The 56,250-nt window shown below is 57.9% G+C and carries 56 protein-coding genes and 1 pseudogene (1 of these 57 only partly in view); 21 read left to right on the plus strand and 36 right to left on the minus strand.

Going from position 1 to position 56,250, the window contains the following annotated elements; all coding sequences use genetic code 11:
* The 7 genes from ACXAET_RS18035 to ACXAET_RS18065 all read right to left on the minus strand — a co-directional run.
* A protein-coding gene (locus tag ACXAET_RS18035; RefSeq protein WP_475188205.1) for a hydroxyacid dehydrogenase crosses the window boundary here: on the minus strand, positions 1–686 show its 5' portion. Its footprint begins 340 nt before the window's first position; 686 of the gene's 1,026 nt are visible here — the first part of the coding sequence; it begins with the start codon at positions 684–686; its stop codon lies beyond the left edge, outside the window.
* On the minus strand, positions 683–1,741 hold the full coding sequence (locus ACXAET_RS18040; protein WP_475188206.1) for a hypothetical protein: 1,059 nt from the start codon (positions 1,739–1,741) through the stop codon (positions 683–685). Before ACXAET_RS18040 ends, ACXAET_RS18035 begins: the two co-directional genes overlap by 4 nt.
* Positions 1,741–2,490 (minus strand): ATP-binding cassette domain-containing protein, encoded by a 750-nt coding sequence (locus tag ACXAET_RS18045; RefSeq protein ID WP_475188209.1) that lies wholly within the window; start codon positions 2,488–2,490, stop codon positions 1,741–1,743. The genes ACXAET_RS18040 and ACXAET_RS18045 overlap by 1 nt, the downstream gene beginning before the upstream one ends.
* A 3-nt stretch (positions 2,491–2,493) precedes the next feature.
* A complete protein-coding gene (locus ACXAET_RS18050) occupies positions 2,494–3,546 on the minus strand; it encodes an ABC transporter permease (RefSeq protein ID WP_475188211.1) in 1,053 nt (350 codons plus the stop codon).
* An 84-nt stretch (positions 3,547–3,630) separates the two neighbouring features.
* On the minus strand, positions 3,631–4,566 hold the full coding sequence (locus ACXAET_RS18055; RefSeq protein ID WP_475188213.1) for a substrate-binding domain-containing protein: 936 nt from the start codon (positions 4,564–4,566) through the stop codon (positions 3,631–3,633).
* A gap of 70 nt (positions 4,567–4,636) precedes the next feature.
* Positions 4,637–5,440 carry a 3-methyl-2-oxobutanoate hydroxymethyltransferase gene (locus tag ACXAET_RS18060; protein WP_475188216.1) on the minus strand — a complete coding sequence of 268 codons (804 nt, stop codon included), beginning with the start codon at positions 5,438–5,440 and terminating at the stop codon, positions 4,637–4,639.
* Positions 5,437–6,561, minus strand: coding sequence for a fatty acid desaturase family protein (locus ACXAET_RS18065; RefSeq protein ID WP_475188217.1), 1,125 nt, complete (start codon positions 6,559–6,561; stop codon positions 5,437–5,439). The genes ACXAET_RS18060 and ACXAET_RS18065 overlap by 4 nt, the downstream gene beginning before the upstream one ends.
* A 287-nt stretch (positions 6,562–6,848) precedes the next feature.
* Here ACXAET_RS18065 and ACXAET_RS18070 point away from each other — a divergent pair, with 287 nt between their 5' ends.
* From ACXAET_RS18070 to ACXAET_RS18110, 9 genes are all read left to right on the plus strand, one after another.
* Entirely contained in the window at positions 6,849–7,877 is a 1,029-nt protein-coding gene (locus tag ACXAET_RS18070) for a LacI family DNA-binding transcriptional regulator (RefSeq protein WP_475188220.1), read from the plus strand.
* A gap of 348 nt (positions 7,878–8,225) precedes the next feature.
* Entirely contained in the window at positions 8,226–8,606 is a 381-nt protein-coding gene (locus ACXAET_RS18075) for a DUF2946 family protein (RefSeq protein ID WP_475188223.1), read from the plus strand.
* Between the two features lie 2 nt (positions 8,607–8,608).
* A complete protein-coding gene (locus ACXAET_RS18080; RefSeq protein WP_475188224.1) occupies positions 8,609–10,831 on the plus strand; it encodes a 4Fe-4S binding protein in 2,223 nt (740 codons plus the stop codon).
* Positions 10,832–10,843: 12 nt separating this feature from the next.
* Positions 10,844–12,787 carry a TAT-dependent nitrous-oxide reductase gene (gene nosZ, locus ACXAET_RS18085; RefSeq protein ID WP_475188226.1) on the plus strand — a complete coding sequence of 648 codons (1,944 nt, stop codon included), beginning with the start codon at positions 10,844–10,846 and terminating at the stop codon, positions 12,785–12,787.
* Positions 12,784–14,112, plus strand: coding sequence for a nitrous oxide reductase family maturation protein NosD (locus tag ACXAET_RS18090; protein WP_475188230.1), 1,329 nt, complete (start codon positions 12,784–12,786; stop codon positions 14,110–14,112). The genes nosZ and ACXAET_RS18090 overlap by 4 nt, the downstream gene beginning before the upstream one ends.
* Positions 14,081–14,971 (plus strand): ABC transporter ATP-binding protein, encoded by an 891-nt coding sequence (locus ACXAET_RS18095; RefSeq protein WP_475188233.1) that lies wholly within the window; start codon positions 14,081–14,083, stop codon positions 14,969–14,971. The genes ACXAET_RS18090 and ACXAET_RS18095 overlap by 32 nt, the downstream gene beginning before the upstream one ends.
* Entirely contained in the window at positions 14,971–15,798 is an 828-nt protein-coding gene (locus ACXAET_RS18100) for an ABC transporter permease (protein WP_475188237.1), read from the plus strand. Before ACXAET_RS18095 ends, ACXAET_RS18100 begins: the two co-directional genes overlap by 1 nt.
* A complete protein-coding gene (locus ACXAET_RS18105; protein ID WP_475188239.1) occupies positions 15,795–16,331 on the plus strand; it encodes a nitrous oxide reductase accessory protein NosL in 537 nt (178 codons plus the stop codon). Before ACXAET_RS18100 ends, ACXAET_RS18105 begins: the two co-directional genes overlap by 4 nt.
* A 9-nt stretch (positions 16,332–16,340) precedes the next feature.
* The gene (locus tag ACXAET_RS18110) at positions 16,341–17,240 is read left to right on the plus strand and encodes an FAD:protein FMN transferase (protein WP_475188241.1); all 900 of its coding nucleotides are present in this window, start codon (positions 16,341–16,343) and stop codon (positions 17,238–17,240) included.
* Between the two features lie 319 nt (positions 17,241–17,559).
* Here ACXAET_RS18110 and ACXAET_RS18115 read toward each other — a convergent pair whose 3' ends face one another.
* From ACXAET_RS18115 to ACXAET_RS18155, 9 genes are read right to left on the minus strand one after another with little or no spacing between them, the layout of a single operon-like run.
* On the minus strand, positions 17,560–18,672 hold the full coding sequence (locus ACXAET_RS18115) for a Gfo/Idh/MocA family protein (RefSeq protein ID WP_475188242.1): 1,113 nt from the start codon (positions 18,670–18,672) through the stop codon (positions 17,560–17,562).
* The gene (locus ACXAET_RS18120; RefSeq protein ID WP_475188245.1) at positions 18,669–19,745 is read right to left on the minus strand and encodes a Gfo/Idh/MocA family protein; all 1,077 of its coding nucleotides are present in this window, start codon (positions 19,743–19,745) and stop codon (positions 18,669–18,671) included. The genes ACXAET_RS18115 and ACXAET_RS18120 overlap by 4 nt, the downstream gene beginning before the upstream one ends.
* 12 nt (positions 19,746–19,757) lie before the next feature.
* Positions 19,758–20,759, minus strand: coding sequence for an ABC transporter permease (locus ACXAET_RS18125; protein ID WP_475188247.1), 1,002 nt, complete (start codon positions 20,757–20,759; stop codon positions 19,758–19,760).
* A 2-nt stretch (positions 20,760–20,761) separates the two neighbouring features.
* A complete protein-coding gene (locus ACXAET_RS18130) occupies positions 20,762–21,700 on the minus strand; it encodes an ABC transporter permease (protein ID WP_475188250.1) in 939 nt (312 codons plus the stop codon).
* Positions 21,697–23,181 carry a sugar ABC transporter ATP-binding protein gene (locus ACXAET_RS18135; RefSeq protein ID WP_475188255.1) on the minus strand — a complete coding sequence of 495 codons (1,485 nt, stop codon included), beginning with the start codon at positions 23,179–23,181 and terminating at the stop codon, positions 21,697–21,699. The genes ACXAET_RS18130 and ACXAET_RS18135 overlap by 4 nt, the downstream gene beginning before the upstream one ends.
* 60 nt (positions 23,182–23,241) lie before the next feature.
* A complete protein-coding gene (locus ACXAET_RS18140) occupies positions 23,242–24,270 on the minus strand; it encodes an ABC transporter substrate-binding protein (protein WP_475188258.1) in 1,029 nt (342 codons plus the stop codon).
* Positions 24,271–24,323: 53 nt separating this feature from the next.
* On the minus strand, positions 24,324–25,238 hold the full coding sequence (locus ACXAET_RS18145) for a sugar phosphate isomerase/epimerase family protein (RefSeq protein WP_475188260.1): 915 nt from the start codon (positions 25,236–25,238) through the stop codon (positions 24,324–24,326).
* 10 nt (positions 25,239–25,248) lie between these two features.
* A complete protein-coding gene (locus ACXAET_RS18150; RefSeq protein WP_475188264.1) occupies positions 25,249–26,403 on the minus strand; it encodes a Gfo/Idh/MocA family protein in 1,155 nt (384 codons plus the stop codon).
* An 11-nt stretch (positions 26,404–26,414) separates the two neighbouring features.
* Positions 26,415–27,143, minus strand: a complete 729-nt coding sequence (locus ACXAET_RS18155; protein WP_475188269.1) for an SDR family NAD(P)-dependent oxidoreductase — start codon at positions 27,141–27,143, stop codon at positions 26,415–26,417.
* 186 nt (positions 27,144–27,329) lie between these two features.
* Here ACXAET_RS18155 and ACXAET_RS18160 point away from each other — a divergent pair, with 186 nt between their 5' ends.
* Complete coding sequence (locus ACXAET_RS18160; protein WP_475188272.1) at positions 27,330–28,352, plus strand: LacI family DNA-binding transcriptional regulator; 1,023 nt, start codon at positions 27,330–27,332, stop codon at positions 28,350–28,352.
* Between the two features lie 9 nt (positions 28,353–28,361).
* Here the strand turns inward: ACXAET_RS18160 and ACXAET_RS18165 are convergent, their stop codons facing one another.
* The 3 genes and pseudogenes from ACXAET_RS18165 to ACXAET_RS18175 form a co-directional block, all read right to left on the minus strand.
* Positions 28,362–29,141: an oxidoreductase gene (locus ACXAET_RS18165; protein WP_475188275.1), complete on the minus strand. Its 780-nt coding sequence runs from the start codon at positions 29,139–29,141 to the stop codon at positions 28,362–28,364.
* Positions 29,138–29,443: a hypothetical protein gene (locus ACXAET_RS18170; RefSeq protein WP_475188454.1), complete on the minus strand. Its 306-nt coding sequence runs from the start codon at positions 29,441–29,443 to the stop codon at positions 29,138–29,140. The genes ACXAET_RS18165 and ACXAET_RS18170 overlap by 4 nt, the downstream gene beginning before the upstream one ends.
* A 16-nt stretch (positions 29,444–29,459) precedes the next feature.
* Positions 29,460–29,528, minus strand: a pseudogene (locus tag ACXAET_RS18175) (hypothetical protein); the annotation flags it as partial.
* Positions 29,529–29,801: 273 nt separating this feature from the next.
* On the opposite strand from ACXAET_RS18175, the gene ACXAET_RS18180 reads away from it, so the two are divergent.
* The 3 genes from ACXAET_RS18180 (at position 29,802) to ACXAET_RS18190 (ending at position 31,538) form a co-directional block, all read left to right on the plus strand.
* Complete coding sequence (locus ACXAET_RS18180; protein WP_475188279.1) at positions 29,802–30,767, plus strand: fatty acid desaturase; 966 nt, start codon at positions 29,802–29,804, stop codon at positions 30,765–30,767.
* Positions 30,768–31,079: a MocE family 2Fe-2S type ferredoxin gene (locus tag ACXAET_RS18185; protein ID WP_475188284.1), complete on the plus strand. Its 312-nt coding sequence runs from the start codon at positions 30,768–30,770 to the stop codon at positions 31,077–31,079. It abuts the gene before it with no gap.
* Positions 31,080–31,397: 318 nt separating this feature from the next.
* Positions 31,398–31,538, plus strand: coding sequence for a hypothetical protein (locus tag ACXAET_RS18190; RefSeq protein ID WP_475188288.1), 141 nt, complete (start codon positions 31,398–31,400; stop codon positions 31,536–31,538).
* Between the two features lie 218 nt (positions 31,539–31,756).
* On the opposite strand, the gene ACXAET_RS18195 is transcribed toward ACXAET_RS18190, so the two are convergent.
* From ACXAET_RS18195 to ACXAET_RS18230, 8 genes are all read right to left on the minus strand, one after another.
* Positions 31,757–32,230, minus strand: coding sequence for a DUF427 domain-containing protein (locus ACXAET_RS18195; protein WP_475188290.1), 474 nt, complete (start codon positions 32,228–32,230; stop codon positions 31,757–31,759).
* A gap of 182 nt (positions 32,231–32,412) precedes the next feature.
* Positions 32,413–33,465 carry a glycosyltransferase family 4 protein gene (locus ACXAET_RS18200; RefSeq protein ID WP_475188292.1) on the minus strand — a complete coding sequence of 351 codons (1,053 nt, stop codon included), beginning with the start codon at positions 33,463–33,465 and terminating at the stop codon, positions 32,413–32,415.
* Positions 33,462–34,994, minus strand: coding sequence for an ABC transporter permease (locus ACXAET_RS18205; protein WP_475188295.1), 1,533 nt, complete (start codon positions 34,992–34,994; stop codon positions 33,462–33,464). Before ACXAET_RS18205 ends, ACXAET_RS18200 begins: the two co-directional genes overlap by 4 nt.
* On the minus strand, positions 34,995–35,741 hold the full coding sequence (locus ACXAET_RS18210; RefSeq protein ID WP_475188298.1) for an ABC transporter ATP-binding protein: 747 nt from the start codon (positions 35,739–35,741) through the stop codon (positions 34,995–34,997).
* Positions 35,742–35,756: 15 nt separating this feature from the next.
* The gene (locus ACXAET_RS18215) at positions 35,757–36,752 is read right to left on the minus strand and encodes an ABC transporter substrate-binding protein (RefSeq protein ID WP_475188301.1); all 996 of its coding nucleotides are present in this window, start codon (positions 36,750–36,752) and stop codon (positions 35,757–35,759) included.
* Positions 36,749–37,654: a lysylphosphatidylglycerol synthase transmembrane domain-containing protein gene (locus ACXAET_RS18220; protein ID WP_475188303.1), complete on the minus strand. Its 906-nt coding sequence runs from the start codon at positions 37,652–37,654 to the stop codon at positions 36,749–36,751. Before ACXAET_RS18220 ends, ACXAET_RS18215 begins: the two co-directional genes overlap by 4 nt.
* Positions 37,651–39,264, minus strand: coding sequence for a sulfatase-like hydrolase/transferase (locus ACXAET_RS18225; RefSeq protein WP_475188306.1), 1,614 nt, complete (start codon positions 39,262–39,264; stop codon positions 37,651–37,653). Before ACXAET_RS18225 ends, ACXAET_RS18220 begins: the two co-directional genes overlap by 4 nt.
* Positions 39,261–39,869 carry a CDP-alcohol phosphatidyltransferase family protein gene (locus ACXAET_RS18230; protein ID WP_475188308.1) on the minus strand — a complete coding sequence of 203 codons (609 nt, stop codon included), beginning with the start codon at positions 39,867–39,869 and terminating at the stop codon, positions 39,261–39,263. Before ACXAET_RS18230 ends, ACXAET_RS18225 begins: the two co-directional genes overlap by 4 nt.
* A gap of 400 nt (positions 39,870–40,269) precedes the next feature.
* Between ACXAET_RS18230 and ACXAET_RS18235 the strand changes: the two genes are divergently transcribed.
* On the plus strand, positions 40,270–40,899 hold the full coding sequence (locus ACXAET_RS18235) for a YceI family protein (protein WP_475188313.1): 630 nt from the start codon (positions 40,270–40,272) through the stop codon (positions 40,897–40,899).
* 59 nt (positions 40,900–40,958) lie between these two features.
* Here ACXAET_RS18235 and ACXAET_RS18240 read toward each other — a convergent pair whose 3' ends face one another.
* The 6 genes from ACXAET_RS18240 to ACXAET_RS18265 are packed head-to-tail and all read right to left on the minus strand — an operon-like array spanning position 40,959 to position 46,181.
* Positions 40,959–41,897 carry an HAD-IIA family hydrolase gene (locus ACXAET_RS18240; RefSeq protein WP_475188314.1) on the minus strand — a complete coding sequence of 313 codons (939 nt, stop codon included), beginning with the start codon at positions 41,895–41,897 and terminating at the stop codon, positions 40,959–40,961.
* Positions 41,861–42,676 (minus strand): phosphonate ABC transporter, permease protein PhnE, encoded by an 816-nt coding sequence (phnE, locus tag ACXAET_RS18245; protein ID WP_475188316.1) that lies wholly within the window; start codon positions 42,674–42,676, stop codon positions 41,861–41,863. The genes ACXAET_RS18240 and phnE (ACXAET_RS18245) overlap by 37 nt, the downstream gene beginning before the upstream one ends.
* The gene (phnE, locus tag ACXAET_RS18250) at positions 42,676–43,491 is read right to left on the minus strand and encodes a phosphonate ABC transporter, permease protein PhnE (RefSeq protein ID WP_475188317.1); all 816 of its coding nucleotides are present in this window, start codon (positions 43,489–43,491) and stop codon (positions 42,676–42,678) included. The genes phnE (ACXAET_RS18245) and phnE (ACXAET_RS18250) overlap by 1 nt, the downstream gene beginning before the upstream one ends.
* A complete protein-coding gene (phnC, locus tag ACXAET_RS18255; protein WP_475188319.1) occupies positions 43,488–44,282 on the minus strand; it encodes a phosphonate ABC transporter ATP-binding protein in 795 nt (264 codons plus the stop codon). The genes phnE (ACXAET_RS18250) and phnC overlap by 4 nt, the downstream gene beginning before the upstream one ends.
* A 56-nt stretch (positions 44,283–44,338) precedes the next feature.
* Positions 44,339–45,313 (minus strand): phosphate/phosphite/phosphonate ABC transporter substrate-binding protein, encoded by a 975-nt coding sequence (gene phnD, locus ACXAET_RS18260; protein ID WP_475188321.1) that lies wholly within the window; start codon positions 45,311–45,313, stop codon positions 44,339–44,341.
* 52 nt (positions 45,314–45,365) lie between these two features.
* Positions 45,366–46,181: a DeoR/GlpR family DNA-binding transcription regulator gene (locus ACXAET_RS18265; protein WP_475188324.1), complete on the minus strand. Its 816-nt coding sequence runs from the start codon at positions 46,179–46,181 to the stop codon at positions 45,366–45,368.
* Between the two features lie 232 nt (positions 46,182–46,413).
* On the opposite strand from ACXAET_RS18265, the gene ACXAET_RS18270 reads away from it, so the two are divergent.
* Entirely contained in the window at positions 46,414–46,878 is a 465-nt protein-coding gene (locus tag ACXAET_RS18270; RefSeq protein ID WP_475188327.1) for an NUDIX hydrolase, read from the plus strand.
* Positions 46,879–46,888: 10 nt separating this feature from the next.
* Here ACXAET_RS18270 and ACXAET_RS18275 read toward each other — a convergent pair whose 3' ends face one another.
* The gene (locus ACXAET_RS18275; RefSeq protein ID WP_475188330.1) at positions 46,889–47,530 is read right to left on the minus strand and encodes a TetR/AcrR family transcriptional regulator; all 642 of its coding nucleotides are present in this window, start codon (positions 47,528–47,530) and stop codon (positions 46,889–46,891) included.
* An 87-nt stretch (positions 47,531–47,617) separates the two neighbouring features.
* Here ACXAET_RS18275 and ACXAET_RS18280 point away from each other — a divergent pair, with 87 nt between their 5' ends.
* Positions 47,618–48,778: an efflux RND transporter periplasmic adaptor subunit gene (locus ACXAET_RS18280; RefSeq protein WP_475188334.1), complete on the plus strand. Its 1,161-nt coding sequence runs from the start codon at positions 47,618–47,620 to the stop codon at positions 48,776–48,778.
* 12 nt (positions 48,779–48,790) lie between these two features.
* A complete protein-coding gene (locus ACXAET_RS18285) occupies positions 48,791–51,934 on the plus strand; it encodes an efflux RND transporter permease subunit (RefSeq protein WP_475188339.1) in 3,144 nt (1,047 codons plus the stop codon).
* A 42-nt stretch (positions 51,935–51,976) separates the two neighbouring features.
* Here the strand turns inward: ACXAET_RS18285 and ACXAET_RS18290 are convergent, their stop codons facing one another.
* Positions 51,977–52,909, minus strand: coding sequence for a LysR substrate-binding domain-containing protein (locus ACXAET_RS18290; RefSeq protein WP_475188346.1), 933 nt, complete (start codon positions 52,907–52,909; stop codon positions 51,977–51,979).
* Between the two features lie 173 nt (positions 52,910–53,082).
* On the opposite strand from ACXAET_RS18290, the gene ACXAET_RS18295 reads away from it, so the two are divergent.
* Positions 53,083–53,328, plus strand: coding sequence for a YdcH family protein (locus tag ACXAET_RS18295; RefSeq protein ID WP_475188350.1), 246 nt, complete (start codon positions 53,083–53,085; stop codon positions 53,326–53,328).
* A 242-nt stretch (positions 53,329–53,570) separates the two neighbouring features.
* On the opposite strand, the gene ACXAET_RS18300 is transcribed toward ACXAET_RS18295, so the two are convergent.
* Positions 53,571–54,128 (minus strand): CIA30 family protein, encoded by a 558-nt coding sequence (locus tag ACXAET_RS18300; protein WP_475188353.1) that lies wholly within the window; start codon positions 54,126–54,128, stop codon positions 53,571–53,573.
* A gap of 357 nt (positions 54,129–54,485) precedes the next feature.
* Here ACXAET_RS18300 and ACXAET_RS18305 point away from each other — a divergent pair, with 357 nt between their 5' ends.
* The 3 genes from ACXAET_RS18305 (at position 54,486) to ACXAET_RS18315 (ending at position 56,181) form a co-directional block, all read left to right on the plus strand.
* Positions 54,486–54,977, plus strand: coding sequence for an HPP family protein (locus ACXAET_RS18305; protein ID WP_475188355.1), 492 nt, complete (start codon positions 54,486–54,488; stop codon positions 54,975–54,977).
* Positions 54,974–55,534, plus strand: a complete 561-nt coding sequence (locus tag ACXAET_RS18310) for a TetR/AcrR family transcriptional regulator (protein WP_475188358.1) — start codon at positions 54,974–54,976, stop codon at positions 55,532–55,534. The genes ACXAET_RS18305 and ACXAET_RS18310 overlap by 4 nt, the downstream gene beginning before the upstream one ends.
* Before the next feature lie 269 nt (positions 55,535–55,803).
* On the plus strand, positions 55,804–56,181 hold the full coding sequence (locus tag ACXAET_RS18315) for a response regulator (protein ID WP_475188361.1): 378 nt from the start codon (positions 55,804–55,806) through the stop codon (positions 56,179–56,181).
* Positions 56,182–56,250: the final 69 nt, after the last annotated feature.

The raw sequence follows: 56,250 nt of genomic DNA on the forward strand, positions 1-56,250 counted from the left end.
AAGGCAGACTTGTCCAAGAACCCCTCGTTTTCGTCCGTCACTGCGGCGAGGACAAAGACAAGGTCGCTCTTGCGCAGCAGAGTATCTAGGTCCACCGGTTCGGCCCCGGCATCGACAATGACCGAAGGCGGCAACCAGGGGTCGTGAATGCGAAGATGGGGTCGAAAGGGCTGAAGAAGTGGCAGAAGCGACCGACCGATCGCCCCGAACCCGATCAGCCCGACATCAGCCCCGGTGAGGAGCCGAGCGGAGTGATTGCCATCAAGCCCCCAAAGCTCTCGCCCCTCTCTGAAGGCGAGATCGGCATCCGTGATGCCGCGCAGAAGATCGAGTGCCAGACCTAACCCGATCTCGGCCACCGGGCGGGCGAAGACCTCCATTGTCGTGACAACATGGATGCCCCGCTGAAAGAGCCGGGGATAAGGCATGTTGAGGAACAGGTTGCCTTCCACATTGAAGACGCATTTCAGGCTCTGCATCCGTTCCAACGTTGCCTCATCAATGGGGGGCTGACCGATCACATAGCGGGTGTCGCGGAGCACGTCGTCCGGCAGAGTGGCGAGCGCGTCCGCTTCGACCTCGTGAATGTCATACCGCGCGTGCAGCTCAGACAGCTTTTCGGGGCGAAAGATCAGGTCCAACGTGCGCGGTTCTGGCGCGGAGATGACGATGGGTCGGTCGGTCATGGCGTGTCCAATCTGAGAAACGCTGTGTGAAAGGGGACGGTGCGTATGGCTCCGTCCTCGCCTGTGATCACGAGGCCGCCATCTACGATCTCGATACCGGTGACCGCCGCACCGGATGGCCAGGCGATGGCCCCGGTTACATGCCGCATATCGACGCCTCCGAAAGGATCAAGGGTCAGCGCCCCCGGACCGGAAAGGTCGAACTCGGTCGACACGCCGAGCATGTGATCGGCGGCACCCTCCTCAACACCAAGGCAACCGATGTGTCGGCCCGACCATGGCGCGTAGTCGCGCCCACCATTCGATTGCCAGAGCATGGTCATCGGCACGTGCCGAGGGTGGCGGAGCGAGAGGTAGAGGTCGCCCTCCTGCGGGCGGGTCACGGCGGTCCAGCCGAGCGGGCTGTCGCCAGCCTCTACTCCGATAGCGAAGTCCTCGGTTCGGTCGAACCAGGGATACGTCATCAGATCGACGGTGCTGCCATCCGCAGCGGGGAAAGCCCTTGGGTCCTCCGACCGTGCCGGGCAGGCGATGCGGGACCTGCCCATGGCGGGGTCGGTTTCCTGCGGTGTCTTTGGCGTCTCCCAATGGCTTTTGGCAGAGGTGCGGATCAAGGCACCGTTGGGGACCGAGACATTGCCGTGATTGGCCGCCGAGACGCGACCCTCCCCACCGATGAAGATGTGACGCTGGTAGACGAATGGGTGGTTGTCAAAGACCGATAGCTCCTTGACCAGCGTGGCCCCGTAGACGGGCCGCGAACAGATCGCCCGCACTTTGTCCGATGCGCCAAGCGCAATGTCCCAGGGCACATTGGCAGGCCAACCGTGGAGTGGGCTGCCGCTCTCGGAGGCGGCAAACGGCGCGCAGAAGAAATCACCGCCAAGCCCGGCCATCAATGGATCGGCACCATCGGGCATCCTCTCGCCCGTTCCGACCCATGGAGCGCGGTGGAGGGGGGCAACCTCGCGCCCCTCATCCGTCACCAGGAAGGCATCGAGCCGCCCCAGTTCCGGTGCAAACCGTGCGGTGATGCCGTTCGCCACGATCTGCATCAGGCCACCAGGTCTTCGCCGGTTATGATGTTCTCGACATCCTGAATGCTGGATGTCGTGGGGCTTAGATCATCCGCAACCACCTCTCCCCGTCGCATGACCACCATCCGGTCCACGACCTGAAAAACATGGTGGATGTTGTGCGCGATAAAGATACAGGCATGGCCCTTGTTTCGGGCATCTCGGACGAAGTTCAACACACCTTGGGTTTCGGCCACGCCGAGATTGTTGGTCGGCTCATCGAGAATGATGATTTCGCTATCGAAATACATCGCCCGGGCGATGGCGACAGCCTGCCTCTCACCCCCCGAAAGAGAACTGATCGGCGTGGTGGGCGGGATATTCTTGGTGATCCCGACCCGGCGCAACAGGTCAGAAGCGACGCGGTTCATCTCGGCCTGATCGAGGCGGCCGAGCGGGCCTCGGGTCAGCTCTCGGCCCAGAAACAGGTTCCGCGCGATCGACAGTTGCGGGACCAGCGCGCTGTCCTGATAAATCGTCTCAACACCGGCCGCGATTGCGTCGTTGCTGGAGTTGAGCAGCACTTCCCTGCCATTTATCAGGATTTGGCCCGACGCATAGGGCACGACCCCCGACAGGACCTTGATCAGGGTCGACTTACCGGCACCATTGTCACCCAGCAGGCCCACGATCTCACCGGGATTGACCTGCAAGCTGACGCCGCGCAGGGCATGGATGCGGCCATAGTACTTCTCGATATTGCGCATCTCGACAATAGGGGTAGTCATGGCTCAAGTCCCCTCATTGTGGCGTCGTTCAAGCGCCGAATGGAGCGCCATCATGCCCAGGATGATCGCCCCGATAAAGATGTTGTACGCAAGCCCCGGAACCCCGATCAAGACGATCCCGTTGCGCATCAGGCGCAGGATCAGGACGCCCAGAACCGTGCCGATGATCGTGCCTCTCCCTCCCATCAGGGCGGTGCCGCCGATCACCACCATGGCAATGACCTCCAGTTCGTAGGTCGTGCCGGAATTGGGGTTGGCGGCCGAGACGCGAATTGAAGAGATGATGCCGGCCAGACCGGCAAGGGCCGAGGTCAGCATAAATAGCATCATCTTAACTCGCCGGATCGGCACGCCACGGTTTCGGGCGGCGGCTGGATTGCCGCCGGTAGCCTGTATCCAATTCCCGAACCGGGTCCGGGTCAGGACGTAATGTAGGATGCCGGCAATCAGAATGAACCAAATCAGGCTCATATAGACCCGTAGTCCGCCCGAGCAGAAGTCGCCCTCACCCGCGATACAGAAATCGCCCACCAGAAACTCGGCCAGCCACTGGTTGCTGGCGTCCCATGTCCGCTGGGGAAAGCCGCTTGTCAGCCAAAGCGCACTGCCCCGCACGACAAGCAACATGCCAAGCGTTACCAGGAAGGACGGAATTTTTAACCGGGTGACGAAGAACCCGTTCACCGCGCCAATAAACACGGCCACTGCCATAGCGATGAAGAAAGCCAGCGGCAAAGACATCTCCACCGAATTGATCAGCGTCCACATGACCACCGCCGTAAAACCAAAAACCGACCCCACGGACAGGTCGAACTCGCCGCTTGTCATCAGTAGGGTCATCCCGAGGGCGATCAGCCCCAGCTCCACCGTAAAGGTCAGAGCGTTCGAGATGTTGTTGAACGACATGAAAGCCGGGTTGATCGAGGTGAACACAATCAGCATCACGATCAGCAGGATCAGCGGCCCCAGTTCCGGCGAGGACGATAAACGGCGCAGAAAGTCAGTGTTGCGGGGACTGGCATCGCCGGGGGCGGACGCGGTCTTTTCGTCGGTCATGGAGGCTCCAGAAACAGGCAAGCATTGGTTTTTGAGGGTGCCCGCGGCAAGTCAGATACGCACCGCGGGCCGGGAGGAGACGGTTTAATTGCCGCCCATGATCCCGTGGTAAAGCGCGGCCTGATCAGCCTCGTAAAGCGCCCCAGTGATGATATTGAAGCCGACGGGGATACTTGAGGTTTCCATCAGTGCGGCGGATAGGCACATATAGCTGGTGGCCTGCGGGTCCTGCCACATTGCGGCGTTCACATAGCCATCCATGACGCCTTGGGTGGTATCCAGGCTGTTGCCCCAGCCCACGACCGGGATTTCACCCGGAGCGACCCCAGCTTGGTTCCAAACCCGAACGACCGATCCAGTCACCAGGTCGCCGAGGCCGATCATTGCATCGATCCTGTCCCGGTTCGCCGTCATGTAATCGGTCATCCGGGTGATGATCTCAGCCTGGTCGAGCGTGGCGTCGGTGACCTCCCAGGTGATGTTCAGAGGCTCAAAGACGCTGGCGATGCCTTCCTCCTCCTGCACGCCATAGGTAGCGCCGGGCACTTCGACCGGCATCCAGACGAAATCGCCCGATTCAACCAGCTCATTGTCCACCAGATACTGCGCCCAGGCCCGACCGACCGAGACGAGATCACCGCCAATATAGGCGTTCCAGTCGGCGCTGGGATCGGGCGTGTTGAAGTTCAGGGTCGGGATACCGGCAGCACGGGCCTCGGCCACCACATCAATCAAGGAGCCCGGATCAGGATTCGACGAACAGATTCCGTCAGCGCCAGCAGCGACGGCAGCGCGCATGGCCTCCTGATGGCTGGGCACATCACCGGAATGGAACGAGGTGTTGACCGTATGCCCAGTGTCAGCCGCCCATTGCTCGGCCCCTTCCAGAAAATAGGTCCAAACCGGGTCCGCGGGCGAGCCGTGGCTGATCCAGTAGAATGTCTTGCTGTCCTGCGCAAAAACCGCGCTGGCCGTGAGGGTGAGCGCGGCGCTGGCCCCCAGGAAAATACGTCTGTTCATTATGGTTCTCCTCCTTGTTGGTCTGTGTCGTGGCCGCCAGGGTCTTGGTGCCCCGCTTGACCGGTCTTACTCAGGCTTGCTCCAACCTCTCACGAAACGTCTTGAGCTCGGCGGGGTCCATCCGCACAAGGTGTTTGTCCTCGGGGTAGGCGCCGCTAGCCACATCTGCGGCAAACTCTTCGAATGCCGCGACGCGCTCCTGCTGCAGCCTGGCATATTCGGTGGCAAAGTCCCGATAAATCTTGGAATGGCGGGGAATGTGGCCATCGGTATAGCCGAGGATATCATTGGCAAAGAGATATTGTGCGTCGCAGCCCGCGCCCGCACCCATGGACCAGAGCAGGATATCGGTGCGCTTGGTGATCTCGCTGGCGACCTCTTCGGGAACCACTTCGATTTCCACCGCAAAGGCCCCAGCAGCCTCGTAATCCTTCACGTCCTGCAAGAGCTTCAGTGCGCCGTCAGAGGTCTTGCCTACTGCGCGAAAGCCGCCCGTCCACGTGGCGCGGGCGGGGCAAAGGCCGACGTGACCAACCACAGGGACGTATTCCTTGGCGAGATATTCGACCGTATCGAAGGAGCCCGAGCAATAGATCGCATCCGCGCCCCGGTTCATCGCGTCCGTAGCCCACCGTAGGTAGTCGTCGGGTGTTCCGGCCTCCAGATGGGTGCGGCCAGTCATGGAAAAAACGCTCGGCGCTACCTCGCGGTAGCGGGCATCAAACAGGATGTCGTCCGGAACCGAGGCGATGTCGATCCCTGCCGCCTCCGCCGCTGCGGCTTCGTCCAGGCTGAAGTACCGCAGCATAGACTTCTGCCCCTTGCCCTTGTCGGCCAAAAGGTCCGCAACTGTGGGGAGTTTACGGGCGCTCACGTGTCGCGCCTGTCGGGGACATGTTGGTGCAACTCGTCCCGATAGGGTTTGGCCGTCGGCGGCAGCTCCTTCTTGAAATAGTAGCCGGGTTCGTGGCGCTGCCGGATCACGGCGGTCCACATCTCGCGATAAGCGTCCGCGATTGAGCTGTTGGGCGGCGGCAGGTCATCCTTGATCAATTCGTGCAGCTTCGGCAGCGCGTGATAGGGCACCATCGGAAACATGTGGTGTTCGATGTGATACTGCATGTTCCAGTAAATCCAGCCGGAAATTGGGTTGATATACACCGTGCGGCTGTTGAGCCGGTGGTCGAGCACATCTTCAGCCAAGCCGCCATGTTGCAGCAGCCCCATCATCACCATGTGCCAGCAGCCATAAATCCGGGGCAGACCAATCAGCAAAAACGGAATGACCGACGCCCAACCCATCCCAGCGGTCGCCATACCCAGCGCAATGGCGACAGTGACTGCATAGATCAGGACATGGACCCGAGCCCAGAACACAGCCTTGGGCCGCTCGTTTTCGGGGATATAGTCCAGCTCATCATCAGAGAACCTGCCAAAAGCCTGCCGGAACAGAGTCTTAAGCGATATCCAGGCATCAACGATCCCGACATAGGCCAGGACTTTAAGGGTCAGATTGATGGGATGCATCCAGGCAATCTCGGGGTCCCGGCCCACAATGATTGTGTCGGTGTGGTGACGGGCATGGGACCAGCGCCAGGCAATAGGGTTCCTCATCACCTGAAACGAGGCGATGTGATAAACTACATCGTTCATCCACCGCGTCTTGAACGCCGTGCCGTGCCCGGCCTCGTGCCAACGCGAGTCGCAGGCTGAACCGTAGATGACCCCGTAGGCCAGCCAGAACGGCACCGCCCACCAACTGCCCCATAGCAGAATGCCAGCGGCTGCAAAGATCACGTGAAGCGCGACCCAGATCGCCGTGTCGCGCAGGGCAATCTTATCGTTGCGCGCCATCAGCTGTTTCATGGTCTTCCGGGGGATGTCGCTATGATACCACTCGGCCGCCGCCAGCCCGGCCTTGATCGCATGGCGGGCCCGGTCGCCGGTCAGGGAATAGTCGGAAACCGCGGTCTCGGCCGCCATATCCTTCGCCATCTGATCCTCCCAAACACCCCGGTCCGCGATCTTCGGCCCACAGCGGCCGCCTGTCTCACTTTCGGCTGGCCTGTCATCCTGGCGGCTTTTGCAGTGCCTCAGTGTTCTGTCGAGCATTGCGAACCCGGTGAAGGTACTCAACCGCCAATCACATCAGATCACATCAGCCTTCCACTCCGAAACAGAAAGATCCAGAGAGGGGATAGACTCGAATTTATGGTGTGGCCAAGACTTACTGAGTTTGATGTGATACATCAGCGTGACGTCCGGCGAGTGAGGCCATCCCCATGCGCAAAGCAACAATTCCCGACATCGCACGCCATGCCGGCCTGTCTACGGCCACGGTCGACCGGGCCCTCAACGGGCGAAAAGGCGTCAGCGCCACCAACCGGCACCGGGTCTTAAAAGCGGCCGAGGAACTGGGGGCACTGCCCTCAGAAGGTATGGTGCGCCTGCCGTCGCGTCCGGCGCATTTGGTCTTCCTCATCCCGTTTGGCCAGAACATGTTCATGCGCGACCTGGCGCGGTCGATCACCAACTTGTCGACTGGTCTGCCGCTTGTCGCCTCCTGCAATATCGTCACAATGGACGGGATAGGTCCAGAAGCGCTCGACAGGGCGCTCGATGCGGTGTCGCCCAACACGCACGGCGTGGGGATCATTACCACGGATCACGCGCGGAGCAGGGCCGCAATTACCCGACTGTGCGAGAGCGGCGTGCGGGTTGTCACAATCGCGTCCGACCTGCCGGATACGCCGCGGTCATCCTATGTGGGCGTCGACAACAAGATTGCGGGGCGGACGGCAGGACAGCTCATGGGGATGCTCGCCCCGGTGCAAACTGGCGGCGTTGCGGTGATCCTCGGATCGCGCCGGTTTCATGGTCATTCTGAACGGGAGCGGGGCTTTCAGGATTACGTGCGCCAAAAACTGCCCGGACTAAAGATCGTCGCTGCAATTGAAACGGGGGAGGACAACCGCCGCTCTAATGCCGCGACCCAAGATCTTTTGCGGCATCAACCGGATCTGGCCGGGATCTACTGCGTCGGGGCAAGCCGAACGGGAATTGTCGAGGCGATCGAAGGCCTCGGGGCCAACCGCCCCGGCCTGATCATGCACGACCTCACTGACACGTCCCGGGAATGGCTGGCGCGGGGTTTGGTGGACGTCGTGATCGACCAGAACCCGCGACTTGTCGGGGAACAGGCGGTCATCCATCTCTTGGGCTCCATCGCCGCGCGAACCCCGCTTTTGTCGCTCAAACCCATCGAGCCCAGGATCATCCTGCAGGAAAACATCCCCGCCAGAGTACCCTGACTGGATGTGTCGCAAACTGTGGGTGTTGGTCGACTTAAACGCGAGTCTCGCTTCTTGGTAAAGAGAGGCCTTTGCCGCCGCGACCTGCGAATGGGTCGACGGACTGTCGCGAATGCACCCCCAAGTCGAACAGGTGACCCGCAACGTTTTAAACCGCCATGCGCCCTGAGGCGTCATGATTGATGTGCCTCACAAACGTTCGTAGCGCACCCATTCTGACGCCTCTGCCAAAGGGATGGGATACGTTGGAGATTACGCAAACAAAAACATAGCTGGTGTCGATGAACCGGCATATTTGTTTGATCTAGGACAACGACAGAGTGGAATGCCAGACGTAAGTCGGGCACCATGAGATACGCGAATAAGGCATTGATGGTTGTGATGCTCGTGGCGAACCTTTTCGCCGCCGAGATTTCTTCCGGCTATGTTGAAACCGCCCACGCACTACGCGCGGCTGGATCGCGGACCATCGTTATCTGTGGCGCTGCCGGCAAGGCCGAGACAGTTATGCTCGACCGGAGCGGCGAGCCGGTGGATCGGAATGATACAGATTGCGCCCACTGCGCCGACTGCACGCTTTTGCCCGCCTTCACCGATGCATCCAACCCGCCCCTGCAGCTGGCGCAGGCCATTTTGCGTGCGGGTTCACCCGTGACCTCTGAAACCCCGAAAATTTCACGCCCTGTCGAATACCCATCGCGCGGCCCCCCAAGTCAGGAAGTTGTCTAACAATGCAGGCCATTGCTGAAACCGTTTTTCGGTTCCGTCAGATAAAATACGTTCAGGCCTGGTTCGCGCTTGCTCTCGCCCTGTTGGTTTCATCTGTGGCGCAGGCGCAGACAAATTCGAGCGTTCTGGCGCAGTTCCTTCCAAATGTCGATCCTGCCACGCTGGTCGAAGGTGCTGATGCCTTTGGCGCGATCCGTGACGATGTACCGGTCGCGCCGGTATTGTCGGGCGGCGAAGAAATCGGCCAGGTGTTTATCACGTCGGATTTCGTGGGCACCACTGGCTATTCCGGCAAACCTATTCACACCATGGTCGCGGTCGATGACGATGCGGTCATTCTGGGTGTCGACCTGGTCAAACATTCCGAACCTATCGTTTTGATCGGTATCCCCGATTCAAAGATAAAGAAACTCGCCGCGGACTACCGAGGGCTTTCCTTGGTGGATGAAGCTGCGGCGGGCGGGTCCGGGCATGATCTGGAGATCATTTCCGGGGCGACGGTCACGATCATGGTGATCGACGATTCGATCATCCGCTCGGGGCTGAAGGTGGCGCGGGCGCTGGGTCTGGGCGGGCTGACCGCGCAAGAGGATACCGGACCGCAATATGAGATCAACGAAGACGCCGAAGCGCCGGACAGCTGGATGGTGATGGAAGGCGACGGGACCGTGCGCCGCCTGTCGCTGGATGTGGGTCAGGTGAACGCCTCTTTCGCTGCGATGGACGATCCCCGTACCGAAAAATACGCACTGACCGAACCGCCAGAGACAACTTTTATCGACATGCAGATGGCGCTGGTGTCGATCCCCGCCATCGGTCGCGCGATCCTGGGCGAAGCGGATTACGGCAACCTGCAAGGGTGGTTGGAGCCGGGCGAACATGCGATTGCGGTGGTTGGGCGCGGCCTCTACTCATTCAAAGGGTCGGGCTATGTGCGCGGCGGTATCTTCGACCGGATCGTTCTTATCCAGGACGACGTGTCGGTGCGGTTTCGCGACCGGGGCCATCGCCGCATGGGGGTCATTCCGCTTGATGACGTTCCGGAATTCACCGAACGCGACTTGTTCAAAATCCCCGCCGAAAGTGGCTTTGACCCCACCAAGCCTTTCCGCTTGCAACTGCTGGTTCAGCGAGAGGTGGCGGCAATCGAAAAGGTCTTTACCACCTACGACCTCGGTTATCAGCTTCCCCAATCCTACATGACCCGCGTCGCAACCGCTGCGGAAACTGCGCCGGTGATGGCTGCCGACGAGGGTGAAAATGCGGCGCAAGCGGCGCTATGGAAGAAGATTTGGGAAGACAAGACGCTTGAAATCGCCGTGCTGGGTACAATGCTGTTCGTGCTGACGGCTGCGTTCTTCTTTCAGATGCAACTGACGCGGTCGGATCGGGCCGTGAAAATTTTCCGCTACACCTTTTTGACTATCACGCTGGTTTTCCTTGGCTGGTATGCCAACGCGCAGCTTTCGGTCGTGAACCTGATGGCGCTTTTTGGCGCGCTTACCACGAACTTTAGCTGGCAGGCGTTCCTGCTGGACCCGTTGACCTTCATCCTCTGGTTTGCCGTTGCAGCCGCGATCCTGTTCTGGGGTCGGGGTGCTTATTGCGGGTGGCTATGCCCGTTCGGCGCCCTGCAGGAACTAACCAACCATATCGCACGGGCGCTCAGGGTGCCGCAGATCAAGCTACCTTGGGGACTGCACGAACGGTTGTGGCCCATCAAGTACATGATATTCCTTGGGCTATTCGGCGTATCGCTGGCATCGATAGAACAGGCCGAGCATCTGGCCGAGGTCGAGCCATTCAAGACAGCGATCATCCTGAACTTTGTGCGTGCCTGGCCCTTTGTGGCCTATGCCGCTGCCCTTCTGATAGCAGGGCTGTTCGTTGAGCGGTTCTACTGCCGCTATCTCTGCCCGCTTGGTGCCGCGCTCGCGATCCCGGCACGGCTGAGAATGTTCGACTGGCTCAAACGCTATAAGGAATGCGGATCGCCCTGCCACGTCTGCGCCAACGAATGCATGGTCCAGGCGATCCATCCGACCGGAGAGATCAACCCCAATGAATGCCTGAACTGCATGAATTGCCAGGTGCTCTATCAATCCAAAACCAAATGCCCCGTGGTGATAAAAAAGCTCAGACGCAAGAGCCCCACCACGGACCTGACCGCTTTCCTCACCCCGAGGGAAGGGTTGGAAAACCATCCTAACCTTCAAACAAAGTGACGGGAGACTGACATGTCAGACACTGAACACAATGGACTAAGCCGGCGCGGATTTTTAAGCGCATCGGCAACGGGTGCAGCCATGATGGGAACGGGCGGAGCCCGCCTTGGCCTGCTTGGCGGCGCTGCAGCGATTAGCGCAGCAACTAACCCGCGCGCCGCTTTGGCGCAAACCGAACATGCAAGCCCCGCACCGGGCGAGCTTGATGAATACTACGGCTTCTGGTCCTCGGGTCAGACCGGCGAGATGCGAATTCTGGGCGTTCCCTCCATGCGTGAGCTGATGCGCGTGCCGGTTTTCAACCGCTGCTCAGCCACCGGCTGGGGCCAGACCAACGAAAGCCTCAAGGTGCTCACGCAGGATATGCTGCCGGAAACCAGGGAATTCCTCGCGGCGCAAGGAAAGACGGTCCACGACAACGGCGATCTGCACCACGTGCACATGTCGTTCACCGAGGGCAAATATGACGGCCGTTACCTGTTCATGAACGACAAGGCCAACACTCGCGTCGCCCGCGTACGTTGCGATGTGATGAAGGCAGACAAGATCATCGACATTCCAAACGCCAAAGCGATCCACGGGCTGCGCCCGCAGAAATGGCCGCGTACGGATTATGTCTTTGCGAATGGCGAGGACGAAGTGCCGATGGTCAACGACGGTTCGGTTTTGGATGATCCGTCGCAATATGTGAACTTCTACACTGCGATCAACGCGGACGAGATGAAAGTCGCGTGGCAGGTGATTGTGTCTGGCAACCTAGACAACACCGATTGCGATTATGACGGCAAATACGCCTTCTCGACTTCTTACAACTCGGAAATGGGAATGACCCTCCCCGAGATGATGGAAGCTGAAATGGACCACGTTGTCATCTTCAACATCAAGGAAATCGAGAAAGGAATCGAAGCGGGTGACTTTATCGAGCTGAACGGTGTGCCGGTGATCGACGGCCGTAAAGGCCAGAACAAGAAATACACCCGTTACGTGCCAATTCCGAACAGCCCCCACGGCATCAACATGGCGCCCGACAAAATCCACCTCTGCGTGGCGGGAAAACTGTCGCCAACCGTTTCGGTACTTGACGTGCGCAAGTTTGACGCGCTTTTCGAGGACGACAGTCTCGACCCCAGGTCGGTCGTCGTGGCCGAGCCAGAGCTGGGCCTCGGGCCGCTTCACACATGCTTTGACGGCAAAGGCAACGCCTTTACGACGCTGTTCCTCGACAGCCAGGTGGTAATGTGGAACATCGAAGACGCTGTGAAGCTTTACAACGGCGAGGACGTGGACCCGATCCTGAACAAGCAGGATGTGCACTACCAGCCCGGTCACAACTCGACCACCATGGGCGAAACGCTGGAAGCGGACGGCAAATGGTACCTTTCGATGAACAAGTTCTCGAAGGACCGGTTCTTGAACACCGGCCCGCTCAAACCCGAGAACGAGCAGCTCTTTGCCCTTGACGGCACGGACATGACGCTGCTCCATGATGGGCCAACCTTTGCCGAACCACACGACTCGATCCTCGTTCACCGGTCCAAAGTGAACCCGAAGAATGTATGGGACCGTGACGATCCGATGTGGGCGGATGCGCGCGCGCAGGCCGAAGCGGACGGCGTCGATCTGGACGATTGGCAGGACGCGGTGATCCGAGACGGCAACAAGGTTCGGGTCTACATGACCTCTCAGGCACCACAGTTTTCGTTGGAGCAGTTCACGGTCAAACAGGGTGACGAGGTGACGGTCTACGTGACCAACCTCGACGACATCGACGACCTGACCCACGGCTTCTGCCTGAACAACCACGGGGTCGCGATGGAAGTCGCACCGCAGGCCACCGCTTCGGTTACCTTTACCGCGTCGAAGCCGGGCGTCTACTGGTACTACTGCCAGTGGTTCTGCCACGCGCTGCATATGGAGATGCGCGGCCGCATGCTCGTGGAGCCGACCGGCACATGACGCGGATTTATCACTTCCTCGCCGCGCTCGTTCTGAGCGCGGTCCCGGCACTGGCCGAGCGCGTGACTATCGCGCCCGGACCCGGTGCACTGGCTGCGGCACTTGCCGCAGCTGAGGAAGGGGATGAAGTCATCCTGTCTCCGGGCCGCTACGATGGCCCGGTGACAATTGACAAGACTCTGACGCTTCGTGGCCAAGATGGCGCAATGATCGACGGAAACGGTACGCTATCCGTGGTTCTTGTCGATGCACCCGACGTTGTGGTGCGTGGCCTGCATCTGACCAATTCTGGAAGGGTACACGAACCCATCGACGCAGGCGTTAAACTGACCAAGAAAGCACGCGGTGCCAAAGTTCTGGACAACGTGCTCACCGAAAACCTCGTTGGCATCGACATTCACGGTGCGCGCAATGCACTGGTCCGGGGCAACCGGATCGAGGGGCTGCGTCTTCGGCGCATGAATGATCGCGGCAACGGCATTTACGTATGGAACGCACCGGGTGCCGAGGTGATCGGCAATGATGTGCGCTATGGGCGAGACGGAATCTTCTCAAACGTATCCAAGCGCAACGTGTTCCGCGATAACTTGTTTCGCGATCTACGTTTCGCAGTTCATTACATGTATACAAATGACAGCGTGATCGAAGGCAACATCTCAATCGGCAACCATCTTGGTTTCGCGCTGATGTATTCCGACCGGATCGTGGCGAAGGATAACATTTCGATCAACGACCGGGATCATGGTGTTATGCTCAACTACACCAAGAAGTCCGATGTGTTTGCAAACCTTGTCACCGGAGGCACTGGGAAATGCACCTTCGTCTATAACTCGCATCAGAACCTGATCGCAGAAAACAGCTTTGTCGGCTGCGATATTGGTGTGCATTTCACCGCGGGGTCCGAGCGGAACACAATCACCGGCAACGCCTTTGTCGGCAACCGAACGCAGGTGAAATACGTAGGCACCACCGATGTGGAATGGAGCCACGAGGGGCGCGGCAACTACTGGTCTGATCATCCCGCCTTTGATCTGGATGGCGACGGACGGGCAGACAGTTCTTATCGGCCCAACGATTTGATGGACCATATCTTGTGGTCGCAACCGGCTGCCAAGCTGTTATTGGGCACGCCCGCCGTCCAACTGGTGCGTTGGAGCCAATCGCAATTTCCGGCGGCCCGAACCGGGGGCGTCGTCGACAGCCACCCGCTGACCACCGCACCGGCGCGCGAGATGCCCGAAACCATTCAACACATGGCCCAAGCCACACCGATCTGGGCCAAGGGAGAGACCTATGACGATACTGACCCTCTCGAAGCTCACTAAACGCTACGAGGGAACGGCGGTTCTTGACGAGGTGTCGCTTGCCATCGCGGCAGGCGAGCGCGTGGCGCTCCTGGGCCATAACGGTGCGGGGAAAACGACGCTTATGAAGCTCGTTCTTGGGCTAATTCATGCAGACGGGGGCCGTATCGAGATTGCGGGCCACGCGCCGGGGTCAACGGTGGCGCGGGCCTTGACTGCCTATCTGCCAGAGTCCGCAGCGTTTCACCCCGCGATTACGGGGCGCGAACAGCTTCGGTACTATTTACGGCTACGCGGCCAGCCAGTGAAGCAGGCCGACGCGTTGCTGGAAAAAGTCGGGTTGAAGGATGCCGCCAATCGGCGGATCGGAACCTATTCCAAGGGGATGCGGCAGCGGGTAGGACTGGCCCAGGCACTGATCGGTGGGCCGCGCCTGATGGTGCTGGATGAGCCGACCTCGGGTCTTGATCCCGTGTCGCGGCGCGAATTCTATACACTGCTTGATGAATTGGCCGCAAAAGGGACAGCCATTCTGCTATCATCTCACGCGCTGTCGGAACTTGAGGCGAGGACGGATCGGATGGTGATCCTGGCCAAGGGGAAACAGGTGGCACAAGGCACATTGTCCGATCTGCGCCGTGATGCGGCGCTGCCGTTGACCGTGACGATCACACCGAAGGTGGGGCAAGCCGCACGCGTCATGGCGGCCTTCCCGATCGCGCATGCAATGGACGAGCTCGTGACCTTCCATTGCGCATCGGACGAAAAACTTGCAGTGCTCGAACAAATCGCGGCGCTACGCGACCATATCGCGGATTACGATGTCACCGCCGCGACGCTGGACGATCTTTATTCCCACATATCGAAAAGGGTCGCGTAATGTTGTCCCGTATCCTCGCCACTGCTGTGCTGGAGTTCGCAATTGCCCGCCGAAATCGCTGGGTAATCGTTTCAGTCGGCATGATGATCCTATTCTCTCTGGTACTGGCCTTCGCGGGCGCGGCCCCTGCTGGGCAAATGGCGGTGGACCCGCTTTCGGTGACAGTGGCAAGCCTGATATCCCTTGCGGTCTATCTTGTTCCGCTGATCGCGTTGCTTATTTCTTTCGACGCCATCGCGGGCGAAAACGAGCGCGGCACACTGGCGCTGTCGCTGACCTACCCGCTGGCGCGGACCGAGCTTCTTTTGGGTAAATTGATCGCACAACTGGGCGTCGTGACCATCGCGGTGGTCGCGGGCTATGCCTCTGCCGCGCTGGTCGCCTTCGCCACTGGCGGTGTTGATGCAGCCGAGGGGTTGCCTGCTCTCTGGCGGCTGATCTGGACCTCGGTCCTTCTGGGCGCTGCCTTCCTGTCGTTGGGCCATGCTATGTCCTGCCTGTCGCGCCGCCCATCCGGCGCTGCGGCCATGGCAATTGGGCTTTGGCTGGTCATGATCGTGCTTTACGATCTGGCGTTGCTGGCTGCCGTGGTCGCGGATGATGGCGGATCCTTTACGACGGATGTGTTCCCGTGGGCACTGGTGGTCAATCCGGCGGATGCGTTCCGTATTTTCAATCTCGCAGCATCGGGCGCGGTCGATGCGGCCTCGGGCCTGTCTGGCGCGGCCTCGTCCATCGCGGCGTGGAAACCGTTGGCCGCCATCGTGCTCTGGCCGCTTCTGGCCGCATCGCTCGCGCGGCTGTCGTTTCAAAAGGTGACACCATGAGAAAGCGCATTCTGATTTCCCTTCTGATCCTTGCGGCCTGCAAGGAAGACGTGGCGACGCTGCCGGAGCCAGTTGAAATGACCGACGAGGTTTTAGGCTACTACTGCCAGATGACGCTGGCTGACCATGAAGGGCCGAAGGGACAAGCGCACCTGGACGGGATGCCCGCGCCGATTTTCTTCAGCCAGGTGCGCGACGTGATTGCCTATCTGCACATGCCTGAGCAGAGCCATGCGGTTCAGGTTGCATATGTTCAGGATATGAAAGGCGCCACATGGCGTGCTCCTGGTGCTTGGATACCGGCGCAAGACGCGTTTTACGTGTCAGGGTCCGATGCGGTGGGCGGCATGGGTGCGCCAGAACTCGTGCCTTTTTCCGATCAAGTCGCGGCCGAAGCGTTTGCACGCGACCGTGGTGGCCGCATCATGGCTTTCGACGAGATTCGATCCGCAGACGTACTGAGCGATCCCCTGTCATCGGACGTGTCCGACACCGACGATATCAATGCACGGCTCAAATCGCTTGGTCAGTAGGAGAGAGACATGCAAATCAACAGACGCAGGTTCATCAGCTTCGTCTCGGCGGCCTGTCTGACCGCTACCGACAGCCCCGCTTCGGTTTTTCGGTGGCAAGGTGTTGCGCTTGGCGCAAAGGCACAGATCCTTCTGGACCATCCGCAGGCTGAGGCAATCACCCGCGCCGCCAAGGCAGAGATCGACCGCCTGGAGGACATCTTCAGCCTCTACCGCGCGAACAGTGAGATTGCGCGGCTCAATCACGACGGACGGCTCAAAGCACCGTCGTTCGAGATGCTCGAATGCATGACACTGGCGCGCCGAGTACACGTGGTGACTCAGGGGCTATTCGATCCGACGGTACAGCCGCTTTGGCGAGTGCTGGCAGAAGCAGCCGCAGAGGGCCGTGAACCCAAGGCAAATATGGTAAAGACCGCGCGGGCTTTGATCGGGTTTGACCGTGTCCGGATCGACGCGGCCCAGATTACGCTCGGCACTGGGCAGGCGCTGACGCTTAACGGTATCGCGCAAGGCTTCATCGCGGACAAGGTCGCAGACCTGATGCGCGCGCAGGGTGTGAAAGATGTCCTCATCGACACAGGCGAAATCGTGGCAATCGGTGACGGCCCGCAAAGCGCCGGTTGGCCGGTGAGCCTCCGGGGTGAAGATCACGCGCGGCTCTTGCACGACCGGGCTCTGGCCAGTTCCGCAACCTTCGGCACGGTCATGGACGCGGACGGGCGGCAGGGTCACATCCTGTCCCCAGACGGTGAAGCGACAGCGCCTGTGCGGGTTACGGTCAGCGCGCCGCGCGCGGGGCTTGCCGACGCCCTGTCAACCGCACTGTGCCTCGTTCCGGACGCGCAGACAGCTACGAAGATCTTGAGTTTGATCAAAGAAACCCGGCTTGAACGGTTTGGCTTGTGATCGCCAACTGGTGTCAGCGTTACAATCCAGCTCCGCCTCACGCATGAAGAAACTGCCCAAGGGCTGAAAACAAATGGCATTTGGACGAAAAGGTCATTCCGATCACCCGGTGAAAGTGCAAAAAGCAGATGGGCCTGTTCAAATTACAACGGTGGGCCCAAATATCAAAACCATGTTTCGATGCCATGGCGCCGTCCAAAGGTCTTTTCAAACGTTGTCGAACCACTTGGCGGTGCTGCAACAGGGAATTGTAATGCAAGAAACGACAACGCAGACAGCGCAAGTTGATTTGCGAGGCCTATGTTCTGCACCTATTTCGCTACGACAGTCTCTGTGCGTCACCCACGGTCACCTCGCAACCGCGCCGTCTTGATTGGACTGCGGCAAAGGCTAGCGCCAAAGACTTCAGGTTATTTCGAGCCGAATTACTGGGCCAGCGGTTGTCTTCGATGGCGCAGAGCAACTCTCCCATTGCGCCGCGAAAACCATCGTTGAACCAGGTGCCAACCAATTGCGGCCGCGAAATGCCTTGAGCAGTTGTCAGTGTAAGTGATTGCGCGCCGAGGTCTGGCCCCTGGGACAAGATGCTGCCGCCAGTTCCCGAAACATAGGTAGTATCCTGCGCCCCACAGGGCACGCCGCCATCAAAGACCAGGCTGGCCTGCCCTTCGTCCAGCCGGATTTGTGCCTGCGCCAATAAAGGCACTTTGTTGCTCTGACCACGCGCCTTTGTGGCCGTGGCAAACACCGATTGCACGCGTTCACCGACCACAGAGGACACGAAATCAAACCAGTGAATGCCGAAATCGTAGAGGATCAGATCCTCGATCTCATCGAAGGGTGTTCCGGCCGTCCAGCCGTGATCCCAATGGATCGCTGCGTGGACCGACAGGACATCCCCGATCACGCCCGCACCGCATGCCTCGCGAATCCAGGCCATATGCGGCGCCCAGCGACCGTTCTGGTTCACCGCAAGATGAACGCCCTGCTGCTCAGCCAGTCGGACCAGTTCTTCGCCGGTCGCAAGATCCGAGACAAAGGGCTTTTGGCTGAGCACATGTTTTCCCGCAAGAATGGCCGCACGGATCACCGGCGCGCGCACCTCGGTCGGCAGCGTGATGTCCACCACGTCTATGCCCGCGTCTGCCAGAAGATCGCTCAGGTCCTCATGGACCTTTGCGGCGGGAAAATATTTGTCGGCTTTCTGCCTGGCCTTGTCGTGGCTTCGGTTCCAGAACGCGACCACGTCCCACCCGGCCGTGCGGTAAGCATCAAGATGACTGTCCGAGATTCCGCCGGTGCCGATCACGCCAATCTTTGGGCGATAAGTTCGCGGCATCGGCGGCTGATATGTGACCTGAGGTGCGTCTACCTCTGGCAGTTCACCGGATTTCAACGCATAGGTGTCGGTGTCGGCAGAATCCTCGCTCATGACACCAAACCCATGGTGCGTTTTTCCGAGGCCGACAGAACGGCGGTATCAACGATCCGCTGAGCGGTCAGACAAAGCTCGGGGCTCAACGGGCCATCGACCTGCACACTCCGATTAATGCAGGACAGCACGTATTCGATCGCGTTCCGTTCACCCTCTGGCAAGGGTCTGACGGGTATCTCGCGGCGCTCGGGTTGAGCCCGGGTCTGAACGGTGACGTGGCTGGCGTAATCCGGCGACGCAATTGTGCCATCGGCGCCAACAAACACGAACCCGCAGGTCGGCTGCGGTTGCGTCGTCCACGGGTCGGTGAAGGTGCCCCATCGCGTTTCCAGCTTGGACAAGCCCCTAGTATAGCGGCAAACGGCAATAGCGTGCTGATCCACCTCGATCCCCGGCGTTTCATCGACAGTGCAGGTGACCTCAAGCGGCGCCTCACCATTCATGTACCAAGTGCCCAGCGTTGCGCCGTAGCCCATGTAATCCAAAAGCGCGCCACCCCCGGCGGCCTTTTTGTACCACCACGAATTCGGTTTCTGCCGCTCCACCTCCTCAGGACTGACCTCAACCTTGTCGGCCAAATGGTAGAGCGGTCCGCGATTGCCGTCATAGAAATGCACCTCGCGCAGTTCGCCGATCAATCCCTCGTCAATCAGATGTTTGGCCGTGACGTGGCTTTCAACCCACCGCAAGGGCCAGTTGATGATCAGTTGTTTGCTTGTCGGCTCCATCGCTGCGATCATGCGCCGCGCATCGGCGACCGAGGCGGCAAACGGCTTTTCTACAAAGATGTGCAGATCGTGCGGGGCCAGTTTTTCGGTGTATTCGGCGTGGTTCGCGGTTGCCACGCACAACAGCGCCATATCGTATGGCCCGGCTGCCATGCAGGCGTCAAAATCGGTGAAAACACGGCTCTCGGGTATCCCGAACGTATCGATGGCCGCCTGCATTCTGGACCGATCGGGATCGAAAATCCCGGCAATCTCGGCTTCGGGGTGGTCGTCCACCATCCTGAGCAGATCGCCCATATGCATGTGGTCAAAGCTTATTCCAACAACGCGGAACCTGGACATGGGACCTCCTTGCTAGCGGCTATCGGTTATTCTGACATAAATCGCTGTCACCGCCAAAATGATCAGACCGAACAACGCGGTTCTGGCCCCTTCGGGCATTTGCAGCAGCGTCAGCATCGTGTCGAGCACGCGGATGATCAGCGCCCCAACGATGGCGCCCGCGAAACTGCCGCGGCCACCGAAGATCGACGTGCCGCCGATCACTGCAGCGGCGACCGAAGGCAACAGCAGTGGGTTGGCCAGACTCAGCGAGGTCTGGCGGATCATGCCCAGATACAGCAACCCGGCCACCGCCGCGATCAGACCCGACAGGGCATAAAGCGCGAGATAGACTTGCCACGCCCGCACGCCGGAGAGCTTTGCCGCGTTTTCGTTCGACCCCAACGCAAACAGAAGCCGCCCAAAGCCGGTCAGGCGCATCAGCCAGAAGATGAACAGCGCAAAGGGTACGAACAGAAACAGCCCGTTGGGCATCGACAAGGTCCGCCCGGTACCCAGCCAGGCCAGGAACTCTGGAATCTCGGACCCTGCATTGATGACAAGCCGCTGGTAGACCTGCAGGCAACCAGTGGCGATCAGACCGGTGCCCAAAGTCATGATCAACGGGTGGACCCGCACCAGCCCTACGCCCAGCCCGTTGACGGTGCCGACTACCAGCCCCGATGCCAACGCGACCAGCACCGCCGGGGTCACCCCCCAGACCGAACTGAGCGTGGCGCAGACAAAGGCCGAAACCGTTGCGACTATGCCCGCTGAAAGGTCGATGCCCGCGGTCAGCATCGTCAGAACCTGACAGGCGGCGAGCATGGCCAGCGGGATTGCGAACTTGATAAGATTGCCAACCCAGAAGGTCGAAATGATCCCGTCCCGTCCGGCGCGGAACGGCGTGACGATGCCCGGGCGCATGATCTCAAGCAATACGACCAGCATCAGAAGAAAGGCCACTAGCGGAATGACCGGATTGTCCCGTAAGAAGCGCCCGAACCGGATGATGGGCGCGTCCGTTGCCGTCATGCTCATCGCCTTGCCCCCCGCAGAGTAACCGCCGTTCCCAGCATCACGACCCCAACCATGATGGTCCCCTCGATAATCGTTGTGACATTCGGATCGACCGCGAGAAGCGTCAGGATCGTGCGCACGATCCGCAAGATGAACACGGCGATGATCGGCCCTAGTAGCGTGCCCCGACCACCGCCCAGAACGACTCCGCCCAAAACAACAGCCGCGACCGATGCCAGCAGGTACGGGCCGGGCACAGGCTCTCCGATACCTGTCAAGGCCGCGAGGCTCAGGCCGCCGAGCGCACAGAAGAGGCCACAGATTCCATAGGCGGCGATCTTCACCCGTCCAACGGCGACCCCGGACCGGAAAGCGGCGCGCTCGTCCGAGCCGGTGGCATAGATCGAGATACCCAGTTTGGACCGGCGGATAGGTAGCCACACGGCAGCGATGCACACAGCCATGATCACCAGCGCATTGGGCAGACCGGGAATCAGACTTCCGCGAATGCCCTGCTGTAGCCAGCTGGCCGTCGACCCGCCCGGGGTTTCAAGGATCAGCAGGGCCACACCTTCCCAGACAAACAACATGGCGAGGGTGACCACGATGTCCGGCACGCGAGTCAGTACGATCAAGGTGCCATTTATTAGACCCATGACCAACCCCAGCGCCAGAACCAGCAGGATTGCCGGCACCCCGGCCATCTTTTCCATCAATACGGCTGCAGTCACCGCACAGACCGCCATCATCGACGCAACTGACAGGTCAATTCCACCGACAATGACCACCACCGCCATACCCGCCGTCGCAAAGGCAAACGGCAGGGCGGCGCGTGCGATGCTCTCCAGCCCCGATGCCCCAAATGACGGCTGGATCACCTTGGTGATCACCAACAGAACCGCCAACAGCGCGACCAGACCGACTATCCACGCATTTCTTTTGAAAATTCCAGTCACGCTACACTCTCTTGTGCCGTCAGCCCGTATGCTGCCCGCAACAACGTCTGCTCGTCCGCGTTTGCCGCATCGATCACATCGACCACGCGGCCGTTGAAAATGACTAAAGCGCGGTCGCAGGCCAGCGGCACCTCTTCCAACTCCGATGTGTAAAACAGAACCGACGCCCCGTTCTGCGCCAACTCGCGCACCAGCGGATAGATCTGGCGTTTGGTGCGAACATCTATCCCCCGAGTGGGATCGAACAGCAAAAGCGTCTCGACCCCTGTGGCAAGCCAACGCCCGATTGTTACCTTCTGCTGGTTGCCGCCCGATAACCGGCGCACCTCGCCCTGGGCGCGGGTGTCGATCTGCAGCTTGTCGATCGCGTGGGCCACCCTGTCGCGTTCGTGGCGCAGTTTCAGATTGCCCCAGTTGCGGAGACGCGCAGAGAAAGGCAGCGCTATGTTTTCACGCACCGATCGCTGGGCCAGCAAGGCTTCGGCCCGGTCGCCCGGCACAAAGGTCAATCCGGCGGCGATGGCATCGGCGGGGTGGCGGAAATGGACAGGTGCCCCGTTTACCTCGATCCCGCCCGAGCTGGGCGCGACAAACCCGGCCAGACAGTCAAACAGTTCGTCCTGCCCCTGCCCTTCTAAGGCGACCACGCCCAGCACCTCGCCCGGGAACAGATCGAAAGTGACGTTCGAAACCTTGGGTGCAATCGCCACGTCGCGGATCCGAACGCGCGGAGCGTCGGCCACCGGCCCCCCGGACCGCTGGATCTGGCGCTGACCCAGCTCAAGCTTTTGGCCCAACATCAGCTCGACGGCTTGCTCCTCAACCCCCGGCCCGATGGTCAGATCACCGACAGTGCGCCCGTCCCGCAGGACCCATGCGCGGTCACACAGTTCCGAAATTTCACTGAACCTGTGCGAGACATAAATGACGCCCATGCCCCTGTCGGCCTGCTGTCGCACCACAGTCAGAACCCGTTCTACCAGATCGGTCGGCAACGCCGCGGTCATTTCGTCCAGCAACAGCACATCCGGTTCCGAGGCCAGAGCCCGCGCCAGATCGAAAATCCGCAGCGTGGCAAGTGGCAGCTCGTTAATTTTACTGTCGAGGTTGAGGATTTCGATACCCAGTTCCGACACCCATTGACGGAACGCGGCGACCGGCGTGTCGGTCAGGCGCAGATTGTCGCCGACATCCAGATCGGGGATCAGCGATGGCTCTTGATAAACCGGCACCAGACCAGACCTGCGCGCCTCGGCCGGACTGCCCACGTGGGCCTGCTGCCCTCGGATCAGCACCTGCCCCGTATCCGGCGTCAACGCGCCGGTGATAATCTTGACGAAGGTGGACTTCCCTGCGCCGTTTGCACCCATCAGCGCAACGACCTCGCCCTCGGAAACCCTCAGGCTGGCATCCGTCAGCGCCCGGACAGCGCCAAAGCTTTTTGCGATACCGGATGCATCAAGTAAGTAGTTCTCGCTCATTGGCGCTTGTCTTTCCTGCCTTTGTGCCACCCCCAACCGGGGGTGGCGTTCACTGCCGGCTCAGCTATCGCCGGGGCCTTCGCAGGCGATGATTTGTTCCATTGTGTAATCGGTCCATCCAGGGATGGTCACCGACACCGGCCACTCAGGATCAAGGTTGGGGTTCTGCGCTGCCTGGATCGTTGCCAAACCTTCATCGGAAGAGTTTTCCCACAGGACCGGATCAACCAGAACCGTTGTGCCGTCCGGCGCATTGCCGTTCAGAATGTCGACAGCCAGCGCGATACCAGCACCACCGACCGAACCCGGATTGGTGACGGCCGCACCTTTCAATCCATCAACCTCGGTCAGATACTGGACAAAGCCCGCATTGTCGGCCCCGACGATCGGCACCAATGGTGCTCCGGATTCGACAAAGGCATCTACGATGACGTTGTCGATGCCGCTGGTCCACACCCCGTCGAACGGAATGCCGGTGGCCAGGAAATCGAACATCTGCTGCTTGCCCTGGTCCTGTTGCCAGCCTGTGAACACTTCGTGCACCACGTTGATACCGGGGTATTCCTCAAGCGCACTTTTGAACCCATTGTCGCGGTCAGTATCGGCCGAAACACCAGCAATCCCGCGCATATAGACCACGTCACCGGACCCGCCCAATTGCTCGAACAGCCACTTGGCCCCGAGATAGGCGTATTCTTCCTGGTTATTCGACAGGATATAGGCACCATCTGCCGTAACTCCCGCATCGACAGCAACCACAACGATGCCTTTCTCTTTCGCTGCGTCCAATGCGGAATTCAGAGCATCGGGGTTTGACGGGTTCAGCACGATGGCGTCGACCCCGGCTTCGATCAGGTTGTTGAGATCTTCAAGCTGACCCGCCGAGTCGGTGTTGCGATGTGCCACGATCAGGTTCGAGACATCCTCCTCGACCAGCGCTTGCGCGCGCATGGCGCAGATCATCTGCTCGCGCCACCCGTTGCCCTGCACAGTGTTGGATACACCGATTGTGTAATCTGCGGCAAAGGCTGCCGGTGCAAACGTGGCTGCAACAGCGATGGCTGCCGTCCCTGTCAGTAGTTTTTTCATTTCAGTTACCTCCCAGATGAACTGTGTTTGTGTGATCGGGGCTTGGCGCCCTTCTATTTGATGAATGGTTGCAGCACGTCCCGCGCCAACAGAAAGCCCCGTTTGACCTTTTCGTCCGTGCCTTCGAACAGCCTGTCTTCATGCTCGATAATAACCGGCCCATCATACCCCGCACGATACAAACCGGAAAAGAAACCCGACCAATCCACATCGCCCAACCCGCAAAGGCGCGGCACTTGCCACCCCATACCGGCGGACATGATCCCGTTTTCATACAGCCCGTCATGATCGACCATCAGGTCTTTTGCGTGCACATGGGCGATGTGAGGCCCGAATTCCTTGATAAACCGGGTCTGATCAATGAACTGCCAGATCAGGTGTGACGGGTCGAAATTCATTCCGACGTCGTCCCCCCATTGTTCGAAGAGCCGGCGCCAGATTTTCGGGGAATAGGCGATGTTGTGCCCACCGGGCCATTCATCGTAGCTGAAGATCATCGGACAGTTTTCAAAGCACAGGCGAACGCCAGAGTCTTTGGCATGGGCAACAATCGGCTCGAAAATCTGCTGCGCCCGCACCCAATTGTCATCGACATTCAGCGACCGGTCGCCCCCCACAAAAGTGTTGACCACTGAGATTCCCATAGCGCCAGCAGCGTTGATCACCTTGTACAGGTGTCCGATCACCTCGTCCCGATGGGCCGCATCCGGGTGCAGCGGGTTGGGGTAATACCCCAGTCCCGATATTTCGATACCTTGTGCGGCCATGGCGTCGACAATCTCTGTGCCCTGTGCGGCGGTCAGCCCATCAACATTGATATGGCTGGTCCCGGCATAGCGCCGCTTTTCGCCCCCGGATGAGGGCCAGCATGCCACCTCAAGCGCGGAAAACCCGTTTGCCGCCGACCAGGCCGCCACGTCCATCAGGTCACTGTCTTCAAACGGTGCCGTCAGCAATCCAAGTTTCATGACCTCTCCCTCAAACCTCGTCCAGAGCCACCCAGCGCTGTTCACGTGCCGATTTGATCACTGCGTCGCAGAATAACATCTCGTAATGACCGTCTTCGAATGTCGCCCATGTGCTGTCTTCGCCACGTCCGCCTACCGAAATGTCAGTGTAGACCGCGCGGAAGAAGTTGAAGAAGCTGTCGGCAAATCCTTCGACATGTCCGGGCGGCAGGGTTGCGGCCCGCGTCCCGATGGCGTTCATCAGAGTGAAATCCCGCATCAGAACCTCGTTCGGACCATCACGCCGGCCGATGAACAGATGATCGGGGGATTCACTGTCCCACGCCGCACTGGCGGTACTGCCTGCCACGTCCCAAACCAACGAATTCTTACGCCCGACATTGATCTGCGACGTTGTCATCACCCCTTTTGCGCCACCTGCATACCGGATCATGATCGCCGCGGCGTCATCGGTATCAATCGGCACCGTTTCGGTCGCACCCTGCGCGCTGGAGAACGTCTCTACAGGCCCGGTGGGGCGCTGCCGCTCGGGCAAAAAGGTGGTCAAATCCGCGAGTACCGATTTTGCCTTCAACCCTGTGACAAAGCTGGTCAGGTCGACCCAATGGGTGCCAATATCCCCAACTGATCGCAGCGCGCCGCCCTTATCGGCCTGCAAACGCCAATTCCAGTCGGTCGGCTTGGCCAGCCAATCTTGATGATAGTGGCCAGTGACAAAGCGAACCTGACCCAGATCACCAGCCGCCACCATGCCGTGCGCCTGCTGATTAAGCGGGTAAAAGCGGATGTTGTAGCATACTGCGCAGATTTTACCTGAGGCCTGCGCCTTTCTCACCATCTGTGCGGATTCCGCGCTGGTCATTGCCAGTGGCTTTTCGCAGATCACATGTTTGCCGGCGTCCAGCAGAGCCATGACCTGCGGGAAATGCGCATGATTGGGCGAGGTCACATGCACGACATCTACTGAGTCATCCTCTAGCAGAGCCTCAAGCGAGGTATAGGCGTGACCGACCCCGATCTCGGTCGCACGCTGTTTGCCACGGGCCTCGGACGATCCCAATACGCCGGCAACCTGCACGCCAAGCCGACGCAGTGCCTGAACATGAACCGTTCCGATAAACCCGGTTCCGATTACCGCGGCGCGGATTTGCGAAAAGTCAGTCATGGCTTGATCCTTCAGACAACCGAGTATCCTCCGTCCACGGGTATGCAGGTTCCTGTGATGAATGCCGCCGCGTCCGAGGCCAGAAACAGCGCCATCCCAGCAATGTCTTCGGGCAGCCCCCATCTCGCCAACGGTGTTCGCGCCTCGACCGACTTGGTGAAATCCGGATCTTGTCGGGCGCGGGCGGATTGTTCAGTGACGATAAATCCCGGTGCGATGGCGTTGACGCGGATGCCGTCGCCCGCCCAGGCGATCGCCAGCGATTTCGTTAATTGCTCGACCCCTGCCTTCGAAGCGCCATAGGCCGGGTTTCTCGGAGAGCCGAAACGGGCATACATCGACGCGATGTTGATGACCCGGCCCCGCCGCGCCACCAAGGCCGAATGCAGCGCCAATGCGCAGCGCATCGTTCCCACAAGGTTCACGTCCAGAACATGCCCAAAGAATGCGGGTTCCATCTCCTCCCCTCGCCGCGTTATCGCTGCGCAGTTGACCAGCACATCAAGCTCATCGCGGGCTTCGCCAAAGGCCTCAACCGCCCCAGTGTCGGTGACATCCAGTTGAGTATAGCGGAAACGTTCGGCATCCTCGGGCAAACAGGCGGGTTCGGCACCGGTGATTTCGACTTCGGCGCCAGCAGATTGAAAGTCGCGCGCAATAACCGCGCCGATCCCTCCGCGGCTGGCGCCGATAACGGTGACCCGCGCCCCCGAATAGTCGAATGCCGTGAGTGTGCTCACCGGACCTCCCCCGCCGTCACCCCTGATTTGGCCCTACGCATCTTTCCCCCATCAAACCGTCGAATGCGTGCTGCAATCGATTACATTTCCAAAATTTGACCTTTTCTTTCCATGTAATCGATTTCATAATCGCCAGCAGAAAAGATTCGTGTCAACCAGAATTTTCGAAAATCGCGGCCCGAGGACATGGTGCAGAAACCCGTAACAATCCAGGACGTTGCCCGTGTAGCCAATGTCTCTGCCGCAACCGTCAGTCGCGTTTTGTCGAACCCGGAGGTGGTCAGCGACCGCACGCGAGAGTCGGTTCTACAAGCCATCCAAAGCACCGGATACCGGGTCAACCGCGCGGCCAGAAACCTGCGGATGCAGCGCGCCAACGCGGTGCTTGTGCTAGTGCCCAACCTTGGCAAACCCTTCTATTCCGGCATCCTCGCCGGAATAAGCGAGGCGTTTTCCGGCACCGATTTCAACGTCCTTATCACCGATACCGAAAGCGACCCGATTGGTGGCACAAGACTGGCGGATTATTTTCTGGACGGGCGCATCGACGGCGCCCTGGCCCTCGACGGCCAGTTGTCTGAAACAGCATTGCGGGAATGCGTCGCGGCCGGAGCGGGCGACCGCCTTGTCTTTCTCTGCGAATGGGTAAACGGTCAACCCTTTCCAGTCATTCGCAGCGATAACGCCGAAGGCGCACGTCTGGCAATCCGCCACCTTCACGATTTGGGACATCGAAAAATCGCGCATGTGACTGGCCCCAAAGGCAACGTTTTGACCACCGCCCGCCGCGAAGGCATGGTGGCTGAACGTACGCGGCTGGGCCTTCCCGCGCGTCCGGAATGGATTCTTCGCGGCGATTTCTCGCTTGAATCGGGCTACGAGGCCGCCGCGCAGATACTGGACATGCCGGAACGTCCCACCGCCGTCTTCTGCTCGGCCGACATGGTCGCCTTTGGCCTGATCGCGGGGCTTCATGCAGGCGGGCTGCGGGTGCCGCAGGATATCTCAGTGGTGGGGTTTGATGACATCGAAATGTCAGAATACTACGTTCCGGCACTGACAACGATCCGGCAAGACCGGCATTTGCTGGGGCAGCGCGCGGCCAAAGTGCTGCTGAACCGGTTATCACAAGACCAGCGCACACCGGATTCTGAGACCCCGATCCCAGTCGAGTTGATCGTGCGCGCCAGCACCGCCCCACCGCCCTAGCGGCCTCGATCAGCCCGGCGCGCCAACCACCGTTTGTTCGAGGTCGACGTTCACACCGGTCATCGGTGCCGAGTCCGGGCTAAGCAAGTAAACCGCAAGGCGGGCCGCCTCTTCCGCATTCAGCAATCGCCCAAGGGGCAGTGAGCGACCGGCGCGTTCCGCCCAGTTTTCGGGTTCGCCGAGGGTCTCGGTCTGCATTTGATGCTCCGCCTCGGTCAGAACCCAACCCAGATTGATCCCATTCACACGAATACCGTCACGCAGATGGGCGTTCGCCGCGTTCTTTGTCAGCGTTTGCAGAGCACCCTTCGATGCCGCGTACAGAGCAAGTTCGGGTGTTCCGCAATGAGCGTTCATCGACTGGATGTTGACGATCGCCCCCCCTTCGCCTTGGGCACGCATGGCGCGGATCGCCTCCTGCATCAGCAGAAATGGCGCGCGTGTGTTCACCTTGAATATGGCATCGAAATCCTCGGCCGTTCCATCCAGAAAACTGGCCCGTGTGGTGATGCCCGCCGCATTAACGAGCCCGTCGATCCGGCCGAATTCCGCGGTAGCACGGCTCGCGACCTCAGCCGCGGCTGAGACCTCGCTCAGATCTGCCACGACCGGAGCAAACCGTATTGTGTCCGGCAGTTCTTTCGCCAGGGATTGCAACCCTGCCTCGTTCAGGTCAGTCGCCAGAATATCGCGCACACCGAGCGCGACGGCTTCCATTACCACGGCACGACCAATGCCGCTGGCGGCCCCTGTAACGATCAGCGCCATGTTCTCAAGAGTTTGGTTCATATCATCAACTGCCCTGCTGGAATGTTTTCTCTGAGGATGATCCGCGGTTCGATAAGCTGCAACGGCAACTGCACGGAACCCGAGGCGATAGCCCCCAACGGGCGCAGAACGGCTTGCTCACCGATGAGACTCGCATTCTGGTCGATCACCGCATCGATCCTGCCCTCGACCAACCTTTGGCGAGTGTCTTCGGTCAGATCGTGCAACACAATATGCGGGCGCTCTGTTCGGGGCATGGTATCCAGAACCTGAACCAGAGCTTTGCGTCCGGTCAACCCGCTGGCGGTTAGCCGCACTGACACCCTTGCGTCCGTTCAGCGCTCGGTCCACGGTCGCGGTCGCGACCCCCGCCCGCCCTGCGAAATCCGCAATTGTCGCTCGCGCCATGTGCCGGTTGCCCTTCGTTTCACCGCAGTTTCAGACATACTGACGGATCAACGCGATGACGTCTTAGCCTATTACATCAGATTACATCAGATGTTGCGCCTAGACTGGCCGATAACACCTGTACAAAGCTGTATTGGAGTGATCCCGCACATCTTGTGACCAAAACTGATGCGATCTGATGGCCACCGGGCTTGATTGCAAGGCATAATCCTCTGAGGTTGATCTGCATTTGTTTGAATCCCCAACCTGCCCCAGAGCGAGCAGCCACACGTGATGAGCAACACAGCACACCCCACTGCCCTGACTGGCGCACACCGCAACTATTCCCTTACAGGTGAGACCGCGCGTCAGGATGGTCCGGCCACCCGGGATACTATCGTGTGGATTGCGCTCCACATCCTGTTTGCGGCGGGCGGCATATATTTCTGGGGCAGTTGGATAGCCGTCCCGTTCTTTCTGGCCTACGGGGTCGTGTACGGATCAGCTTGCTACAGCTGCTGGTACGAATGCGGCCATGGTACCGCGTTTCGTAACAGGTGGATGAACGATGCGGTTTATCACATCGCCTCTTTCCAAGTCATGCGCAACCCGATCAACTTTAGGCTCACGGCACTGGCTTTCGCAGGTGTCTACGAAGCCTGGCACTCGCTGGGGGATCTTTTCCGCAATGCGACGGGCCACCTGAGATCCGAAGACAAGAGCGATATTCCAGACTCAGAATGGCCAAAGGCGGTGTTCTGGGCGCGCGTTCATGTGGCTGTATATGCCGCTATCTTGCTGGCAGTTTTGGGTATGTTCACCGCCGGGATGGGGTGGAAATCTGCCATTCCGGTCGTTTTGGTCGGCGGACCGCGCGTCTTTAGCTGCTTTCATTTCATGATAACTGAACTGCTGCAGAACGGCAGATTACCCGGGGACGTAACCAACTACCTGCTGAACTCGCGCACTGTTTACCCGAACCCCGTCAGCCGCTGTCCTTACTCGAACATGAACGACCACATCGAACATCACATGTTCCCGGTGGCCCCCTATAGCGCGTTGCCCGCGCTGCATGACGAGGTTACGCACGACCTGCCACCGCCCAACACATCACTTTGGAATGGCTACAGAGAAATGATGGGAGCGGTGATGAAACAGCGCACCGACCCCACATATGCGCTGCGAGAGACGCTGCCGCCGACCGCCAAACCCTATAAGAACTTTCTGCACCAACACGTGCCCGACCAAACGGAGAGCTGAATGCCCTGGATCGATGCCATTGCCGCTGACGAGGTTGAAGAGGAAGATGTCGCGCGCTGGGACCATGACGGTCAGGCGTTCGTGATTATCCACGGACCGGACGGTCAGTATTACTGCACCGATGGTTTGTGTACACATGAACAGGTGCATTTGGCCGATGGTCTGGTAATGGATTTTGAGATCGAATGCCCAAGGCACAACGGTGTGTTTGACTATCGGTCTGGCAAGGCCCTGCGCGCGCCAGCCTGCGAGCACCTTGGCACTTACGAGACGCGGCTGGAAGACGGCCGGGTGTTCGTGCTGATCCGATGACCACACTGTTCTTACACGGCATCTCACTGTCTTTCGATGCGCGTAGCTAGTCAAAGCGCTGTGGCTACCGCCCGGCCACCCTTTCGTCTATCAGCGACACTAGTTCAAGGGGGGATGCAGGTCGCGTCCTGATCGCCAATCCCGCAATGACGATGCTTTGGCAGCAGAATTGAGGCCGCGACTATCCCCCTGGTCAGGCCGACGCTTTAGTTGCCTCGGGGTCGAGGAAAGCGCGGCCGGTCACGTTCTGGGTCCGCATCATGGGGTGTCTCTGTCGGAGTCAGAAGCACTACAATTGATCGGCAATGGATCGGTTAAATGATCCACGCAATCAGCGCGATCAACTGGCCCTCCGGTTCCAACATAACGTCTGAGGGCTATTCCTACGGCGCATTGACCCTCAGCGGCGAATGCGGTGCGCGGCGACAGGTTGGTTTGGAGTTGGCAATGGAGGGTTAAAAACTCTCACTCACAGAACGCTTGATCGACCCGGTTTTATCCAAATGTGCAATGATCACCTGCTATGTTGCAGAGAATCTGATCAACGGCAGTGGTGACGGTTTTGTCGTGTTGTCCATCGGCACGGAGGAGATCAGCGAAGCGTCAAAAAAGAGAACAGACATCCTTACCTGCGCTGCAACACTGGCGACCACGCGATGCCCATGACCCTACGACCATCACCAGTACTCTGTTCCGGGCGCACCCTTGATACGCCCGCGCAGGTTATCTGTAACCCAGCCCCCGTAAAAATCGCCGGGTTGAGGGCGAACAAGATGCGCACCAACAAAACAGGCATCCATCAACGCTGCGTAAAAGGCGAAATAGCCTGCGATTTCTGCAAAAGCGGGCGTGGGTTCCGAATAACTCCAGGCGGCTTTCGGCCCTGTTGTTTTGTCCGTTTCTACATCCCAATACCGCGCGACGCCCTTCCATTCGCAGAATGATCGTCCCGAAACTGCAACAAGACATGCCTTTATGTCGTCAGGCGGCAGGTAATATGTCGGAGCATGATGAGTTTCGAGCACCCGAAACGCCCGATCCGTTTCAGCAATCGTCTCGCCGCCAAGCTCAATACGCACGATGTGCGGCACAGCCTCTAGCACCGGGGGACGCGGATAGGATTGCACGTTCTCGATTTCAAGCGATGTCATACAGTACCCGCTGCTGTCAAAGATGAACCTTGTTGCTGCCCATGAACTAAAACAGAAGCCGGCGTTTTCTAGCACTGAACTGGCTACGCATCCCATATGGCGGGGATTGGGTAGGAAAACACACACCGTCACACGCGCCCGCTAAGCTTGCTTCGAGCCGAATTCCGCCCTCCACAAACCTTCTAAGGATGACCCGGAGGTTGCAATGATCTGATCAGCCACGCAAAAATGACCGCTGTATCGTGCCATGTTGGCAAGGAACTGGATTTTTCCAACGACAATTCGGCCTGCCTTTTTCGCGCGCCTGCATCTTCCAATAAGAAACGCAATTTGGCACCAAAGGCATCCGCATCATCGGGTCGCACCAAAATACCAGCGTTTCCAACTGTTTCCGGAACAGCGCCCACATTGCAGGACAGGATTGGCAACCCGAACAGCATGGCCTCACTTAAAACCATGCCATAGCCTTCATAGCGTGTGGCAAGCGCAAAGACGCTTGCCGCGTTGAACAACCGGTTCAAGCTGTCTTCGTCCAATTCTCCCGTAAATCTCACCCGCGTGTCTAGATCCAACACACGCGCCTGTTCATACAGGTCATTGGCGGTGGGCTTGTCATGTTCTTTCCCGACAATCACAGCCTGCCACGGAACGTCCCTTATTCCCGCCAAAGCCTCCAGCAATATGTCATGCCCTTTTCGACGCGCCAGAAGACCAACGGATAAAACCAACGGCGGCTGAATTGGCTGCCTGTTCACCTTCGGTCGATCAAAACCCGGTGCGGCGATCGTAATCAGATCCGGTTTGGCATCGAAACTCTGAATAAGGACCCGAGCCGTCTCGGGGCTTGGAACCACAACACGAGACGCATGCCGAAGCGCCGCCGCCTCATTGCGCATCAGAAACGCGGCCCGCTCAGCCGTTAGCCCGGTTTCCAACCCCAAGGGGTGATGAATCATCGCGATAATCGGTGCCTTGACCTGTGCGAGCCCGTCAGGGTCGATTGATCCGAACACCAAGCCATCCAGAATAATCGGGCGTGTCTCGGGTACGGCGCAAAGGGCTTTGATCGTGGCAGCCATATCTTGCCGCGTTGGTTCAGGAAAGCTGTCGGGCAGTTCCAGATGCTGGGTTTCGCAGCCGATTTCGTTCAACAGGCGCAGCACCGTGGCCTCGTAGATAAATCCCCCGGTGCGCCGGTCCTTGTCGCCGGGAATTGCGAAGACCGCCTCAGTCATGCCAATTGCTCATTTGCATATATCCCCAGGACCTTTTTCTCGCACCACGCGACAAACGCATAAGACACGACCGCCACAAGGCAAAGCACGACGACGCACGACCACAGCATATTGTAGTCCGACGTGCTGGAGGTCAGCGCCATCAGGACACCAATACCCCGACCGGTCGCCAACCATTCAGCCGTTGTAACTGCCAACAAAGCCGCTGGCACGGCCATGCGGGCGGACGCAAACAAAGCTGGCAACATGGCTGGTATCTGTGCAGCGCGCAGCAATTGAAATCGACTTGCGCCGTAGCTGTCGAAAAGGTCCACGATTTGCGCAGGGGTCTGACGCAGCCCTTGAAGGCATGCGACAAGAGTTGGGAAGAAAATCATGACGGCCACGATCGCCACCGTTCCGGTAAAACCGCGTCCAAAGGCAAGAACCAAGAGTGGAGCGGTGGTTATGATTGGAACAGCGCGCAGCGCTATCGCCGTGGGCATGGTTGCTCGTGCGACTGGCGGCCAAAGCATGAGCAAGATTGCAAGCCCCGCCCCAAGGCCCAGACCTGCCAAATACCCCGGAACAGCATAGGCCAAAGTAGCCCCAAGCGCCCTAAGCAAAGTATTCAAATGAGCTGGTTCGGACAGAAATCTAAAGATGTCGCCGGGCCGCTTTGCGAAAAAGGGGTTCAGACCAAATGCGTCCATCGCGCCTTGCCATAAAACGAAAACCAGACCTACGATGGACACGAAACCAACCAGCCGGATCGTAATGGACCGCCCAAGATTCAAACGCTTTGGCGAGAATAATATCACCGGTGCATGCGGCGTGAATTTTCGCCTCAGAGCTCCGAGGCATCCATATCCAAGCATTGCAATCGCCGCCGAAATGCAAGCCAAGGCCCATGTCGCATCGGTTTGCAGCCCCCGCATGGCGCGAAGGGTAAGAACACCCAGGCCACGCTCTGCGCCGGTGAACTCTCCGACCATGGCGCCCAGAAAGGCGGCTGGAGCTGCAATCTGTAACCCGACAAAAAGATACGGCACACTGGCCCTAAGGCGCACCGTGAGCAACGTCGCGACACGACCCCGGCCATAGACGGCCATCAAGTCCGTCCAATTCTGCGAAACAGCCTTCAGGCCGACTAAAAATGCCAGAAACGTTGTGTAGTACACCGCCAACGCAGCCAGCGTGATCTGCGGTCCCGGGCCCGGTCCGAACAACACGCGCAGAATAGGGCCACTTGCGATCAAGGGTATGCAGAACACGAGCAGGGCAAGCGTTGAAATGGTCCATTCGGACCGGGGCAGCAAGATAACGATAACCGCCAGCATCATGGCCGCCAGGTTGCCCCAAAGAAAACCCAGCACCGCGTTGGTGGTTGTTTCGGTGGCTGCCCTAACAATCAAGCCTGAGTTCTTGGTCAGGTATTCGGCAATGGCAACCGGCCCGCTGATAAACATACTGTCCGGTTGAGCGCGCGCCAAAAACTCCCAAACCAAGGCGAATACAACCGCAGTTACGATGAAACGACCAAAGGCCATTCAGGCGGCCTCTTCCAACGCGGTCAAAACGCGCATTTCAAGGTCCCTAAAAGCCGGTGCATTTGTTTCTGGCAAGGCGCGATTTTGGTGCAGGTCAACCGGAATGTCCGCCAAAACGCGTGCAGGCCGCGGGGACAGCACGATGACGCGGTCGGACAGCAGCACAGCCTCTTCCACCGAGTGTGTCACAAGCAGCGTGGTCGTTTTGCGTTCGCGCCACAGCGGGGGAAGATCACGATTTAGCCGCCGACGGGTGATTGCATCGACGGCGCCGAAAGGTTCATCCAGCAACAAGACGTCGGGTGCTGAAATCAGGCTGCGTGCAATTGCAGCGCGCTGACGCATACCGCCAGATAACTCGGCAGGTCGATGATCAGAAAATCCGACAAGGCCCACAAGGTCGATCAGTTCATCCACTCGGTCCACGGGCTTGCGCGCCAATTCGGCACCAAGCGCGATATTGGCGCGTACACTTCGCCACGGCAACAGAGAGGGATCCTGAAATGCCATCGACAGCCCTCCGCGGCGGGCGACCTGCCGGGGTGTCTCTTGCCCTATTCGGATACTTCCCGTGTCCGGCATTTCCAGACCTGCGATCATGCGTAGGATGGTTGATTTTCCACACCCGGAGGGTCCAACCAATGCTGTTGTCTGCCCGGATTGGAATACAATCGAAAGCTGCGACACTGCATCGACGGAGCCAAAGCTTTTCTGGATGTTGTCACAGTGGATATCGGTCCTGGTCACAATCCAATCCTCGGATCAGCCATAAACCTCTTCCAGGACCGAGCGATCCCACAGGTCTGCCGTAACCTGCCGCCCCAACAAGCCGAGGGTTTCGATGTTCTCAGCAACCGTGTCTTGCGTAAACCAACCGAACCCATGTTCGGCCGTCAGGTCCGAGAACATAAGCGGCACCTGCCGGGCGGCTTGAAGTTTCTGTGCCTCGGGATCAAGACCGGCATCGGGAAACATTTCTACGGCAAGTGCAGCTGCTGCATCCGTATCTTTGTAATAGTCGTTCCATCCCATAACCTCGCCTTTCAGCAACGAGACCAGCGCGTCGCGCCTTTCGGTCAATGACTCTTCGGTGGCGATGTAGGTTTGCGAATGCACGGCATAACCGTGATCCGCCATGAGCATCGTGGTGTTTTCAACGCCCTGCACCGTCATGGCGACAGGTAAATCGGTTTCCCAGCACAAAAGACAATCCACCTGCCCGCTAACCAGGGGCGCAGGGTCATATTGTGTGGGGACGATTTCAATTTGGTTGATGTCTACGCCGTTCAAGGTGCACAGCGCCTGCAGAACCGGAGTGTTGGCCACTGCCATGCCAATCTTTTTCCCGATCAGATCAGCAGGTTCATTCACCGGATTGCCGCTCAATGACGCGATTGCAAACGGGTTTTTTTGCATCGCAACCGCAATTATTTTGAACGGGGCGCCCTGCTCTACCGCGGCAGCTGTGTAGTCGGCGGCTGAAATTCCAACCAAAGCCGTTCCCGAAACCACCGGCGGCTCAACTGGCGCGTTTGGTCCGCCCTGTGCAAGTGAGACATCCAAACCCAGATCGGACCAATACCCGTTCTTCATCGCGATGTAGCTGCCGCCGAACTGAACAGAATGCAACCACGACAACTGGAAGGTCACCGGCTGCAGATTGGCCGCAAGCGCGGGCAAAGCGGTCGCAGAGGCAGCAAATCCTGCTGCGCTGGTTTGCAGGAAAAATCGACGTGTCAGATGTACAGGTTTGATCATGGTGAACTTGCCTTCCCTTTTGATGAATGAGATCCGGTAATTCTTGGCCAAAGCACAACAAAAACAGCAGGCAGCGTAGCAACCAGAACAACGGCGCCATAGGTGATACTGGATGCAAGGCCCTCACTGGAGGTTAGCCCGATGATCGGGAAGAGAGCGGCAGCCGCCCCCTCTCTCCAACCCCAGCCTCCGATGGATAGCGGTATGATCATGGCACACAATATCAACGGAATGACAGTTACCAAGCTCTCCACTGGTATTTCTGCCCCAACTGCGCGGGTAGACGTGTAGAACCCGAAGATGAGACAGAAAGAGCTTACAACGCCCAACAAAAGAAACTCGGTGTGCGATTGTAGCCTGAGAAGGAACGAGACAAATCTGCCAACCGCTGAGTTAAAGCGCGACAAAGCGGCAACGGCGATCAGGCCACATCCAAGCGTGAGGACGACCGTCCAGCTCAGCACAGGCATGTTGATCCCCAAAGGAAACATCAGCGCAACAGAAAACCCAACGGAAAGAACGCAGATTATTGCGACCTGCCCCAACAAACGCTCGGCAAGAACAGATTGCGCCGCACGCCGCAGATCTGCCTGATGGCGCGTCCTGAAGGCGCGGGCAACATCCCCGCTGACCCCACCCGGCAGCACCGAATTTGTCAGTTGTGCAATATAGTACTCGCGCAAGGCGAACGGGTAATCAAACTGGATTTGCAGCGCACGGGCAGTCAGCTGCCATCGCAGGGCCATCGATAAGGTTGCACCTGTCACCGCAAGGAGTGAGAGGCCAATCCATCCCAGATTCAATGACATCAAATGCTCTGAAACCTTGGCCGCATCGGTCCACCACAACAGCGCAAAAATGACACCGACCGAAACAGCCAACCTGATCCAATAGCGCGTCATTTCGCAACCATGGCGGTCGAGGTCACCCCGGAAAACGCGGAAATGAAATCATCCCGGAAACTGTCCATGCCTCGGACCGGCACGTCCGCACCGGGGACAAGACCGTCCGTCCAACCCCAGTGTTCGATCCGGTCCAGAACGTGTTGTGGACCGATCATATGAACCGCGACATCCATGTTGTCGCTGCCCGATACGAAGCCGGCTGCCTGATGGTCGCCGGCCACGACAATCAATGGGGCGTCATCAGCCAATTGTGCGACGTGGGAAAAGACAGCGTTCAGGACATAGTCCACCGATCTGCGGTAGGCATCCCGAACGTCGTCCTTGTCTTTCCACAGCACCTCCGGCTCTGGTCCGCGGGCCGCCATTTTGTTGAAAACGGTACCATTTCCGACATCCTCCCACCGGATCAAATCGGGGATTGGCGTCCAAGGGGCGTGTGATGAAATCAAAGCGATCTGGATAAAGTCAGGTCGTGGGTCCGGCGGCAACAGATCGGGGTAGACGGCCAATGTGAACTGATCAGGCATCGTTACCCATCGGAAGGGTTCACCTTCGTACCTCAGCGCATCTTTGTTGAGGATCAGATCAAACCCCATCGCGTCACCTTCGGGCCAATCGCGTGTGATCGCAGGCATGATTGCCGTCGTGCGGTAACCGGCATTTTGGGCGATGTGAAACAGCCATTTCTTGCCACTGTCGATCATTGCCTGATACCGGCCATTATCCGTAGTCCACAAACCACTGCCAAGCGCCCCGTGCGCCAGCCAGCTTTGTCCACCCGCAGTTGGCGAGGATAGCCACCCGCTTTTCATGGCAAACCCCAGGTCGGACAAGTCGTCCTGCGCGGAACGCAGCGTGGCCAAATGCGTCGGCGCATAAAGCGGGTTGTCGAAACTCGCGCGACCGTAACTTTCGATCCAGATCAGGATCACGTCGCGCCCGTCTAATTGGTTCAACAGCCCGCTGCGATTGGCATAAGCATCTGACAAAGCCGCTTCGCGAAACTGTGCCAAGTCCGCTGACGTCCTCTGCATCTGGTCCACGCGGTCAATCGCCAACCGTGTTGTCCAGGTGGTTCCCGGCGGGCTGGTTTGGAGTTTCCAGAAATTCATATGGTGTCCGGCGTCAGCCACCGCCCACCCCAAACATACAAGCGCAGCTACCCCTGCGGTCAGTGTTGCCTTTCCGTTCTCACCTAGTTTCGCCCAAGCGACCAAACTCCGGAGCAACACCACGAACCACAAAGCCAGCAGTAAAGCGCCGAAAACCAATGCAACACCAACCCAGGTAACACCGAGACTGTCCCGTGCGAATTCAAACCCGGCATTGATCAGCGATCCGTCCACGATTGGGTTGAATGGCCGATTATAGGCCATGAACATCACGTAGTCGGCCAGTTTCAAGAGAGTGAGGATCACAAGCACCGACGCCACCAGATACGCCACACCCGCGCGGCGACCCAAAAGCACCATGAACAGCAGCAGAACCGGCAACTCCAACGGCCAACGGGTGAATGCGCCCCAACCCAATGCATCAGGATGATTGGGCAGTGCGAACACAACAAAAACAATGGCCGCCCCAAGGGCCGGGATAAGGGCTTGCTTCATGTTGCGCGCCTTAGAAGCCAATTGATATCCACTGCAAATGACCAGCATAGCAGAATTGCGGCAAAAATTGATACCGGCGCTGCCAAAAACTCTGGTGTCATTGGGAACAGCAACGCAATCAGCGCACCGATCTGCATCACGCAGATGGCTTTACGCCGAAACGATTCGGGCAGGTCTGCGCGCAATGGTGTCACGAAAAAAGACGCGGCACAGAAAAGGTATCGCATGAATCCCAAAACCAGGATTTCGGGGCCCGCCGTACCCGTTGCCAAAAGCCACATCGCCAAAACAGCAGCCAACAGCGCATCAGTTTCCATATCAAATCTTGCGCCGAACTGAGATGTCAGACCTGCCCGCCTTGCCAACCAGCCATCAATCCCATCCAGCGAAAACGCAGCGGCTGCCACCCAAAATACCAGCCAACTTGATACGGTTGCGTCAATCAACGCACCTGCAAGAAACGCAACCATCGCAGCACGCGCAAGGGTCACAACGTTACACAACCCGAATATGTCGTGGGGATAAGAGTACCGCAAACCGCGCATCACCAGGACCACAGCGACCCCGAAAATCAACAAAGGTACCAGCGCGGACCCATTGGTCATTAGCGCGGCGCCGACAATGCCGAGCGCGAGAAAACCGCTTGTTAGACCCATGCCAACTATGGGTGGATCTGCCTCAGCGGTCCTTGCATTATTAAAAATATCACTGTCAATCATGCACTTCACCAAATTGCTTTGATAACAAACCTAGTACAACAATCAATTACGGGTACCCTCCCGAAGTCTTGTGCGCGCTGGTCCGCCTGCAAAGCATAGGGATGCGGACAAGTCTCATGGGTGTAAGGCTTGTATCAGGCGCATTAACCAGCCCATCCGAACCTGTCGCGCGATGAAAGTTCCATGTAGCGCAGCATATTCTTTGACGCTCATGTTTTATTCGGCCTTTATCCTTCGCTAATCTATATCATAGTTAATGAATATATTGTCCGGAGGGCTGCAGGCGATGAGTATTGAACAAAAACCAAGGTTTGCACTTAGGAGAACACCAATTCAGCAAACCCTTTGCGCTGCCATCTTCGGCGTATTCGCAACGGCGTCTCTGGCCGATATGGCCCGGTATGACCTCGACCCCGATCACACGACGGTTTATTTCACGATTGATCATATCGGCTATGCAAAGACCCTGGGCGTATTCACCGAGGTCACCGGCAGTTTTCTGTATGATACGGAAACTCAGCAACTTAGCGATGTGCAGGTCGCCATCCGAGCCGAGTCTGTCACGACCTTCCAAGACGCGAGGGATAGCCATGTTCGCAACCGTGACTTTTTGAACGTGTCGACCTATCCCGAAATAACGTTCACGGCAAATGGCGGTAATCCTACCGATACAAACTCCGGTACTGTCACCGGTGATCTCACCATTCTTGGCGAATCCAGACCAGTGACCCTGAACGCAACGCTCAACAAGGTTGCGGAATATCCGTTCGGACACAGCCGTGAGGTGCTTGGGCTTTCGCTGAATACGTCGATTTTGCGAAGCGACTTTGGAATGACCTACGGCGTTGACAACGGGCTCGTCGGTGACGAAGTGATTATCAACATCGAAACGGAAGCAATCAAAAGCGACAACTGAGACCGCACATATCGCATTTGCCCCCACGGCCACTGCGCAAATCGGAACGACCGAGGCGCTCAAGGGCGGGTGACAACAAAGTCAGGCACAATGCCCGCCCTTTCGATCGCCGAACTGACGTCATGTCCTGCGAAAAACCCATAGCCTGAAATAAGCGCCGACGCCACACCAGCGGCACGCGCGCCCAGAACGTCCGTATGCAAGCTGTCGCCGACCATCAGGACCCGAGATTTCTCAACGCTTCCGAGCCGCCGGAACGCGAGATCAAATATATTGCCAAACGGCTTTCCAAAGAACTGAGGGGTAACTCCGGTCCGGTCAGCCAGACGATGCGCAAATAATCCGGGTTCTTTCGTAAAGCCATGTTCGCGCGGCGCAACAATATCCGGATTGCCGACCCAGACCGGGCGCGGACGCGCAAACAAGGCGGTTTCCAACAGTGTCTGTCGCGCTTCGGTCCAAGCTGCCGATCCGACCAGCAAGAACCCATCTACAGTGTCATAGGCGTGCTGATCATCCTGTAGATAAGTCAGATTCAAACCTTCCAGATCCCGAAGGCCCGCGCTTGGTGTCGCCATCAAACCCCAATGCAGCCCGCTTTGACCATTGAGTTCGCTCAGCAGCGTGGCCCGGCTGGTAATCACATCACGCGGTGCAAAATCATAGCCCAGCCTTGCGTATTTTTCCATAAGGGCCGCGTGCGGAAATCCCGCGGCGTTTGATACAACCAACACGCGCTTGCCTGCGGCTTGCAACGACTTGACGCGCTCGGGCGTTCCAGGGATCGCGGTTTCCCCGATATTGAGAACCCCGAACGCATCAAGAAGGAACACGTCGAACTCATCCGCGATATCCTCCAGCGTATCGGCGTGTCGATAGGTGACCTCAGTCGGGGCAACCTCCGGCAGCCGGTGGCGCACAGCCTCGTAAGCGTCAAAAGCATCCTGAGTTGTGACCCCGGTCAAATGATCGCTCCTCGGACTTTTGCCGAAACCCATTCACTGATCATGACCGCGACGAGAATTACAATCAGGATCAAGCTGACCTGCGGCCACGCCAGAACATTGAGCGACGCCGACAATTGCAACCCGATCCCACCGGCACCAACCAGCCCCAGAACCGTGGACTCGCGGATATTGATATCCCAGCGGAACACCGCAATGCCAGCAAAGGCGGGCAGGATTTGCGGCACGATCCCATAAGCCATGACCTGCCACCGCGACGCGCCTGTCGCCGTGATCGCCTCGACCTGGCTGTGATCGATTTCCTCTATAGCTTCATAAAGCAGCTTGGCACAGAAGCCGATCGACCGTATGGCGATTGCAATGACACCCGCAAAGACACCGGGCCCGATGATTGCGATCAGCAACAGCGCCCAGATCAACGAGTTGATCGAGCGTGTCGAAACGATGACCAACAGGGCTATGGGTCGGATAAACAGCGCCGATGGCGTTGTATTCCGTGCGGCCAGAAAGGCCACGGGCACTGCCAGGATTAAGGCAATGATCGTTCCAAGCGTGGCAATGTTGAGCGTATCCCAGATCGGGCGGCCCAACTGGGTGATATAATCCCATTTGGGCGGTGTCGCGCGCGTCCAGATGTCATTTGCAATGCGGGGTGCGTCCCAAACAAAGAACCATGTCGTAGACTCTGAAATAAGCTGCCAGCAATAGACAAAGACCGCCACGCCCAACAGCCACCCGAACCAGCGAACCAGACTTTGGCCCGTAGTCCGCCTGCGCCAGACTTGCGCATCGTCGCGTTCAAGTACGGGCATTACTGGACCCTCGCTCGGATAATGCCTGAAAGGTATTCAAGCGCCATAACGATCCCGATGATCAGGATGAGAATTGCAGCAGCCGTGTCGTATTCATACCTGTCAAACGCGGTATTCAGTGTTGCGCCAATCCCGCCGGCCCCAACCAGCCCGAGGATCGCGCTTTCGCGAAAGTTGATATCGATGCGGTACATGGAAAGCCCGACAAGGCGAGGCATGACCTGCGGCTGAACCCCGTAGTTGATCCACTGCATCCAACGCGCGCCAGAGGCTTTGATCGCCTCGGCCTGAACCTTGTCCATCGCCTCGATATCTTCGGCGAGAAGCTTGGACAAAAACCCGATAGTGGCGAAGGAAAGCGTCAGGAACCCTGCCAGCGGGCCAAACCCAAAGATGGCCACCAGCAAAATGGCGACGATGATCTCTTGCAAGGCCCGGCTGATGGCCACGATGCCGCGGCACACGATGTAGACCGGCAGCGGGGCAATGTTGCGTGCTGCGCCCAATCCGATGGGGATCGAAATCAGGATACCCACAACCGATGCTGCCACCGTCATTATGATACTCTCAAGCAAGCCACTCCAGATATCACCCCAGCGCGAAATGAAGTCCGGGCTTGTAAATGCCAGAACAAACGCCCAGCCCCTGTCCAGCCCTTCGTAAACCCGACCCCAATCCACATCGATGGTCAGAAACGCTGCGATCAGATAGGCGACAAAGCCCACGATCAATGCCCAGCGGAGCCACGCATTTTTGACAAAGGCTGGTTTACGCCAGCCTTTTCCCAGCATGTCATCAAGTTCTCTGTGGTTCATTCTGCGGCCTCGACTTCGTCATCATCGTCCACTTTTTCAATGGTCGCTTCCCAATCTTCTTCGCCGTAAATCTCGGTCAGCTTGTCCGGGGTAAGGCCTGTCGGGCGACCATCGTAAACAATTTCACCAAACCGAAGACCCACGACGCGGGGCACAAACATCTGGGCAAGGGCCACATCGTGAATATTGATGATCGCTGCCAAACCGCGCTCATGACATAGCTCGGTGATCAGCCGCATGATCTGACGGCTGGTTTTCGGGTCCAACGAGGCTGTCGGCTCGTCAACCAACAAGAGTTTCGGGTTTTGAATCAGGGCACGGCAGATACCGACCCGTTGACGCTGGCCGCCTGAAAGCTCATCCGCGCGTTTGTCGGCCATGTGCAGCAGCCCCACCCGATCCAGCAGGCGGAAGGCCTCATCAACGTCCGACTGCGGATACCGCCGCAGAAAACTGCGCCAGAAACCGACATATCCCAGCCGCCCCGACAGGACGTTTTCCATCACGGTCAGGCGTTCGACCAACGCATATTCCTGAAAGATCATGCCCATCTCGCGGCGCGCTTTCCGCAATGCACCGGACCCCAGCCGAGTCAGGTCCACATCGTCCAAAAGGACACCGCCGCTTGTTGGTTCAACCAATCGGTTGATACAGCGGATCATGGTCGATTTGCCCGCACCAGACGGCCCGATCAACGCAAGCACCTGCCCTTTTGGCACCTCAAGATCAATTGCCTTAAGCGCCTGATCCCCGGTTTTGTATGTTTTCGTCAGCTTTTGAAGACGCAGCATGTATTGCCCCTGCTTAGGGTGGAAAGCGGGCCCGTCAGACCCGCCTTTGATAGATTTTACTCGCAGGCGTACGAGACGCCATTTGCCGCGTCAATCTTGCGAATCACGTCCCAAAACTCCTGATACGTCATTTCAAGGAACTGCCCTTCGTTCGACTTCGAGAACTCGGCTTCAAGCGTTGTGCCTTCCCATTCAAAGCTGAAGAACGCGTTGCGGATTTTCTCCTGCAGCTCTGGTGTCAGGTTGTAAACGGTGCCAAAACCAGTGGTCGGGAAAGTCTGCGATTTATAGATGGTGACGACGTCATCCTCGTTAATCACATCACGCAAGATCATCCGCGACTTGACCGAGTTTGCAATTGACGCCGCGAGGTAGTCCTTGTTTGCCACGCCGAGGATCGAGTTGTCGTGCTTACCCGAATACACTGGTTCGAAATCACGCTCGGGCAGAAGATCGAAGTCGCTCTTCAAAATAGCCGAAGGTGCTTTGAACCCGGAATTTGAGGTGGGCGACGTGAAGGCCAGCTGTTTGCCCTTGATATCCTCGACCTTTTCGATCCCTGAACCGGGATAAGTAATAATCTCCATTTCATAACCGAAGTTACCGTCTTTGGACGCCATGATCGTAAACGGACGGAACCCGGCGCAGTTTACCGCCAGAGGATTGGAGCCCGTGTTGAAACCCGCGATATGCAGACGGCCGGAACGCATCGCTTCGATCTGGGCGGCATTGTTCTGAACTGGAAAGAAGACAACTTCCTTGCCGGTTTCCGCCTTGAGATGCTCTAGAAAGTCAGACCACGCAGTCTTGTAAACGGCCGGATCTTCGACCGGAGTGTATGCAAAGATCAACGTTTCCGGGTCAATCAGTTGCGACGGATCGGTTGGAATATCTGCGATCAGGTCGCCATCAGCGTCGCAAAACCGCTCATCAAGGTCACCGCGCGGGCAGTCTTGTGCCGACGCCGTGCCGGCCAACGACAACAGCGATATTGCCGAGGCACTGATAAGTAGTTTGATGTCAATTTTCATGTTTTCCTCCCAGGATTGCGCGGTTTTTGCAGGCCGCAGTTAATCTTCAAATTCAGTGTTTGTCAGCCACGAGAATATCAACTTCGGCGTTGTTAATCGTCTTGAGCAACTCGCCCTTCGGCTTTGCGTCGGTGATGATCGAATCCAGCCCGGGGAAACCCTGAACCAAGGTCAGTCCCTTGCGGCCGAATTTCCCGGACGCAATCAGAAGGTGGCGTTTCGTGGCGCGCGTCAGCATCATCCTTTTGACCGCGGCAAAGCCCCGAACAGTTTCCGACGGACCCTCTGCTGAAAACCCCGAAGATCCGATCATGCACCTGTCAACGTGGAAACGGGCAAGGAACTCAAGCGTCTCGGTTCCAATTGTTGCAGACTCAGTCGCCAAGTACTCTCCGGGGCACAGCAGAACCTGAACAGCGCCGTGTCCAAGGGTCATTGCAACGGGAATGGAGTTCGTAATCACCGTACATTCGGTCCCAAGATAGGCCAGCGCACGCGCCATCTCGATTGTGGTCGAGCCGGAATCGATCATCACCGTCTCGCCATCCTGCACCAGCCCAGCCGCACAAATGCCTATTCTTTCACGCTCTTCAACCTGTGCGCTGGTCCGTTCATCCAGACTTGGATAATGCCCTTGCGTCGGGGCCGATGCGCCCCCGTGAGCGCGCGCGATCAGGCCGTCACTGGACAGGGCTTCGAAATCCCTGCGCACCGTCTCGGTCGAGACATTGAAACGATGCGCCAATTCGTTGATGCGAACATGCGGGCGCAGCTTCAACTCCAGCAGAATCTGCTGGCGCCGGTCAGATTTCTTGACCCGGTCCTGTGGCTTTTCAAGTTTCACAATACGCGGCTTTGTTTTGGACATCCCGTGACCCGGCTGATCATCCTGTTCACTTTTGTGGGCTTTCGGGCATTTTGCAACATTTTTTGTTGCATAGTCCTCGTCGAATGTGAGAATTTGACAGACGGAAACGTCGATCAACGCAGCGAACATGTTCAGGTCGATCACACTCAGAAAGTCAATCGGCCGGTGTACCCACCGGCCACTTCAAATGCGGCATAACTATCTGGCCTTATTGGCAGAAATGTAGGTAATAATGCGCGAGAATAAATGGGCAGAGCAGATCGCGGCACTTCCGATGCGCTGGGACAAGAGCGGCAATCTTCGCGTTCTGATGGTCACGTCGCGGGACTCGGGTAGGTGGATCGTTCCCAAAGGATGGTTGGTGGACAGCAAAAAACCGTGGCAGACCGCTGAAATCGAAGCTTTGGAAGAAGCCGGCGCGGTTGGTGCTGTCTCAAAACGACCAATCAGTCATTTTTTTTACGACAAACGGTACGAAGACAAGAGCGATGTCCACTGTCGTGTAACTGTTTTCCCCATGGTCGTTGAAAAGCTAAAGCGGGACTGGAAGGAAAAGGATGAACGTACCCGTGACTGGTTTTCACCTGCCCAAGCCGCCCAGTTGGTTGAAGAGCAAGACTTGTCCCATTTTCTGAAGGACCTGACAAACAATCGAGAAGCTCAGGCCGTCATAAAACGACTCCGAAAAGCTGCGTAGACAGCCGCAATCAACTCAGCATTCGTTCTGCAACATCATCAAGAAGCATGTGCAAGTCGAACTCCTCGCCTTTCTCGGCAAGACCATGGTCGCGTAGAATAAAAGAAAGACCGTGAACAAAACTCCACAGCAAGAAACCACGCCGTCTTACCTCTGCTGTGATTTCCGACTCACCCAGGCACTTGGCGACTTCTGTGAGTAGAATCTCAAAACTCTGCTGCCCGCCTTCATCCAGACGGGGGTCAGAAATACGATCCGTGAACCCCCCAAACTTCAGCCGGAAAATACCGGGTTCATTCAGCGCGAAGGCAACGTATTCCATACCGATCGCGGTAATGCGCTCTGGTGATCCTTCGGGGATGCCCTCAAGCGCGGCAAGCATTTTTTCGCGATGCCGCGCCATCGCCTCCAGAACGACCGCGACAAGCATTTCTGTCTTATCTTTAAAGTGTTTATAGGGTGCAGCCGTGGAAACACCCGCCAAGCGGCACGCGTCAGAAACCGAAAAACTATCCGGCCCTTTTTCTTCAACCAACTGCCGGGTTGCGTCTATTAAAGCCGCGCGAAGATCACCGTGGTGATAGGCCTTTTTGCTCGCGGTTTCAGGCCGCGAACTTCTGTCTTTGGTCAAAAGTTTTTTTGTGCTTGTCATGATCCAAGATGTCGCAGATCACGTACCTCTTGTCAAAGTAAGGCGTTCTAACATATGTTAGAGGCACTAACTTGACGAGGTTCTTATATGCCGACTCCAGACACAAGCCCGACCGAGCCAAAAACACCGACGCTGCTGTCACGCCTTTTGCGCGGCACGGTTCGGATTGGACTGACCGTCAGTGTCATCGCCCTTGCGGCGGGGGCGGTATATCTCGGAGCGTCCGAGTTGACGCGCCGGGCAAATGCCGTACCGGCACCAGATGCCGCTGCGGTCACACCTGTATCAGTGACTCCGATCAAGCAAGAAACATCTTTTACCGTTGACCGCATTTTCATCGGCCAGGTCGAACCACAGCGGTCCGCCGATATATCATTCGAACTGAATGGCCGGTTGGACAAAATTCTGGTTGATGAAGGGGAAGAGGTCGTAAAGGGTCAGTTGCTGGCAACCCTTGATATCGCACTGCTTGAGGTTGAACAGGATCGCTTGACCGCCTCGCGCGATGCCATCGCCGCCCAGCTTGCTTTTGCCGAAAAGACAGTCGAACGGAATACCAAGCTCATTGGTCAGGGCTTTACCAGTCAGGCCCGTCTGGACGAGGCCGTCGCACAACAGGATGAGTTGCTTTCCAGGATCGGAGAGCTGGACGCAGCCCTGCGCGACGTGACCGTAAGAATTCAAAAATCAAGCATCGAAGCTCCTTTTGCGGGCCGGATAACCTCACGGCATGTAGATGGGGGCGAAACGCTACAATCAGGTGAGATGGTACTGGGCATGGTAGAAGTTCTTTCGCCCCAGGTTCGGATAGGCATACCGCTTGATGTGAACCCGTCACTTTTGTCGAACGTTGAAATTGAAATTGCCGATGCGCGTTACCAAGCCAAGCTTGCGACGTTGCGACCGGATATCGACCCTCTTACCCGCACCCGAACGGCGTTGTTTGATCTGAAGAACGGGCTCGACGTTGCGTTTGGACAGACGGCGCGCGTCCATGTGCACGATCCGGTAGAAAGTGTCGGGACCTGGGTGCCGACCACCGCCCTGAAAGAAGGCGCGCGCGGACAGTGGACGCTGTTGGTGGCAGATGCGCAAAAAACCGTTCGCGTGGCGAGCGTTGAGGTTTTGCATGCCGATGATGAACGCGTCTTTGTCCGGGGTGTATTTCCCGATGGCACTGTCCTGATCGACCAAGGGCCACAGCGCGTTACGGTTGGTCAGCGCGTCACATTCGACGCCAGTGAATGACGGAGAATGGCTATGGAAACCCTTACTTTTCGTCACCCCAGACTGGTCGCTTTGATCATCCTTGTATTGGTTTCCGCCGGGTTATCGTCTTTCCTGTCGCTTGGACGTCAGGAAGATCCGACCATCACCAATCTTTTTGCCACGGTCACAACGCAATTTCCGGGCGCCGACCCTGAGCGGGTCGAAGCGCTTGTTACCGCAGAAATCGAAGAAGAGCTTCGAAAAATAGCCGAGGTGGATGAAATTCGTTCGGTGTCGCGATCCGGTGTATCGGTTGTGTCCGTAGAGCTGCTTGAGACTCTGGACGAAGCCACCATTGAACAGGTGTGGTCCGAAGCCCGTGATGCCGTTGATGATGCCAGCCAGAATTTCCCAGACGGTGTTCTGACACCAGATTTCGACGCCGAAGGTATCTCAGCCTATTCGGCGGTTATCGCTGTGTCGGCGGACAGCAAGGACTATCCGATCACTCTGCTTCGGCGTCACGCCGAATCCTTGGGGGACAGGTTGCGCACAATCCCCGCCACACGCGCGGTGGATTACTTTGGACAGCCCGAAGAAGAGGTTCTGGTCAGCGTTGACATGGATAAGGCCGCGGCGTTGGGTTTGAGCGCGGCCGAGATTTCACAGCGGATTGCCGAAGCTGATGGCAAGGTTCAGTCGGGCCGACTGCAATCCGACGTGGATCTGACGATCAATATCAGCGGCGAGATCGAAACACTCGACCGTCTGCGCAGCATCGTTCTGCGCGAAAGTGCCGAAGGGGCCGTGGTGCAGCTTGGTGACATTGCCAGCGTTGATCGTGGCGCGCGAAACCCGCAATCTGCACTCGCCTTTGCCAATGGAATGCCCGCCGTACTGGTCGGAGTGCTGGCGCAAGACGGTGTTCAGATCGACCGCTGGACCGGGTTCTTACGTCAGGAGCTTGAGGATGGCGCTGCCATGGTTCCGTTGGGAATTCAGGAGATATTGCTTTTTGATCAAAGCCAATACACGTCGGATCGCCTGACCGAGGTTGGCAAGAACATGGCAATTGGTGTGGCGCTTGTGGTTGGCGTTCTGTTTATAACGCTTGGCTTCAGGGCTGCTGCTATCGTGGCCCTTGTTCTGCCCGTCGTGTCCTTGGCGACGCTGGCGACTATGAACATGATCGGCCTGCCCATTCACCAGATGTCTGTCACCGGTTTGATCGTCGCATTGGGCTTGCTCGTTGACGCGGCCATCGTGATGACAGACGAAATTCGGCGTCGCCTTCAGGACGGAATGGCGCGCGTAACCGCTGTGCAGGATGCCGTGCGTCGGCTGGCTGCGCCTTTGTTGGCGTCCACCGTCACAACGGCGCTGGCCTTTATGCCGATGATCCTTCTTCCGGGACCAGCCGGTGATTTTGTTGGTGCCATCGCAATCGCAGTGGTTCTTATGCTGGTGTGGTCGTTGGTTGTTGCCCTGACTGTGACACCTGCGGTTGCAGGTTGGCTTTTGTCAGATAAAACCGACGCAGGCGTACTGAGCCGCGGCATCAGCATCCCTCCCCTCGCCCGCGTTTTTGAAGCATCCATCCGTTTGTCAGTTGCAAATCCGGTCCGGTCCATCGCATTGGCATTGGTCCTGCCGGTGCTCGGTTTTGCCGCATTCCCAACACTTACGGCGCAGTTCTTTCCGGGCGTGGACCGCAATCAGTTCTATATCGAGGTCGACATGCCGGGTGGTACGTCAATCACGAAAACCCAAGCAACGGCAATGCAGATCGACCAGATGCTATTGACTGATGAGGGCGTAAGCAGCGTCTATTGGACGATCGGAGAATCCGGGCCAGCCTTTTACTACAACATCGTCGGCGACCGCTCGCGCGAGCCGGGTTTTGCGCAAGCGATGATCACGACCCGTACCGCAGACGACGCGGCGCGTCTTGTCGCCGATCTGCAAACCCGTTTGGACATAGATTTCCCCGATGCGCAGATCATTGTGCGCAATCTGGTGCAGGGCCCGCCGGTTGCCGCGCCGGTTGAGGTCAAGATACAAGGGCAAGACATCACCGTTCTTCGGAACCTTGGCGATGAAATCCGGTCAATCATGGCGAATCTTGATCTGGTGACGCAGGCGAGGGCCAGCGTCAACGGCGGCAATCCTCAGATCCGGTTCGAGATTGACGAGGTCAAGGCCCGGCTTCTTGGATTGGACGTCGCCGATATCGCCGCCCAACTGGACACCGCGCTAGTCGGTGTGACAGGAGGGTCGCTGATCGAGGGGACGGAACAACTGCCTGTCCGTGTGCGGCTTGGGGATGAGGTCCGCTCGGATCTCAGCACGATTGTAAGCATGCCCATCCTGCTACCAAACGCGGCTGCTGTCTCGGCCACAGGTGCGTTTCCCGCGGTGCCGCTTTCGGAATTGGCCCAACCCGTAATTGAGCCAGCCGAAAGCGTGATCACCCGTACGGATGGAATTCGTGAAAACACAATTCAGGCGTTCATAGTTCCGGGAGTTTTGCCCGAAGAAGCCCTTCGGGACGTGTTGCAGGCGCTTGACGCGTCCGGCTTCACGCTCCCCAACGGCTACACGATGACCTTGGGCGGCGACAGCGATGCGCGGTCGAGTACGGTTGGCAATCTGATGGCTTCGGTCGGCCTGATCGTAACGCTTTCGATTGCAACCATCGTACTGACCTTTAACTCTTTCCGGCTTACGGTTGTCACCTTGGTCGTCTGCGTATTGTCGGCCGGGCTGTCCATGCTGTCCCTGGCCATCATGCAATTCCCGTTTGGTATCCAAGCCATAATCGGCGTCATCGGGTCAATTGGTGTTTCGATCAACGCAGCCATCATCATCCTGACCGGATTGCAGCAAGACGCCGAGGCAAGCCGCGGCGACAGGAATGCCATGGCGCGTGTAGTCACCGGATCAAGCCGCCACATCATCTCAACCACTGTGACGACGTTTGGCGGATTCCTTCCCCTGATACTGGACGGCGGTGCCTTCTGGCCGCCTTTTGCCGTCGCCATTGCGGGCGGAGTTTTGCTGTCGACGGTCGTGACATTCTACTTCACGCCACCAGTCTTTGCCTTGGTCTACCGCGGACGGTTCAGAAAACAGCGTCGGTCCAGCCAGAACCCTGGCGCAACCGGAAACGCCGTTGTCCCGCTTGCTGCGGAATAACGGCGGCAGCGTTCTCAACCCTGCAGAAAGACACCCAAGGGGTCACTCCGGCGTTACCAAACCGGCAAACTTGTCGCGCGCGACTGAGCGGATAACTGACGCGATGCTATCAATGGTCCGCTTATGCGCAGAACGTTTGCGCCAGACCAGCCCGACGGATCGTGTGAAACGGTCCTTTCGAAACGATAGAATTGCGACATCGCCCGTGTCAGGCGAAACCTCGGACCGCACGTAAAGCGCAGGCAAAAAACAAACCCCCATGTTCAAAGCCGTCATTTGTCGTAACGCGTCCAAACTGGTGCCTTCATAGTCCTGCCGCAGGTTTGCACCCACCTCCTCGCACAAGGCGACAATTTGGTTATGCAGTGCATAGCTTGATGTCAGCGCAAGAATATCCTGCCCCGCCAGATCGGCATCGCGCGCCTGCGACTTGGCGGACAAGGTGTGATCCTGCGCCACGGCCAGTTTCAGAGGCTCGCGAAACAGGCGTTCAACCGCTAAGTCAGCAGATCGCACCGGAAGCTGCGTCAGGATCAGATCGTGTTGACCCAAAAGAAGCTCTTCCTGCAAAACAAGCGGGGCGGCGTCACGCACAATAAGTTTGAGCGACGGATAAGACGTTCGCAGGCGCCGCATAACATGGGGCAAAAAGTAGGGGCCGAGCGTTGGCGATGTCCCCAGCCTTATGGTCCCGCTCACACCGGCACTGGCATCCCTCGCCAACGCGTTGAGCGCCTCAGTCTCTTCCAATATGCGCCGCGCCTGCGCAAGAATTTCGCGCCCGCCGGGGGTCAGGATGGCCCCACGCTGGCCGCGTTCAACCAATTCGACGCCAAGTGTCGTTTCCAAACCGGCAATCTGCTGGCTTAGCGAAGGTTGGCTGATGCCAAGGCGTTCGGCCGCGCGCCGGTAGTGCTGAGCCTCGGTCAGTGCCACGAAGTAAGACAGCTGCTTCAACGTCACCCCGCTTGCCACGACATCTCCTTTAAATAGGTTTTTCCGATCAATCCCACATATATGATCATCTTTTTCAAGGTTCAATTGGACCCATATCTGATCAAGGCAGCGGCAAACGCGACCCTGATCAAAAGACCGCGTGGCAAGCTGACCCAAGCACCCTTGAACACCAACAGCAAAAGGAGACTAAGATGCCCCCAACCGCCCGTGTCAAAACCTTCTCCTTAAAAACACGTCTGGCTGAACTCAACATAAAGAACCGCGAAGTGAAAAAACTGATCGCGGATGAGCTTAAGCGGCCTTTGCCTTGCAACATATCTTTGCAACATCTCAAACGCCGTCGGCTCAAGCTGAAGGACCAGATGTCACATTACGACGGGCTTCTGCGCACGCTCAGCGCCATGAACCCGAACCAGCCCCCACACCCGCAGAGGTAACCCATGTTTCCACAGATGTATCAAATGACAGGGCTCAAGTATTTCCACAGCACCGACTTGACCGACATGAAGCAAGCTATCCTTGACGATAGTGAGGCCGGTCAAAGGAACGGAAGGCCGAAAGCCAGAAAGAGTGCCGCTCAGAACAAGGACGAACGCCCGACTCGACGCGACAGCAGCGACCACTGACCCTGAATCATTCACCCCGTGCGACACAGTTTCGTGCGGGGCATTTTTTATCTTCAATAGAATGCGACTTCGCTCACATCAATCTCTGCGTCGTGGTCCCGGCCAAATGCTACGATGGCGATTGACTTCAAACCGCTTGCGCGCGGGACGGCGCGAAGAAGCTGGCCAGATCGCGTAAATGCCTCAAAAGGCAGTCGTAACTCAGCCCAATCTTCCTTTGCATCAAAATCCGCTTGATAATACTGCCAAGGAAGTACGGTGCCGCCGGTGCGCAGATGCACGAAGTATTTCTGATTGTTGCCCCGTACCACAATACGCACGCCCGTCGCCCCTTGTGGTGCCCCATCAGGTACGTCCAACCTGATTTGGATAAACCCGCCGTTGTTTTCAGTGCTGACATTGCCGGTCATGCGCGCAAAACTCGTTCCACCTTCGGTGAGAAAAGCGACCCGCCCGGTAGAAACGCCGCCCATCACATCATCTGTGAAAAAACGCCAGCGCGTCTCTGGCTGCACTTGGAAATTCTCAATCATGATCTCCTCGGCGACGACAGCGATGGGGGCAAGCACCCACAGGATTAATATGAATGATTGTTGCAAAAGCAGTCGCATGTTCAAAGCTCCGCGCCTGTGAATATCTAAAACTCCGGGCCAAATCTTGATCTGACTGACCATAATTAGAACTAGATTTTCGCCCGGTGCCAGCAAGCCCGGGCAATGCGACGCCCCGTAACACTGACGATTTCCAAAGCACGCCGATGCGTTGCCAAGACTGGCAATCCGGACGCTCGTCTGAGAGCGTTCCTTCAGGGCGTGCGCAGGAATGGACCCGCGTAGGACGGTTTGGTTGTTTGCTGGCCTTATCTCGAGGAAGTCAACAATTCGTCAACACAATCAAATGCGATTGACCATTCAGAAGCGGTTCTGTACCGATCATTCCAGTTTGAACCGATCGTTACAGGAAACACTATGCGCCGTTACTTTGAAAGAAGCCTTCCAACGCCAAGTTTCAGGCTGATTATTCTTGCAGGTATGGGCGGGCTTCTGGCTATTGCCTGCCTGCGGCTCTTGACAGACAGCGCCCATCTGGCGCTGATCATGGCCCCCTTTGGTGCAACCTGCGTCCTTTTGTTTGCCGCTCCGGCAAGCCCCTTTTCCCAACCCATCAATGTCGTTGGCGGCCATTTTGCGGCCAGCCTGGTTGGCCTACTTGTGCGGCTTTGGTTACCGGACGAATGGTGGGCCCTGGCCTTTGCCGTAGGTCTTGCCATTGCCGTGATGGTTGCCTTGCGCGTGACGCACCCCCCGGCAGGCGCCAACCCGCTGGTCGTTTTCGCCGCTGACCCAGGGTTCCTCTTTCTGGTGTTTCCCGTGCTCTCTGGATCAATAGTTCTTGTAATTCTGGCGAGTTTCTTTCATCGGCTGAGTGGACAGGCATATCCACAAGGGGCCGGAAAATGACACGTACCGTCGCGGAAAGAGATGACGTCATCCCTGTTCTTGCCGAAGTCTTCCGACATCACGGATACGAAGGGGCAAGTATCGGCATCATCTCTGCCCGCACCGGACTGGGGCGAAGCAGCCTTTACCACTTTTTTCCCGGTGGAAAGAAGGAAATGGCGGCTGCGGTCCTGACGCATGTCTCGCGGTGGTTTGAAACAAACGTCTTTACCGTTTTGGACTCCTTGCCGCCGCATGCCGCCATTAACAAAATGCTCGATGCAGTTACGGCCTATTTCGAAGGCGGTCACCGGATATGCCTTGTCGGCGCCTTTGCGCTGGACGCGACGCGGGATCAGTTTGCCGATGCAGTGCGGTCGTACTTTAACAGGTGGATTTCATCCCTTGCTGCGTGCCTTGAAAGGTTACGGCCAACGGTTTCAGACGCTGTGCTTCAGGCTCGCCGAATTGTCGCGACAATCCAAGGCGGCATCATACTGGCCCGCGCTACTGATGAAGCCGAAACATTCCACGCGCTCATCCGAGAATTGCGGATAAAACCGGGCGTAAACACATAGCGTTGACAGGGCTCTTGGCGGGGCAATTCCAAGTTGGTATAAGATTTTTACCCTCCGCCACACTCACCGTCCCATGCCCAATGCTGCTCTTGAATAGCTTTCGTTTCCTCCGCGAAACCTTCGCCAGTGTCTTATCGGCCTCGCCTGCGCCTTCTTCGCAGCCCGGGTCTTTAGACTTGTGGCATCTTTGTCAAAGCCTCAAAAACACCGTTCAATTTGCCGGACCCTATTGCGGTGGCGCCGCCCTGACCATCGACCGGGGTGTTTAAATGGAACGCAAAGCACAAATTGTGCATGTCGATGACGACGCCGACATCATCTCGATTGCTCAGATGTCGCTTGCGGTGGTCGGCGGTTTCGATGTTGTCCAGTTTAGTTCCGCCCGAGACTTGCTGGAAAATCTAGACGGGCTGGAACCGGATCTTTTTCTGCTGGATGTAATGATGCCGGAAATGGACGGAGTTGAGCTGTTGCGGGAGTTGCGGAAACTTGACCCGTACAAGGAAACACCTGCGGTTTTTATGACAGCAAAAACAGATCAGGCGTTCCAGGAAACGCTTATCGGATGGTACAAGGTCGATTGTATCACAAAACCCTTTGATCCAATCAGCCTACCGGATCAATTGAAGGAAATACTGGATAAATAGCCCGTTTCCAGACCGCTGTGAAAACAGCCCGCCCTGGCTTTTGTTGGTGTAAACCTCCTTGGCCGTGCC

This window comes from Ruegeria sp. AWH4_226, assembly GCF_056159225.1.

Excerpts from the sequence above, each read along its gene's own strand:
- ACXAET_RS18275 (WP_475188330.1), bottom strand. The coding sequence starts at position 47,530 with ATGACAAGCACAAAAAAACTTTTGACCAAAGACAGAAGTTCGCGGCCT.
- ACXAET_RS18040 (WP_475188206.1), bottom strand. The coding sequence starts at position 1,741 with ATGCAGATCGTGGCGAACGGCATCACCGCACGGTTTGCACCGGAACTG.
- ACXAET_RS18270 (WP_475188327.1), top strand. The coding sequence starts at position 46,414 with ATGCGCGAGAATAAATGGGCAGAGCAGATCGCGGCACTTCCGATGCGC.
- phnD (WP_475188321.1), bottom strand. The coding sequence starts at position 45,313 with ATGAAAATTGACATCAAACTACTTATCAGTGCCTCGGCAATATCGCTG.
- ACXAET_RS18120 (WP_475188245.1), bottom strand. The coding sequence starts at position 19,745 with ATGTCCAGGTTCCGCGTTGTTGGAATAAGCTTTGACCACATGCATATG.
- ACXAET_RS18285 (WP_475188339.1), top strand. The coding sequence starts at position 48,791 with ATGGAAACCCTTACTTTTCGTCACCCCAGACTGGTCGCTTTGATCATC.
- ACXAET_RS18065 (WP_475188217.1), bottom strand. The coding sequence starts at position 6,561 with ATGGCGAAGGATATGGCGGCCGAGACCGCGGTTTCCGACTATTCCCTG.
- ACXAET_RS18190 (WP_475188288.1), top strand. The coding sequence starts at position 31,398 with ATGATCCACGCAATCAGCGCGATCAACTGGCCCTCCGGTTCCAACATA.
- ACXAET_RS18200 (WP_475188292.1), bottom strand. The coding sequence starts at position 33,465 with ATGACTGAGGCGGTCTTCGCAATTCCCGGCGACAAGGACCGGCGCACC.
- ACXAET_RS18310 (WP_475188358.1), top strand. The coding sequence starts at position 54,974 with ATGACACGTACCGTCGCGGAAAGAGATGACGTCATCCCTGTTCTTGCC.
- ACXAET_RS18160 (WP_475188272.1), top strand. The coding sequence starts at position 27,330 with ATGGTGCAGAAACCCGTAACAATCCAGGACGTTGCCCGTGTAGCCAAT.
- ACXAET_RS18140 (WP_475188258.1), bottom strand. The coding sequence starts at position 24,270 with ATGAAAAAACTACTGACAGGGACGGCAGCCATCGCTGTTGCAGCCACG.
- phnC (WP_475188319.1), bottom strand. The coding sequence starts at position 44,282 with ATGCTGCGTCTTCAAAAGCTGACGAAAACATACAAAACCGGGGATCAG.
- ACXAET_RS18185 (WP_475188284.1), top strand. The coding sequence starts at position 30,768 with ATGCCCTGGATCGATGCCATTGCCGCTGACGAGGTTGAAGAGGAAGAT.
- ACXAET_RS18105 (WP_475188239.1), top strand. The coding sequence starts at position 15,795 with ATGAGAAAGCGCATTCTGATTTCCCTTCTGATCCTTGCGGCCTGCAAG.
- ACXAET_RS18225 (WP_475188306.1), bottom strand. The coding sequence starts at position 39,264 with ATGAAGCAAGCCCTTATCCCGGCCCTTGGGGCGGCCATTGTTTTTGTT.
- ACXAET_RS18135 (WP_475188255.1), bottom strand. The coding sequence starts at position 23,181 with ATGAGCGAGAACTACTTACTTGATGCATCCGGTATCGCAAAAAGCTTT.
- ACXAET_RS18075 (WP_475188223.1), top strand. The coding sequence starts at position 8,226 with ATGAGATACGCGAATAAGGCATTGATGGTTGTGATGCTCGTGGCGAAC.
- ACXAET_RS18295 (WP_475188350.1), top strand. The coding sequence starts at position 53,083 with ATGCCCCCAACCGCCCGTGTCAAAACCTTCTCCTTAAAAACACGTCTG.
- ACXAET_RS18115 (WP_475188242.1), bottom strand. The coding sequence starts at position 18,672 with ATGAGCGAGGATTCTGCCGACACCGACACCTATGCGTTGAAATCCGGT.
- ACXAET_RS18265 (WP_475188324.1), bottom strand. The coding sequence starts at position 46,181 with ATGTCCAAAACAAAGCCGCGTATTGTGAAACTTGAAAAGCCACAGGAC.
- ACXAET_RS18215 (WP_475188301.1), bottom strand. The coding sequence starts at position 36,752 with ATGATCAAACCTGTACATCTGACACGTCGATTTTTCCTGCAAACCAGC.
- ACXAET_RS18165 (WP_475188275.1), bottom strand. The coding sequence starts at position 29,141 with ATGAACCAAACTCTTGAGAACATGGCGCTGATCGTTACAGGGGCCGCC.
- ACXAET_RS18305 (WP_475188355.1), top strand. The coding sequence starts at position 54,486 with ATGCGCCGTTACTTTGAAAGAAGCCTTCCAACGCCAAGTTTCAGGCTG.
- ACXAET_RS18195 (WP_475188290.1), bottom strand. The coding sequence starts at position 32,230 with ATGACATCGCTTGAAATCGAGAACGTGCAATCCTATCCGCGTCCCCCG.
- ACXAET_RS18070 (WP_475188220.1), top strand. The coding sequence starts at position 6,849 with ATGCGCAAAGCAACAATTCCCGACATCGCACGCCATGCCGGCCTGTCT.
- ACXAET_RS18300 (WP_475188353.1), bottom strand. The coding sequence starts at position 54,128 with ATGCGACTGCTTTTGCAACAATCATTCATATTAATCCTGTGGGTGCTT.
- ACXAET_RS18150 (WP_475188264.1), bottom strand. The coding sequence starts at position 26,403 with ATGACTGACTTTTCGCAAATCCGCGCCGCGGTAATCGGAACCGGGTTT.
- ACXAET_RS18125 (WP_475188247.1), bottom strand. The coding sequence starts at position 20,759 with ATGACGGCAACGGACGCGCCCATCATCCGGTTCGGGCGCTTCTTACGG.
- ACXAET_RS18110 (WP_475188241.1), top strand. The coding sequence starts at position 16,341 with ATGCAAATCAACAGACGCAGGTTCATCAGCTTCGTCTCGGCGGCCTGT.
- ACXAET_RS18095 (WP_475188233.1), top strand. The coding sequence starts at position 14,081 with ATGACGATACTGACCCTCTCGAAGCTCACTAAACGCTACGAGGGAACG.
- ACXAET_RS18080 (WP_475188224.1), top strand. The coding sequence starts at position 8,609 with ATGCAGGCCATTGCTGAAACCGTTTTTCGGTTCCGTCAGATAAAATAC.
- phnE (WP_475188316.1), bottom strand. The coding sequence starts at position 42,676 with ATGCCCGTACTTGAACGCGACGATGCGCAAGTCTGGCGCAGGCGGACT.
- ACXAET_RS18045 (WP_475188209.1), bottom strand. The coding sequence starts at position 2,490 with ATGACTACCCCTATTGTCGAGATGCGCAATATCGAGAAGTACTATGGC.
- ACXAET_RS18240 (WP_475188314.1), bottom strand. The coding sequence starts at position 41,897 with ATGGGTTTCGGCAAAAGTCCGAGGAGCGATCATTTGACCGGGGTCACA.
- nosZ (WP_475188226.1), top strand. The coding sequence starts at position 10,844 with ATGTCAGACACTGAACACAATGGACTAAGCCGGCGCGGATTTTTAAGC.
- ACXAET_RS18090 (WP_475188230.1), top strand. The coding sequence starts at position 12,784 with ATGACGCGGATTTATCACTTCCTCGCCGCGCTCGTTCTGAGCGCGGTC.
- ACXAET_RS18100 (WP_475188237.1), top strand. The coding sequence starts at position 14,971 with ATGTTGTCCCGTATCCTCGCCACTGCTGTGCTGGAGTTCGCAATTGCC.
- ACXAET_RS18235 (WP_475188313.1), top strand. The coding sequence starts at position 40,270 with ATGAGTATTGAACAAAAACCAAGGTTTGCACTTAGGAGAACACCAATT.
- ACXAET_RS18145 (WP_475188260.1), bottom strand. The coding sequence starts at position 25,238 with ATGAAACTTGGATTGCTGACGGCACCGTTTGAAGACAGTGACCTGATG.
- ACXAET_RS18180 (WP_475188279.1), top strand. The coding sequence starts at position 29,802 with ATGAGCAACACAGCACACCCCACTGCCCTGACTGGCGCACACCGCAAC.
- ACXAET_RS18315 (WP_475188361.1), top strand. The coding sequence starts at position 55,804 with ATGGAACGCAAAGCACAAATTGTGCATGTCGATGACGACGCCGACATC.
- ACXAET_RS18220 (WP_475188303.1), bottom strand. The coding sequence starts at position 37,654 with ATGACGCGCTATTGGATCAGGTTGGCTGTTTCGGTCGGTGTCATTTTT.
- ACXAET_RS18280 (WP_475188334.1), top strand. The coding sequence starts at position 47,618 with ATGCCGACTCCAGACACAAGCCCGACCGAGCCAAAAACACCGACGCTG.
- ACXAET_RS18055 (WP_475188213.1), bottom strand. The coding sequence starts at position 4,566 with ATGAACAGACGTATTTTCCTGGGGGCCAGCGCCGCGCTCACCCTCACG.
- ACXAET_RS18205 (WP_475188295.1), bottom strand. The coding sequence starts at position 34,994 with ATGGCCTTTGGTCGTTTCATCGTAACTGCGGTTGTATTCGCCTTGGTT.
- phnE (WP_475188317.1), bottom strand. The coding sequence starts at position 43,491 with ATGAACCACAGAGAACTTGATGACATGCTGGGAAAAGGCTGGCGTAAA.
- ACXAET_RS18230 (WP_475188308.1), bottom strand. The coding sequence starts at position 39,869 with ATGACCAATGGGTCCGCGCTGGTACCTTTGTTGATTTTCGGGGTCGCT.
- ACXAET_RS18050 (WP_475188211.1), bottom strand. The coding sequence starts at position 3,546 with ATGACCGACGAAAAGACCGCGTCCGCCCCCGGCGATGCCAGTCCCCGC.